We start from the raw sequence: 57,671 nt of genomic DNA on the forward strand, positions 1-57,671 counted from the left end.
CTGAGCCGGAAGAAATCGCCAAGGCTTTGCGCCAGCCGCTGCTGGAAATCTTCCCGCCCGCGTTGCTCGGCCGCCTGGTGACCATCCCTTACTACCCGCTGAGCGACGAGATGCTCAAGGCGATCACCCGCCTGCAACTCAACCGCATCAAGAAGCGCGTAGAGACCACCCACAAGGTGGCTTTCGATTACGACGACGCGGTGGTCGACCTGATCGTCTCGCGCTGCACCGAGACCGAAAGTGGCGGGCGCATGATCGACACCATTCTGACCAACAGCCTGCTGCCGGACATGAGCCGTGAGTTCCTCACGCGCATGCTCGAAGGCAAGGCGCTGGCGGGTGTGCGTATCAGCAGCCGGGATAATGAATTGCACTACGACTTCAGCGATTGACCTGTGGAAATGTGATTAAAACTGTGGGAGGGGGCTTGCCCCCGATGGCGTCGGGTCAGCCAGAAATTTCTAACCTGATACACCGCTATCGGGGGCAAGCCCCCTCCCACACTTGATTCGGTTTCTTCAGTTATCAAGTCATTTACGGGTTAACCGATGCTATTCAACCAAGCCTCACGCCTGGCCAAAATCACCAGCCCGCTCGGGCCGGATGTGCTGCTGCTCAATGAAATGGGCGGTGGCGAGGAGCTGGGCAGGCTGTTCAACTACGAGCTGCAACTGACGTCCCTGGACGCCAACATCGATCTCAACCAGTTGCTCGGCAAACCCATGAGCGTGGGCCTGCAACTGGCGGACGGTGGCGAGCGGCACTTCCACGGCATCGTCGCGCGGTGCAGCCAGAATATCGACCAGGGCCAGTTCGCCAGTTATCAGGTGACGCTGCGCCCATGGTTTTGGCTGCTCAGCCGCACCTCCGACTGCCGGATTTTCCAGAACCTGAGCATCCCGCAGATCATCAAGCAGGTGTTTCGCGACCTGGGGTTTTCCGACTTCGAAGACGCCCTGAGCCGGCCGTACCGCGAGTGGGAATACTGCGTGCAGTACCGCGAGACCAGCTTCGACTTCGTCAGCCGCTTGATGGAGCAGGAAGGTATTTACTACTTCTTCCGCCATGAGCAGGACCGCCATGTACTGGTGCTGGCCGATGCCTACGGCGCCCACACCACGGTGCCGGGCTACGCCTCGATCCCGTACTACCCCAAGGACGAGCAGCAACGCGAACGCGACCATATGCACAACTGGCACCTGGCGCACGAAGTGCAACCGGGTTCGCTGGAGCTCAACGACTACGATTTCCAGCGCCCCAGCGCCAGCATCGACGTGCGCTCGGCCATGCCTCGCCCGCACACTGCCGGCGACTATCCGCTGTACGACTACCCCGGCACCTACGTGCAAAGCGAAGACGGCGAGCACTATGCCCGCACCCGCATCGAAGCCCTGCAGACCCTGCATGAGCAGATCGAATTCAGCGGCAACGCCCGTGGCCTGGGTTCGGGGCATTTGTTCAGCCTCACCGGCTTCAGCCGCCAGGACCAGAACCGCGAATACCTGATCGTCGGCTGCCGCTACTACATCGTCCAGGAAAGCCTGGAAAGCGGCGGCGGTTCGGGCTCGGCACAGTTCGAAAGCAGCCTCACCTGCATCGACGCCCAGCAGAGCTTCCGCCCGTTGGCCAGCACCCACCGCCCTATCGTCAAAGGCCCGCAGACCGCGCTGGTGGTCGGCCCCAAAGGCGAGGAAATCTGGACCGACCAGTACGGCCGGGTGAAGGTGCATTTCTATTGGGACCGCCACGACCAGTCCAACGAAAACAGCTCATGCTGGATTCGTGTCTCGCAATCCTGGGCCGGCAAGAACTGGGGCTCGATGCAGATCCCACGAATCGGCCAGGAAGTGATTGTGAGCTTCCTTGAGGGCGACCCCGACCGGCCAATCATCACCGGACGAGTCTACAACGCCGAACAGACCGTGCCTTACGACCTGCCGGAAAACGCTACCCAGAGCGGCATGAAAAGCCGTTCGAGCAAGGGCGGCACGCCGGCCAACTTCAATGAAATCCGCATGGAGGACAAGAAGGGGTTGGAGCAGTTGTACATCCATGCCGAGCGTAATCAGGACATCGTGGTCGAGGTGGATGAAAGCCATTCGGTGGGGCATGACCGCAACAAGAGCATCGGCCACAACGAGACGGTGACCATCGGCAACAACCGCCTGCGCATCGTCAAGCAGGAAGACATCCTCTCGGTGGGCCAGAGGAAGACCGACAGCATCAGCCAGAGCTATGTCATCGAAGTCGGTGAAAACCTGCGCCTGGTCTGCGGCGAAAGCATCCTGGAGTTGAACGCCAGCGGGCAGATCAACCTCACCGGCGTGCAAATCAGCTTCTATGCCAGCGGCGATGCCGAGTTCAACACCGGCGGCGTGCTGCACCTGAACAACGGCGGCGGCCCCGGCGCCACGCCCGATGGCCAGGGCCAGAAAGCCGCCATCGACGCCAATATCAAAGCCGCGTTCCCCGCGCCTAAAAGCTCCTGACGAGACCTGTTTGCCATGACGTACCGGATCAACGAATTCCAGTTTCAACTACCCGCCAGTGAGCTGCAGGACGCAACGATCAATATCCTCAAGTTCCCCGAATTGGGCACCACCCTGATCGTCAGCCGCAGCCTGCTCGCCGAGGGTGAAACCCTGCACAGCAACTTCAATGACCAACTCCTGCGCCTGGAAAAACAGGTGCAGGACCTGCGTTATCAGCCGGGCGTGGACGTGCGCTTGGGCGCGGCTCAAGAAGTGGAAGGCATCGAGCTGCGCAGCCAGTTCAGCAAGGGCAATGACAAGGTGTTCCAGTATCAACTGGCGCTGGTGCTACCGGGTACGCGCAAGATGCTCGCCTTGAGTTACGTGAAGGCCGACAAGCTTGGGGATGCCGAGGCGGCGCACTGGGCGTTGATCAAAAGCTCGCTATCGTTCGACGCTGTTTCCTGATGAGCTGCCTGCATGTCTGACGCGTTATGGGCCGCCCGGATGGGCGATGCACTGACCCACACCTCGATGATGGCGGATATCCTCGGCGGCGTGCTGGAGGTCGCGGCCAACGTGGCGATCACGGCACTGGCGACTGCCGCAGTCGCGGCCGCCGTGGGGGTGACGATTGCTACCGCCGGTATCGGCGGCTGCATCCTCGGCGCGGTGGTGGGCATTGTCGTCGGCATGGCCATGAGCAAGACGGGGGCCGACAAGGGCCTCAGTAAGATGTGCGAGAGCTTCGCCAATGCGCTGTTTCCACCGGTGGTGGAAGCCACGATTGCGGTGGGTTCGACCGACACGTTCGTCAACAGCATTCCGGCTGCGCGGGCCGCGGGCTCCATTCCCTCGCACGTGGCGCCCGCTGGTACGGAGCTTGAGCAAGCACCGCCGGAGCCCGACCCCGAGCCAAAACCCGAGCCTGGCTTCCTGGACATGGCCGAGGGTTTCTTCTCCCAGCTATGGCGGCCCACCGTCGCCACGCCTGCACCGGGTGTGGTGCCGGCCCTCACCGACATGGTCCTGTGCGCCCGCCATCCGCCGATGCCGCCACAGCTTCTGGCGGAAGGGTCTGACAAAGTCACCATCAACGGCCAGCCCGCCGTGCGCAGCGGTGATCGCAGCATGTGCGAGGCGACGGTGGTGTCGTCGGGGCTGATCTCGCCAAACGTCACCATTGGTGGTGGGACGGTGGTGGTGCAGGAAATTCGCAGCGGGAAGACCCCTGGGGTGGGGTTGGCGATTGAAGCGCTGATGATGTTGAAAGGTGCCAAAGGCAAGACGCTGAGTAATTTGCCGTGCATGTTGCTCAGCGGGGTGGGTTCATACGCGGTGAGCCAGGCCATCGGGGCCATGACTAACGCGGCTATGGGCTCGATGAACCCAGTGCACGCGGCTACAGGCGCCAAGGTCCTGGGTGGCGAGGCAGAGTTGGATTTTGTGCTGCCGGGCGTACTGCCGATTCACTGGCAGAGGTTCTATAACAGTCGTGACGAGCGCCGCAGTGGGATGTTTGGCGCCGGCTGGAGCGTGTCCTACGAAGTCAGTGTCGAGGTCCTGCCGCACCCCGCCGGGGGTGAAGAACTGACTTATACCGATGAACAAGGCCGACAAATACAGCTCGGTTCGGTTGCTTTGGGCAGTGCGATGTTCAGTCCGGGCGAGGGCTTGAGCATTCGTCGGCACCGCAACGGCCAATTGCTGATTGAAAGTGATGACGGACTTTATCGCCTGTTTGACCCAACGCCAGGCACCAGCTCATTACTGCGCCTGAGTCAGTTGGGCGATCGCAATAACAACCGCATTTATCTCGACTATGACGATCTCGGGCGATTGGTACGTCTTCGCGACACTTTCGACCTGGTACAGGTGGAGCTGATCCGCGAGCAAGGTCGTGTGAGCCGGATTGAACGCGTGTATAGCGACCTGCCGCGAGAAGTATTGGTCAGTTATGAACACGACTTGGCAGGCGACCTGGCAATCGTGCGCGATGCGACCGGCCAGATTCAAAGACGCTTTGCTTATGACACCGGGCGGCGAATGGCAGAGCATCAACTGCCCACCGGCTTGCGCTGCTTCTACGAGTGGGCATTGATCGCCCAGGCTGAATGGCGCGTTGTCCGGCATTGGACGGATGAGGGCGACGAGTACCAATTCGAATACGACCTGGCCGCAGGCACAACGTGTATTACCGACAACGCGCAACGGGTTAGCACACGAGTCTGGAACACTCAGCACCAAGTCATTGCCTATACCGACAACCTCGGCAATACCTGGCTATTTGAGTGGAATGACGAACGCCAGTTGCTAAGCGCCACAGACCCCCAAGGGGGGCGCTATGAATATCACTACGACGAATCAGGCAACCTGATTGGAGAAATCGATCCCCTAGGTCGCAAAGAGGCTTCATCGTGGCTGGCGCATTGGTCGCTGCCGCTGGCTCGAACCGATGCCGCAGGCAACAGCTGGCAGTTTCGCTATGACCCGCGCGGTAACTGCATCAGTGAGACTGATCCCCTTGGCAGTGCCACCCGTTATCGTTATGACAGTCGTGGACAAGTCGTCGAAATCATCGACGCCACTGGCAAGCAGAAAAAACTATCCTGGAACGGGCTCGGCCAGTTGATCGAGCACATCGACTGTTCAGGCTACCCGACTCGATTCAGTTACGACCATCGTGGTTATTTGCAAGCCATCATCGATGCACTTGGCGAGCGTACCCAGTTCAGCTATGACGCAAAGGGGCGCCTGCTCAGTACCCAGCTGCCAGACGGCCGAACTGAACACTATTTGCGCAGTATCAGTGGCCAGTTGGTGGGTTATACCGATCCCGCCGGGCACACAACTCACTACCAGCACAACCGCCGGGGCCAGGTTAACCTGCGTACGGATGCCCATGGTCGCCAGGTACAGTTTGGGTATGATCGATTTGGCCGCCTGCAAGCGCTGACCAACCAGAACGGTGAAACATACCGATTCACCTGGGACGCCAGCGACCGGCTAATTGAACAGCAAGACCTGGACGGCAGCGCCAAGCGTTACAGCTACGACCCGCTCGACAGTGTCTGCGTGGTCACCGCCGTACCGGCGCCGCACGGCAACGGCATGGCGGTTGTCCCCTCAACGCCCCTCGACCCGATTGTTCATTATCTTGAGCGGGACGCGATGGGTCGCTTGATCGGCAAGGTAACGGCCGATGGGCGCACCGACTATTCCTATGACCCGCTGGATCGCCTCATTGCAGTGAGCACTGTCGATGCGCAGGGAAACGCACAGCGCCTGGCTTTCAACTACGACGCGCTGGGTCAATTGCTTGGAGAGCATAGTGTTGCTGGCAGCCTGCAGCATCACTATGACGAGTTGGGCAACCTTATCCAAACGCGCTTACCCGACGGGCGTTGGCTCAACCGTCTGCATTACGGCAGCGGTCACCTTCACCAAATCAACCTCGATGGACGCGTTATCAGCGACTTCGAGCGCGATCGCTTGCATCGAGAAGTGTTGCGTACGCAAGGTCAGCTCAGCACCCGCAGCGAATACGACCGCAATGGTCGCTTGCGAGCTCGTCAATGCAGAAATGAAGGTGTTTCGACGTTACTGGCGCCGACGATGCAAATAGCGTTCGACTACGACCCTGCCGACAATCTGATTGGCAAGCTTGAACAGCTGCCCACTCACCAGCATCGTCAATTGCTTCACTACGATGCGACTGCGCGCATCATTGCCAACCAGGACAATCTGCAGGGGCAAACCGAAACATTCGCCTACGATGCGGCCGCCAACTTGCTTGATCCGCCGCAGGCGGCGAGCGGGCTGGTGGTACACAACAAACTGCTGACCTATCAGGACAAGCGTTATCGTTACGACGCTTTCGGCCGTCTCGCTGAAAAGCGCAGTGCGAAATGGGGCACTCAGCTTTTTACCTACGACGCTGACCACAGACTGATCGAAGTACGCCATCAAAAGGCTGAGCGAACGACTGTTATAAAAATGACGTATGACCCTTTGGGTCGTCGTATCGCTAAAAGCGAACATGACAGCCATGGCTTCCCGGTGGGACAAACGCACTTCGTTTGGGACGGGTTGCGCTTATTGCTGGAACGCAAAAATAACCAGAGCAGTCTGTACCTCTACGAAGGTAACGGCTACGAACCCCTGGCACGTGTCGATGGCACTGGCGAACATCAGCGTGTGCGTTACTACCACAATGATTTAAACGGTTTGCCTGAACAGTTGACGGAAGCGGACGGGCATACGCTGTGGCAATCGCGTTACCAGGTATGGGGCAACAGCGTCAGGGAAGTTCGCGAACCCTATTACATCGAGGAGCAGAACCTGCGTTTCCAGGGACAATACCTGGATCGGGAGACGGGCCTGCACTACAACACCTTCCGCTTTTATGATCCGGACGTAGGGCGGTTTACGACGCCCGACCCTATTGGGCTGGCAGGTGGGATTAACCTCTATGAATACGCGCCGAACCCTATCGTCTGGACTGACCCCCTTGGATACAAGGGTTGCAACGTCAAGGCAGGAGATGGCAAGACACACGATATCGTTCTTGAACTGACCAGGAAGCAGTACAAGCAGACGTTCGGTCACATCGCTGATGTCATCAAGGCGCGAGGAAAAAATATATTCACTATCGATCGCCTGGGCGCGGCAGATAACCGCAAAGCCTCTCTGGCCGGTCACCCGTCCGTCAAGGCACTGGATCGGGATGAATTCCCGATGGCGATGTTCAAAGAAGGTGGCAAAGGGGCTAGCGTCAGGTACATCGACCCTAGCGACAACCGAGGCGCAGGCTCCTCGATCGCGCATGCCCTGAGCGGCTATGACGACGGGACCCGAGTAAAAATAGTCGTGAAGTAACCGATTGGAGATTTCCATGCATATCACAGAAGCACTTGATTCACTCTCTGCTGCCAGCGGCCCATTGGCAGACCGCGTGTCGAAAGTGGCAGCCAAATACAATAAAACGCAGAAGTCACGTATCGAATCGCTGACCCGTCTGGCTTACCTGTTGTACGTCATCAATGAAAACGACCTGGCCGAGCAACTCACTGCACCGCTGAGCAAAATCCCTTTTGAAAATAACTATGACTATTGGGTCTGGATCGAGGCGTCACTGGTACTCAACGGCACCCTGGCGAGGGCGCGCGGTGATGAACCCGTGTACGCTGATGCGCTTGCTCGTGTATTGGCGGCGCTGAACACCGGAAACGAGCTGCAAGTCACGGTGAAGCGCAACACCCATGAACGCTTTGTAAGAGGCGAGACCTTGAGCCTGGACAAAATCCAGGACGCGGAGAACGAGGGCGACTTTGTGACAGAGGGCAATCAACGTGTCACTTACCTGATGAGCCTGTTAAAAATTCAGTTCTTTGATAAACCCGAACATTACCCGCACGAAAAGATAAAGGCCGATATCGAAGAAAATGTCGCCAGAATCAATGAAATCATTGGCAAGATCGGATTAGAAAAGCTCACGCCATTCAAATGAAGTCTTGTTTAATCCAATAAAAAATGGGCACCCGACCCAGTCGGCGTGCCCATCTCTCCTACCACCCCGCCCCCTTCGAGACGGTAACGCTCTTACGCGTTAACAGTGTCTTTCAGCGATTTGCCTGGCTTGAACGCAACCGTGTTGCTGGCCTTGATTTTCACCGGCTCACCGGTTTGAGGGTTTTTGCCAGTGCGGGCGCCGCGATGGCGTTGCAGGAAGGTGCCGAAGCCAACCAGGGTGACGCTGTCCTTGCGGTGCAGGGCGCCGGTGATTTCTTCGAGAACGGCGTTGAGGACGCGGTTGGCCTGTTCTTTGGTGAGATCCGCTTTTTCAGCGATGGCGGCTGCGAGTTCTGGTTTACGCATAAGTGAAGCCTCTTTGACGGTTTTTTGTTGTTATGTCCGTGCTGCTCTCTTCTGGAGCAGCGCCCAAAGCGCCGCAGGCTCTACTCTGCGGCAGACGGGAGTGAGGATGGCATGCCCTCGCACGCTCCGCCAGTCTAGCGGCGACCTTTCTAGTGGGAAAAACGTGCTTAATCCGACAGAACGACCGGTATTTACGCCAGCAACGGCGGAAGTTCTTTATTGAGGGCCAGTTTTTCCATCACCGCGGTGCCGGTCAGTGCGTAACCCAGCAGGCGGCCACTGGCATCGCGGCACAGGGCCTTGATGTCGGCGCCCTCGCCTTCCACGTTCCAGACGCCTTCGGTGCCCCGTGGCGGTGGCGAGACCACCAGAGGGCAGACCGGCGTCTTGACGGTCACCGGCATCGGGCCGTAGCTGACGGCGGTGGCGTTGCCGGCCAGGGTCTGGGCCAACGCACGGGCGCAGCTCATCAGCGGCATCACGTACAGCAGGTTCAGGCCGTCGACCTCGGCGCAGTCGCCCAGGGCGTAGATATTGGCGTGGGAGGTCTTGAGGTGGCGGTCCACCATGATTCCGCGGTTGGTCTGCAGGCCGGCGGCGGCGGCCAGGTCGACACGCGGGCGCAGGCCGATGGCGGAGACCACCAGGTCGCAGGCGATCACTTCACCGTCCGACAGATGGGCTTCCAGGCCGTCGGCAGTGCGCTGCAGCCGATTGAGCACCGGGCCCAGGTGGAAACGCGCGCCGAGGCCTTCGAGGCCGGCCTGTACCGCGGCGGCGGCGGCCGGGTGCAGCAAGGTTGGCATGACCTGCTCGCACGGCGCTACCAGGTCGATCTCATAGCCGCCAAGGATCAGGTCGTTGGCGAACTCGCAGCCGATCAGGCCGGCGCCGAGCAACAGCACGCGGCGCTTGCCGGCAGCAGCGGCACGAAAGCGTGCGTAGTCTTCGAGGTCGTTTATCGGGAAAATCAGTTCAGCCGCATCGCCCTCAACCGGCACACGCACGGTTTCTGCGCCCCAGGCCAGGATCAGGTCGCGGTAAGCCACCGCTTCCTCACCAATCCACAAGCGCTTGTGGCCAGGGTCAATGCCGCTGACGCGCGTGTGAGTGCGCACTTCGGCCTTGAGTTGCTCGGCCATGGCGCCAGGTTCAGCCATGCTCAGGCCATCGGCTTCCTTGTTCTTGCCAAAACCAGTGGAGAGCATGGGCTTGGAGTAGGAGCGCCCGTCATCCGCGGTGATCAGCAGCAAGGGGGTCTCGCTGTCGAGCTTGCGAAACTCCCGGGCCACGTTGTAACCGGCCAATCCTGTGCCGATGATCACGACAGGTGCGTTCATTCCCTTCTCCTTGTAGTACTTATCTGAAAACCAAAAATCAGCCGATTTCGATCATTTCGAAATCCATTTTGCCCACGCCGCAGTCCGGGCACAGCCAGTCTTCCGGGACGTCTTCCCAACGGGTGCCAGGCAGAATTCCGTCATCCGGCCAGCCGTCTTTCTCGTCATAGATCAGGCCACAGACTACACATTGCCACTTCTTCATCACTTGCTTCCTCAGGGTCAGGCATCTTGGCCGACGGTCGATAGACCCACGTTGCCGTGCGGCTCAGGGCGTTTTGTACTGATCGGGGCCGGCAGATGCAAGCACGATCGACGCAAACAGCCGGTTCAGACCGGCAAAAACCCGGGACGCCATGGTAAGCTCGCCGCCTCTTTTGCTGCCAATACTGACTCACCGTGCCGCACTCAATCGACCCTCCCGATGCTTGCCAATGGCTGACCCAGAGCCTTCTGAGCCCCCTGCCCACGCCTTTGATCCTCAATTGGCTGTTTGATGAAGGGTCAATGACGCAGCGGCTGACGCGCCTGTCCAACAATGGTTTCAGCATCACGCCGCTATTTGAGGGTTGGCAGCCGCTACGCGACGACGAGTGCGCAGCCCTCGACCTGCCCCCAGCCAGCGTCGGCTGGGTACGCGAAACGTATTTGCACGGCAACGGCCAGCCCTGGCTGTTCGCGCGTTGCGTGGCCGCGCGCAGCACCTTGCAAGGTGACGGCTTGCACATGGACGCACTGGGCAGCCGCCCACTCGGTGAATTGCTGTTCAGCGAACACGCATTCAGCCGCCAAGCCATAGAGGTGTGCCGCTACCCACGCCAATGGCTACCCAAGGACAGCCAGATCGAGGGTCTATGGGCGCGTCGGTCGCGCTTTGACCGTGGCGCGTTGAGCGTATTGGTGGCCGAGATCTTCCTGCCAAGCGTGTGGCAAGCGGTGCATGCCCATCCGGAGAACTGCTGATGTACCAACGTCTGCTCAAGTCCCTGAACCACCTGAACCCCAGGGCCTGGGATTTCATTCAGCTGACCCGCATGGACAAGCCCATCGGCATCTACCTGCTGCTGTGGCCGACGCTGTGGGCGCTGTGGATCGCCGGCAAAGGCTCGCCCTCTTTGATCAATATCGTGATTTTCGTTTTGGGCGTGGTGCTGACCCGCGCCGGTGGCTGCGTGATCAACGACTGGGCGGACCGCAAGGTCGACGGCCATGTAAAGCGCACCGAGCAGCGCCCGCTGGTGAGCGGCAAGATCAGTTCGAAAGAGGCGCTGGTGTTTTTCGCGGTGTTGATGGGCATCAGTTTCCTGCTGGTGCTGCTGACCAACGCCACCACCATCCTGCTGTCCCTTGGCGGCCTGGCGCTGGCGGCGAGCTACCCATTCATGAAGCGTTACACCTACTACCCACAGGTGGTGCTGGGGGCGGCGTTCTCGTGGGGCATGCCGATGGCGTTCACCGCCGAGACCGGCAGCCTGCCCGCCACCGCGTGGCTGCTGTATATCGCCAACCTGCTGTGGACGGTGGGCTACGACACTTATTATGCGATGACCGACCGCGATGACGACTTGAAGATCGGCGTGAAATCCACGGCCATTCTGTTCGGTGAAGCTGATCGCGTGATCATCCTGACCCTGCAGGGCCTTTCGCTGGCGTGCCTGCTGCTGGCGGGCGCACGGTTCGAACTAGGGGGCTGGTTCCACCTGGGCTTGCTGGCGGCGGCCGGCTGTTTTGCCTGGGAATTCTGGTACACCCGGGACAAGGATCGGATGAAGTGCTTCAGGGCGTTCCTGCACAACCACTGGGCGGGGTTGGCGATATTTATCGGGATTGTGCTGGATTACGCGTTGCGCTGAGGTTTTTGTGGCGGCCGGGCTTACGCCTTCGCGGGCAAGTCGAATCGTCGCACCGCCGCTCCCACATTTGGAATGCGTTCCCTTGCAGGAGCCGGCTTGCCGGCTCCTGCAGAAAGATCAGGGCTTGGCGACCTTCCAAGCGCCGTCCATTTTGCCGTCACCGGTCATGTCGCCCGCCTTCTTGTCCATGATGAAGGTATAGAGCGGCTTCCCGCTGTAAGCCCATTGGCTTTTCTGATCGTCACGGGTGATGACGGTCCATTTACCCATTGGCTTATCGGTGGACTCAGCCATCAGTGGGGGCCAATTGGTGGCGCACTTGTCATTGCACATGGACTTGCCTTCGGCATCCTTGGCAAAGGTGTAAAGCGTCATGCCCTTGTGGTCGACCAGCATCCCGTCTTTCGTCATCGCGGGTTCCGCCGCGAATGCCAGGGTCGGCAGCGCCAACGCCGCCGTTACCAGCAGGGCTTTCCAGGAAATCGTGCTGTAAGTCATCGGAACCTTCCTTTTGTGGTTGTCAGGATTCGGACCCAAAGCGTAGTCCAGAGAGGCGGGAATTGCCCGAGCGACTAAATTACTGTCACACGACTGCAATAATTCCGTTATCTAATGCGGCGCAAGACAGTTAAATGACAAGAGGATTTTTGAGCATGGTTGGCAGGAGCATTCTGATTGTTGACGACGAAGCGCCCATCCGCGAGATGATCGCCGTTGCGTTGGAAATGGCCGGCTACGACTGCCTGGAGGCGGAGAACTCCCAGCAGGCCCATGCCATTATCGTCGACCGCAAGCCGGACCTGATCCTGCTGGACTGGATGCTGCCCGGCACCTCCGGCATCGAACTGGCCCGCCGTCTCAAGCGTGACGAGCTGACCGGGGACATCCCGATCATCATGCTCACCGCCAAGGGCGAAGAGGACAACAAGATCCAGGGCCTGGAAGTCGGCGCCGACGACTACATCACCAAGCCGTTTTCCCCACGCGAGTTGGTCGCTCGTCTGAAAGCCGTATTGCGCCGCGCCGGCCCAACCGATGGCGAGGCGCCTATCGAAGTCGGCGGCCTGCTGCTGGATCCGATCAGCCACCGCGTGACCATCGATGGCAAGCCGGCCGAGATGGGGCCGACCGAATACCGCCTGCTGCAATTCTTCATGACCCACCAGGAGCGCGCCTACACCCGCGGCCAACTGCTGGACCAGGTGTGGGGCGGCAACGTGTATGTGGAAGAGCGCACCGTGGACGTGCATATCCGTCGCCTGCGCAAAGCCTTGGGCGATGCCTACGAGAATCTGGTACAAACCGTGCGCGGCACGGGCTACCGCTTTTCAACCAAAGGCTGAGCCGGTCCCTTCTTTCCTTAACAGCTGACAAGGACGCATGTTTAAGTGAACCAAAACTGGCATGGCACCCTGATCCGCCACATGCTTTTGCTGATCACCGGCTGCCTGTTGGTGGGTCTGGTCAGCGGTTACTACGGCTGGAGCCTGGCAGCCGGCATCGCCTTGTACCTGGGTTGGACCCTCAAGCAACTGCTGCGCCTGCATGAATGGCTGCGCCAGCACAAACCCGATGAAGCACCGCCCGATGGCTACGGCCTGTGGGGCGAAGTGTTCGACAGCATCTATCACTTGCAGCGCCGCGACCAACGGGTGCGCGGACGCCTGCAAGCCGTGATCGACCGGGTACAGGAATCCACCGCCGCGTTGAAAGATGCGGTGATCATGCTCGACAGCGATGGCAACCTGGAATGGTGGAACCGCGCCGCCGAGACCCTGCTGGGCCTCAAGACGCCCCAGGACAGCGGCCAGCCCGTGACCAACCTGGTGCGCCACCCGCGCTTCAAGGAGTACTTCGAACAGGAGAACTACGAAGAAGCCCTGGAAATCCCCTCGCCCACCAATGACCGCGTGCGCATCCAGCTGTACCTGACGCGCTATGGCAACAACGAGCACCTGATGCTGGTGCGCGACGTCACCCGCATCCACCAGCTGGAACAGATGCGCAAAGACTTCGTCGCCAACGTCTCACACGAGTTGCGCACACCGCTGACGGTGATCTGTGGCTACCTGGAGACGCTGCTGGACAACGTCGACGAGATCAACCCGCGCTGGAGCCGGGCCCTGCAGCAAATGCAGCAGCAAGGCTCACGCATGCAGACACTGCTCAACGACCTGCTGTTGCTGGCCAAGTTGGAAGCCACCGATTACCCGTCGGATAACCACCCAGTGGCGGTGCAGAGCCTGCTACACACCATCAAGAACGACGCCCAGGCCCTCTCCGGCCAACGCGGCCAGCAGATCACCCTGGAAGCCGACCCCGCCGTGCTGCTCAAAGGCAGCGAAGGCGAGTTGCGCAGCGCGTTTTCCAACCTGGTGTTCAACGCCGTGAAGTACACCCAGGACAAAGGCAACATCCGCATCCGCTGGTGGGCCGACGAACAGGGCGCGCACCTGAGCGTGCAGGACTCCGGCATCGGCATCGACGCCAAGCACTTGCCGCGCCTGACCGAGCGTTTCTACCGCGTCGACTCCAGCCGCAACTCCAACACTGGCGGCACCGGGCTTGGCCTGGCGATCGTCAAGCACGTGCTGCTGCGTCACCGCGCACGCCTGGAGATCAGCAGCGTGTTGGGCCATGGCAGTACGTTTACCTGCCATTTTCCGCCAGCACAGATGACACGATCGAAGGCAATTGATCAGGACACCTAACGGCCCGCCCGGCAGTGGGCACTAGGCAAGCGCCCCGTCAGCCGCTACATTGGCCGACTTGCGCCTGCCTTCCAGGCCCGCCTGCCACCCCTTATTGAACACACGGAACCTGCAAAACCCCATCATGGACCCTTCCCCTGGTATCACCCTCGCTACACTCTTCGCCGACTTCGGCATGATTCTTTTTGCACTGATCCTGGTACTGCTCAACGGTTTCTTCGTTGCGGCGGAATTTGCCATGGTCAAACTGCGCGCCACCCGGGTCGAGGCCATCGCCCACAAGAACGGCTGGCGCGGGCAAATCCTGCGCACCGTGCACAGCCAGCTCGACGCGTACCTGTCGGCCTGCCAGCTGGGCATCACCCTCGCCTCCCTGGGCTTGGGCTGGGTCGGTGAGCCGGCCTTCGCGCACATCCTTGAGCCGCTGCTGGGCGCCGTGGGCGTCGAGTCGCCGGAAGTGATCAAGGGCGTGTCGTTCTTTGCAGCGTTCTTCGTGATTTCCTACCTGCACATTGTGGTCGGTGAGCTGGCGCCCAAGTCCTGGGCGATTCGCAAACCCGAACTGCTGTCGTTGTGGACGGCGGTGCCGCTGTACCTGTTCTACTGGGCCATGTACCCGGCGATCTACCTGCTCAACGCCAGCGCCAACGCCATCCTGCGCATCGCCGGCCAAGGCGAACCCGGCCCGCACCACGAACACCATTACAGCCGTGAAGAACTCAAGCTTATCCTGCACTCCAGCCGTGGCCAGGACCCGAGCGACCAAGGCATGCGCGTGCTGGCCTCCGCCGTGGAAATGGGCGAGCTGGAAGTGGTGGACTGGGCCAACTCCCGAGAAGACCTGGTCACCCTGGACTTCAACGCCCCGCTCAAGGAAATCCTCGCGCTGTTCCGTCGCCACAAATTCAGCCGCTACCCGGTTTATGACGCGGTGCGCAACGAATTCGTGGGCCTGCTGCACATCAAGGACCTGCTGCTGGAACTGGCGGCCCTGGACCACATCCCCGAGTCGTTCAACCTCGCCGAGCTGACCCGGCCGCTGGAGCGTGTGTCGCGGCACATGCCGCTGTCGCAACTGCTGGAACAGTTCCGCAAAGGCGGCGCGCACTTCGCCCTGGTGGAAGAAGCCGACGGCAAGATCATCGGCTACTTGACCATGGAAGACGTGCTGGAAGTGCTGGTGGGCGATATCCAAGACGAACACCGCAAGGCCGAGCGCGGCATCCTGGCCTACCAGCCGGGCAAGCTGCTGGTGCGTGGCGACACGCCGCTGTTCAAGGTGGAGCGCCTGCTGGGCGTGGACTTGGACCACATCGAAGCCGAAACCCTGGCCGGTCTGATCTACGACACCCTCAAACGCGTGCCGGAAGAGGAAGAAGTACTGGAGGTCGAAGGCTTGCGCATCATCATCAAGAAGATGAAAGGGCCGAAGATCGTGTTGGCCAAGGTGCTGCTGCTGGATTGATCGTCAATTGCCCAATGCAAAATTGGGCAATGCGCCGACCGGCTGGTTGAACTCATACGGGATCGACACCAGCCCCGCCTCGGTGGCGCGCTGCACCACAAAATGCAGATGCGGCCCGCTGCTGTTGCCGGTATTGCCCGACAACCCCAGCGGGTTTCCTACCGCCACACGCTGCCCAACCCTGACACTGACCGAGCCTTGCTTGAGGTGCAGGTACACCGCCTCACTGCCGTCGTCATGACGCACTCGCACAAAATTCCCGGACGCATCATTGCCACGCCCGACCTGCTCATTCTCGGTCTTCACCACCATTCCGCTGCGTGCCGCAATGATCGGCGTGCCTTCGGGCATGGCGATATCCATGGCGTAGCGGCTCTTACTATCGGTATGGCTGAAAGTGCCGTTGGGACCTTGGGTCAGGCGAAATGGGCCGCCACGCCAGGGCAAGGGATAGCGGTAGGCTTGTTGTGGACGATTGGGCTTGGGCACGACAAGCATCGGTCGCTCAACCTTGCGCTCCTGGATCACGAACGCCAAGGCACCCGGTGTATACCGGTCGCTGATAAACACCAGGCCATTGGCATCGACGGATTTGTAGAGGGTCATGGCCTGGGTCGACACGGCGACCGTGGCCAGCCCACAGCACAGCAAAAAGCGCATGAGCATGGCGCGAACCTGCCGGGATGACTGAACGGCAGGCTAGCAAGGGATCGTTACAGTCTGTAGTGAGCGGGCTTGCCCCGCGCTGGGTGGCGAAGCCGCCCTAATGGGAGCCACCGCATTTTCTCAGATGATACGCGCCGTCTGGTTTTGGGGCGGCTTCGCCACCCAACGCGGGACAAGCCCGCTCACTACAAATCACGCACCCGGCACAAAATGCTTCTGCGCCGTACCCCGTGCGATCAGACGGGAGATGTAATCGAGCTTCTGCGCGTCCTGGTCGATGAACCGGAAGGTCAGTTGCAGCCAATCGCTGTCAGGCTTGGGTTCGAAGGCGACGATAGCGTGCAAGTAGCCGTTGAGACGGGCCACTTCGGCGTTGTCGCCTTGTTCCAGGTCGAGCACGGCGCTTTCCAGTACCTGGGGCAGGACTTCGCTACGACGTACTACCAGCAGCGCTTCCTTGATGCTCAGCGCCTTGATCACGCATTGCTGGGTGCCACTGGACAGGCGCAATTGACCTTGGCCACGGCCACCGGCAGGGGATGCAGCTGCAGGCGCCTGAACCGGCGGGCTGTTGAGCAGGCCTCGGCTCGGTGCAGGGGCAGCCGCCGCCACAGGAGCCGGCTTGAGTGCTTCGGGCTTGCCGCCGGTCAGGGCGCTGAGTGAATCGTTGCCAAAGGCCGAGTTCATTTTGGTCGGCGCGCTGGCGACCAGCGCGTCGAGCCGACCGATCTTGTGCAGGGCCTGCTTGACCTTGTTCAGCAACTGCTCGTTGGTGAACGGCTTGCTGACATAGCCCGAAACCCCGGCCTGGATGGCCTGGACCACGTTTTCCTTGTCGCCACGGCTGGTCACCATCACGAACGGCATGGCTTTGAGGTGAGGCTGCTCACGGCACCAGGTCAACAGTTCAAGGCCAGACATCTCCGGCATTTCCCAGTCGCACAGCACCAGGTCGAAGCTCTCGCGCATCAGGATGGCCTGGGCCTTTTTGCCGTTCACCGCGTCTTCAAGCTTGATCCCGGGGAAGTAGTTGCGCAGGCACTTCTTCACCAGGTCGCGGATAAACGAGGCGTCATCCACCACCAATACACTGACTTTACTCATCGACCCTTCATCCTATTAACACTTCGGCACGCAAGACGCCTGACTGATGGCATTTTGCCAAAACTCGGTAGTCACGTTGGGAATTTATCTCGCTCAACGTGTAAAAAATTCAGTGGCCACAAACAAAAACGCCCGACCAAAGGCCGGGCGTTAATTTCTCGGGCAACCTTACTTATCGTCAGTTTGGCCCGGAACATTAGGGATAAGATCGGCCGAACCTTCAACTTCGGCCTTCATGCGCTTGAGGCCCATGTGCCGTACGTCGGTGCCGCGCACCAGGTAAATCACCAGTTCCGAGATATTACGCGCGTGGTCGCCGATACGCTCCAGCGAACGCAGCACCCAGATAATGCTCAAGACCCGCGAGATAGAGCGTGGGTCTTCCATCATGTAAGTCGCCAGCTCACGCAGCGCGGTCTTGTATTCGCGGTCGATGATCTTGTCGTACTGGGCCACCGACAGTGCCAGCTCAGCATCGAAGCGAGCAAAGGCGTCGAGGGCATCGCGCACCATGTTGCGCACCTGGTCGCCGATGTGGCGCACTTCCACGTAACCGCGTGGCGCTTCGCCTTCTTCGCACAGTTGGATGGCGCGGCGGGCGATCTTGGTGGCTTCGTCGCCGATGCGCTCCAGGTCGATCACCGACTTGGAGATGCTGATGATCAAACGCAGGTCGGACGCCGCCGGCTGGCGGCGGGCCAGAATGCGCAAGCATTCTTCGTCGATGTTGCGTTCCATCTGGTTGATCTGGTCATCGATCTCACGCACTTGCTGGGCCAAGCCCGAGTCGGCCTCGATCAGCGCGGTGACGGCGTCGTTGACTTGCTTCTCCACCAGCCCGCCCATCGCCAGGAGGTGGCTGCGCACTTCCTCAAGCTCGGCGTTGAACTGCGCGGAGATGTGGTGGGTAAGGCCTTCTTTGCTAATCATGTTGGCGTCCTTGGAGCGTCCGGTAAGGTGCGGAAAACCGCAGCGTCAGTGCGAGGAAAATCCCGGCATCCTAGCCGTAGCGACCGGTAATGTAGTCTTCGGTCTGCTTCTTCGCCGGATTGGTGAACAGGGTATCGGTGTCGCCGAACTCCACCAGTTTGCCCATGTACATGAACGCGGTGTAGTCGGAAACCCGCGCCGCCTGTTGCATGTTGTGGGTCACGATGACGATGGTGAACTTGGACTTGAGCTCGTAGATCAGCTCTTCGACTTTCAGCGTGGAGATCGGGTCGAGTGCCGAGCAAGGTTCGTCGAGCAGCAGTACTTCAGGCTCGACGGCGATGGTGCGGGCAATGACCAGACGCTGCTGCTGACCGCCAGACAGGCCGAGGGCCGATTCGTGTAGACGGTCCTTCACTTCGTCCCACAGCGCCGCGCCTTTCAAGGCCCACTCGACTGCTTCGTCGAGGATGCGTTTCTTGTTGATGCCCTGGATGCGCAGGCCGTAGACCACGTTTTCGTAGATGGTCTTGGGGAACGGGTTGGGCTTCTGGAACACCATGCCCACGCGGCGACGCAGCTCGGCCACGTCCTCGCCCTTGCGGTAGATGTTGGTGCCGTAGAGGTTGATCGCACCGTCTACGCGGCAGCCGTCCACCAGGTCATTCATGCGGTTGAACGTGCGCAGCAGCGTGGACTTGCCGCAGCCCGACGGGCCGATGAAGGCGGTCACGCGCTGCTTGGGGATGTTCATGCTGACGTCAAACAGCGCCTGTTTTTCACCGTAGTACAGGCTCAGGCCCGGCACTTCGATGGCCACGGTTTCCTGGGCCAGGCTCAGGCTCTGCTTGTCGCGACCCAGGGCAGACATGTTGATGCCGTGGGTGTGGGTGTCTTGTTGCATGGGATGCTCCCTGTGCTACCAATTCGTTGTGTTGAACCGCAGGCATCGGGCCTGCGGCAAGCAATATTCAGATCAGCTATCCAACGCTTTGTATTTTTCGCGCAGGTGGTTACGAATCCACACCGCCGACAAGTTGAGCGTGGCGATCACCAGCACCAGCAGCAACGCGGTGGCGTACACCAGCGGCCGTGCGGCTTCGACGTTGGGGCTCTGGAAGCCGACGTCATAAATATGGAAGCCCAGGTGCATGATCTTCTGGTCCAGGTGCAGGTACGGGTAGTTGCCATCCAGCGGCAGTGACGGCGCCAGTTTCACCACGCCGACCAGCATCAGCGGCGCCACTTCACCGGCGGCGCGGGCCACGGCGAGGATCATGCCGGTCATCATCGCCGGGCTGGCCATCGGCAGCACGATCTTCCACAGCGTTTCCGCCTTGGTCGCGCCCAGTGCCAGGGAGCCTTCACGTACGGTGCGAGGAATCCGCGCCAGGCCTTCTTCGGTGGCCACGATCACCACCGGCACCGCCAGCAGCGCCAGGGTCAGCGAGGCCCACAACAGGCCCGGCGTACCGAAGGTCGGGGCCGGCAGGGCTTCGGCGAAGAACAGGCGGTCAACCGAACCGCCCAATACATACACGAAGAAGCCCAGGCCGAACACGCCGTAGACGATGGCCGGTACACCGGCCAGGTTGTTCACGGCGATACGGATGACGCGGGTCAGGGTGTTCTGCTTGGCGTATTCACGCAGGTACACCGCCGCCAGCACGCCAAACGGAGTGACGATCATCGCCATGATCAGGGTCATCATCACGGTGCCGAAGATAGCCGGGAAGATCCCGCCTTCGGTGTTGGCTTCCCGTGGGTCATCGCTGAGGAATTCCCAGACCTTGCTGAAGTAGAAGCCGATCTTGGTAATCGTACCCATGGCGTTCGGCTGGTAGGCGTGCACCACTTTGCCGATGCCGATTTCGATTTCCTTGCCGTTGCCGTCGCGAGCGGTCAGCGCGTCGCGGTTGAACTGGGCGTGCAGGTCGGCCAGGCGGGCTTCGATGTCTTGGTAACGGGCATTCAGCTCGGCGCGGTCGGCATCCATGTCGGCCTGGGCGGCGGCGTCGAGCTTGCCTTCCAGCTCCAGTTTGCGGCCGTGCAGGCGGATGCGCTCCAAACCGGCGTTGATCGCGCCGATGTCGGATTTTTCCAGGGTTTTGAGTTGAGCGGCCAGCTTGTTGACGCGATCCACACGGGCCTGCAGCTCCGGCCATGCGGCCTCGCCTTCGGCGATGACTTTACCGTCCTGCTTAACATTGACCAGGGTGCCGTAGAAATTACCCCACTCACGGCGCTCGATGGTCATCAGGTTCGCCGGCGTGGTCTGGTCCTTGAGCCACTCGCCGACGATCCAGGTGAAGTCGTTGCCGTTCAGGTCACGGTTGCCGACCTTGATCAGCTCGCGGGTCATGAACTCCGGACCTTGGTCCGGCACCGGCAGGCCAGCGCTTTTCAGGCGCTCGCGGGGTACTTCTTCCTTCTGCACCACTTCGCCGATGACGATATGGTTTGCCTGGCCCGGCACGTTGTAGTTGGCCTGGATCAGGTCGGCCGGCCAGAAGTGGCCCAAGCCACGCACGGCGATCACCGCCAGCAAACCAATAGTCATGATGACCGCGATGGACACCGCGCCACCACTGATCCAGACGCCGGGGGCGCCGCTCTTGAACCATCCATTCAGGGAGTTCTGTTTCACAGACTTCTACCTTTCTTAAAGCGACGAGTATTTCTTGCGCAGACGCTGACGAATCAGCTCCGCGAGGGTGTTCATGATGAAGGTGAACAGCAGCAGCACCAGTGCCGAGAGGAACAGCACGCGGTAGTGACTGCCGCCCACTTCCGACTCGGGCATTTCCACTGCGACGTTGGCCGCCAAGGTGCGCAAGCCTTCGAACAGGTTCATCTCCATCACCGGGGTGTTACCGGTGGCCATCAACACGATCATGGTCTCGCCGACAGCGCGGCCCATACCGATCATCAATGCCGAGAAAATGCCCGGGCTGGCGGTCAGGATCACCACGCGTGTCATGGTCTGCCACGGCGTGGCGCCCAAGGCCAGCGAGCCCAGTGTCAGGCCGCGTGGCACGCTGAACACGGCATCTTCGGCGATGGAATAGATGTTCGGGATCACTGCGAAGCCCATGGCCAAACCCACTACCAGAGCGTTGCGCTGGTCGTAGGTGATGCCCAGGTCGTGGGAGATCCACATGCGCATATCGCCGCCGAAGAACCAGGTTTCCAGGTACGGGCTCATGTACAGCGAGAGCCAGCCCACGAACAGGATCACCGGGATCAGGATCGCGCTTTCCCAGCCATCGGGAACGCGCAGACGCAGGGATTCAGGCAAGCGGCTGAAGATGAAGCCGGCGACAAGGATGCCAATCGGCAACAGCATCAACAGACTGAAAATGCCCGGCAGATGCCCTTCCACATACGGCGCCAGGAACAGGCCGGCGAAGAAGCCGAGGATCACCGTCGGCATCGCCTCCATCAGCTCGATCACCGGCTTGACCTTGCGGCGCAGGCTCGGGGCCATGAAGTAGGCGGTGTAGATCGCTGCCGCAACAGCCAGTGGCGCAGCCAGCAGCATGGCGTAGAACGCCGCCTTCAAGGTGCCGAAGGTCAGCGGGGCCAGGCTCATCTTGGGTTCGAAGTCGGTATTGGCGGCGGTCGATTGCCAGACGTATTTAGGCTCGTCGTAGTTTTCGTACCAAACCTTGCTCCACAGTGCGCTCCACGATACTTCCGGGTGCGGGTTGTCGAGCATCAGCGGTTGCAGCTTGCCGCCGGCTTCCACGATCACGCGGTTGGCCCGTGGCGACATGCCATACACGCCTTGGCCATCGACCACCGGGTCCACCAGCAGGGTGCGGTGCGCAGTGCTGTGGAACACGCCGAAGTTGCCGGCAGCGTCGAGGGCGGTGAAGCCTTTGCGGCGCTCTTCGGCGGAAATTTCCACGATCGGCGTAGTGCCCATCTGGAAGGTGCGGATCTGCTTGAAGCGCTGCTCGCCATCCGGGTCGCGAGCCATGAACCACTGGGCCAGGCCGCCCTTGGAGTTGCCGACGATCAGCGAGATACCGCCCACCAGCTGCGTGCTGGCGGTGACTTCAGCGTTGCCGTCTTCGAGCAATTTGTAGCGACCGTTGAGGCTCTTGTCGCGCAGGCTGAACACGTCGGCCAGGGCGCGGCCGTTGATCACGTACAACCACTGCTGACGTGGGTCGATGAAGATCGCTTTCACCGGCTCGGTCATCTGCGGCAGTTCGATGCGCTTCTGCTCGCTGGTGACTTCGCCGGTCATCATGTTTTCTTCGCGGCTCAGGGACAGCACGTTCAAGTGCGAACCGGCGGAACCCGCAACCACCAAGGTTGAATCGGTGGCGTTAAGGGCGACATGCTCCAGCGGGCGACCGGCGTCATCCAGCACGATCGGCGTTTCACCGTAGGGGTATTCGATCGCAGGCGTAATGGTTTTCTTGCCGTCCGGGTAGGACACCTTATAGGTGTGGCGGAACACCATGGACTGGCCATTGGACAGACCCAGGATCACCAACGGGCTACCGGGCTGGTCTTCACCGATAGAAGCAACGCTGGTGCCGGCAGGCAATGGCAGGTCGACACGCTTGAGTTCGGCGCCGGTTTCCACATTAAAGAACAACGCCTGGCCCTTGTCGGAAACCCGCATGGCGACTTGGTTCTGTTCTTCGAGGGAGATCATCAGCGGCTTGCCCGCGTCCTGGATCCAGGCCGGGGCCAGGGCGTCTTCCTTGGTCAATGAGGCACCTTGGAACAGCGGCGCGACGACATAAGCAAGAAAGAAGAAAATCAGGGTGATAGCGCCGAGGACGGCGAGGCCGCCGACCAGCACATACCAACGGGTCAGGCGATCCTTGAGCGCGCGAATGCGGCGCTTGCGTTGCAGCTCAGGCGTATTGAAGTCAATGCGCTTGGGGGGAGAAGTCGTCGTCATGGTGGAATTGGCCAGATCATTCATGCGCACACCCTAGCGATCCTGTATGACAGAAAGATGACAGTGCAGTGACGCAACAAAGCCGCCGCGAAGCAAGGCTGGCAGCGGACTAGAAAATTCGGATGCGGGGCCGATACTCCGGCCCCGCAGAGGCAATCAGTTGCCTTCTTTCAGACCCAGGTCAGCCAGGGCCTTGGCGGCGACTTTGGCTGGCAGTGGGATGTAGCCGTCTTTCACCACAACTTCCTGGCCCTGCTTGGACAGAACCAGCTTCACGAACTCAGCTTCCAGCGGGGCCAGAGGCTTGTTCGGGGCTTTGTTGACGTACACGTAGAGGAAACGCGACAGCGGGTATTTGCCGTTCAGGGCGTTTTCTTCACTGTCTTCGATGAAGTCAGTGCTGCCTTTCTTGGCCAGGGCCACGGTTTTCACGCTGGCGGTCTTGTAGCCAATGCCCGAGTAACCGATGCCGTTCAGCGACGAGCTGATCGACTGCACGACCGAAGCCGAGCCCGGTTGTTCGTTCACGTTTGGCTTGTAGTCGCCTTTGCACAGGGCTTCTTCTTTGAAGTAGCCGTAGGTGCCGGATACCGAGTTACGACCGAACAGTTGAACCGGCTTGTTGGCCAGGTCGCCGGTCACACCCAGGTCACCCCAGGTTTTCACGTCGGCTTTGCCACCGCACAGACGAGTCGAGGAGAAGATCGCGTCGACTTGTTCCATGGTCAGGTGCTGGATCGGGTTGTCCTTGTGCACGAACACGGCCAGGGCATCCACGGCAACCGGGATAGCGGTTGGCTTGTAGCCGTACTTCTGCTCGAAGGCCGCCAGTTCGGTGTCCTTCATCTTGCGGCTCATCGGGCCCAGGTTGGAGGTGCCTTCAGTCAGCGCAGGTGGTGCGGTAGCGGAGCCAGCAGCTTGAATCTGGATGTTGACGTTCGGGTATTCCTTTTTGTAACCCTCGGCCCACAGGGTCATCAGGTTAGCCAGGGTATCGGAACCGACGCTGGACAAGTTGCCCGACACACCAGTGGTCTTAACGTAAGCCGGAATTGCCGGATCAACACCAGCGGCCACCGCGTTGGCGGTCGCAACGCCAGCAGCGACAAAAGTCATTGCCGCCATCAAACGTTTCAGTTTCATGCCTTGCTCCTAGCAGATAGGGATAGTTGGATCGGGGCCAAGTATCGGGAGGCCGTGTGAACACTCTATGTCTGCAATGTGACAGTTAGATGAAAGGCCACTATTGAGCGAGAAACTGCCATGACGTGGGGAGCATTGAGAAAGGTTTCTCAAGATCCAACTCGGATTTTTCCGACAGCCCTTTAAGGTTGCCGCTCGGAAGTGCGGCTCCTAACCTGCCAGGGCATCCAGGCTTGAGCCGCAATATCTCACCTCAGGTTGACAAAAATATAGTTAGGCATAGCCTTGTCAACCCAAGGAGAATTTTTATGATTAATGACCGAATTCGCCGCGCAAGGCTGCTACGAGGCCTGTCACTCGAGGCTCTGGCGCTTCAGCTAGGCGATATCACCAAACAAGGCTTGAGCAAATATGAGAAAGGGTTAAGCACTCCCAACTCCAGGCGCCTCCTGCAATTGGCCAAGGCACTGGAAGTAAGCCCGGAGTATTTTTTTCGTCCTGAAGCCTTGCCTCTGGCTCCACTGGAGTTTCGCAAACTGGCCAAAATGCCTCAGTACCGCCAAGTGCAAGTCGAGGAACAGGTCCGCGAGCACCTGGAGCGCTACATCGCCCTTGAAGAATGCTTCGAGCCGTTGGATATCCAGACCGCTAGAACCCCAGCGTACTTATTACCCGTGTCTTCCATAGAAGAAGCCGAGATAGCGGCTGACGAACTACGCAAGTATTGGGGGATAGGCGGCGATCCGATCGCCCACCTGACCGAACAACTGGAAGAACATGGGATCAAGGTGGTGATGCTGGATGGCCCGGATGATTTTGACGGCGCCTGCGTCGCCACCCGTGACGGCGAACATGTCCTGATTGCCTTGAATACCCAGCGTCCGGGTGAACGCATTCGTTTTACCGCGGCTCATGAGTTGGGACATTGGGTCATGCAACTGCCCGAAGAAATGCCAGAGCGCGAAAAAGAGAATTGCTGTCATCGTTTCGCCGGCGCCTTTCTTTATCCAGCTGACGCCGTTACCCGCGATTTTGGTAGCCGCCCTCGCTCGAGAATTCATACTCAGGAACTACTGATCGCCAAGCGTCAGTACGGAATTTCAATGCATGCCGCATTGCACCGCCTCAAAGATCTCGGTCTGGTAGGTGATACCGGCTACAAACTGCTCACCATCCAATTCAGCACTCATGGTTGGCGCAAGGCTGAACCCGAGCCAATCCCCTGCAAACCACCGCAGCGCTTTGAATCCTTGGTGTTCTGGGCACTGGCGGAAGAGTTGATAACCAGGTCTCGGGCCGCGGAATTACTGCGAAGACCTCTGAAGGCACTGGAGAGTGCATGAGCCTGATCTATATCAGCGATACGAATATCTGGATCGACTTCAGAAATGCCGGACTGCTGGAACAGATGTTCAAACTGCCCTTTACCCTCTGCTGTACCGACTTTGTTTTATATGAGCTGAAAGACATCTTCCACGACGAGTTGCTCGCCCAGGGCCTTTTGGTTGAGTAGTTCGATGAAAGAGGCGTACAAAAATTAGTCAATTTGAAAATTGAGCATGGCAACAGCTCAATGGCTGATGTGTCCTGCTATTTATTGGCTCATACCACGGGTAGGCCATTGCTGACAGGTGATGGGAAACTGCGTCGCCAGGCGCAGAAAGAGGGCATCCAAGTACGTGGCGCCCTCTGGCTACTGGACCTCATGATCGAGCACCACACAATCACCTCATCAGTCGCCGCGCAAGCCCTGGAAAATATGCTTTGGCACGGCGCGAGATTGCCAGGAGCGGAATGCGAAAGCAGGCTCTCACGTTGGCGAGAGCCTGATCAGGATTAGCGTGCGCGCTTCCACAGATACCCACCCACCAACATCCCCATCACACACAGGGCAGCCACATAGTAAGACGGCCCCATCGGGCTTTCCTTCATCAGCAGCGACACCGCCAACGGCGTCAGGCCGCCGAAAATGGCGTAGGCCACGTTGTAGGAGAACGACAACCCGCTGAAACGCACCACCGGCGGGAAGGCCTTGACCATGACGTAAGGCACTACGCCAATAGTGCCGACGAACAGGCCGGTCAGCGTGTACAGCGGGAACAGCCAGTCCGGGTGAGCGATGAGGCTGTGATAGAGGGTCCAGGAGGTTGCCAGCAACAGCGTGCAACCGACGATCAGCACGCGGCCAGCACCGAAGCGGTCCGCCAGGGCACCCGAGGCTATGCAGCCCAGGCTCAAGGCGACGATGGCCAGGCTGTTGGCCTGCAGCGCAACGGTGGCGCTGAAGTGATAGACCGTTTGCAGCACGGTCGGGGTCATCAGGATGACAACGACGATACCGGCCGACAGCAGCCAGGTCAGCAGCATCGACAGCACGATGGCACCCCGGTGATCACGCAGTACCGCACGCAATGGCAGCTCGGCAGCCAGGGTCTTGCGTTGCTGCATCTCGGCGAAGATCGGTGTTTCATGCAGCCAGCGGCGCAGGTACACCGATAACAGGCCGAACACGCCGCCGAGCAGGAAAGGGATGCGCCAGGCGAAATCCGAGACCTGCTCCGGGCTATAAAGAGTGTTGATCGCGGTGGCCACCAGCGAACCCAGCAGAATGCCGGCAGTCAGGCCGCTGGTCAGGGTGCCGCAGGCGTAGCCGATATGGCGCGGCGGTACGTGTTCGGAGACGAACACCCAGGCGCCTGGCACTTCACCACCAATCGCAGCGCCCTGGATGATGCGCATCAGCAGCAACAGCACCGGTGCCCACAGGCCGATCTGCGCGTAGGTTGGCAGCAGGCCCATGATCAGGGTCGGCACGGCCATCATGAAGATGCTCAGGGTGAACATCTTCTTGCGGCCAAGCAGGTCCCCGAAGTGCGCCATGATGATGCCGCCCAGGGGGCGGGCCAGGTAGCCGGCGGCGAAGATGCCAAAGGTCTGCATCATGCGCAGCCATTCGGGCATGTCCACGGGGAAGAACAGTTTCCCGACCACGGTGGCGAAAAACACGAAAATGATGAAGTCATAAAACTCCAGCGCCCCGCCCAAGGCAGACAGCGACAGGGTTTTGTAGTCGTTGCGGGTCAGCGGGCGCGAAGGTTGCGCACTGCTTGCGGGCACGGAGGACATGGCAAGGCTTCTCTTATAGTAATCAGGACGGCAAGCGGGACTTGCGGCAGGTTTGGCAAGATAGCAAATCGCTAGAAAAAGCACAGCGTTGAGCGAATAACAGTTCAAAGGCGCGGAATATTCCCGTTTCCTGCTCTTTATCTGCGCCCAGAAGCACAGTTGCCGGAAAAAGCCGCGATACAGCCGCTAAATGCCGACCAAATGAGCCTCCAGAGGTCGTCGTGGCGTCAGGGTCTCGATATACTCGGCCCTTGCAAGCGCAAGAACCGCAGTCTTGAGGGGCTGCTGTGCCAAGACGTCGTTGGGTGCCATCCAGCCGATTTGGCAGAGTTTCCCTTTAGTACGCCTTACGAGAAACGCATCACGCGGTGTATGTTGGTGCTGAAACGTTTTTTTCGAAGACGGCTATCCACTTGAAATACCCATGAAGCGTTACGGGTCAGAGGCCCTCGGCATGATCGAACTCGAACAAGAAGATCCTATCCCGCAAGGCGATCTCGCCCTGCAAATCACCGCGCTCCCGCGTGAAACCAACGGTTTTGGCGACATCTTCGGCGGCTGGCTGGTCGCGCAGATGGACCTGGCCGGCACGGCCATGGCCAGCAAGGTCGCAGGTGGGCGTGTGGCAACCGTGGCCATTGATCGCATGGCGTTCCTGGTACCGGTCGCGGTGGGCGCGCAGCTCTCCTTTTATACCCAGGCCCTGGAAATCGGCCGCAGCTCGATCCAGATGATGGTCGAAGTGTGGAGCGACGACCCGCTGTCCAGCGAATGGCGCAAAGTGACCGAGGCGGTATTTGTATTCGTCGCCATCGACGGCAGCGGTCGCACACGCTCGGTTCCGTCGCGCGCACGTTAAACCTCGCCGGGATTTGACGGTCAATTGCCCCATTGCCTGCCATGAAGAGTGCTTTGTTATGCCCACGCCCCACGTTGAAACCGTGAAAATCGACGAGCTGGACTGCTGGCGCATTCGCCACAACGGCGCCGAACTGATGGTGGCCCAGCAGGGCGCGCACATCTTCAGTTACGGGCGCGATGGCGAAAAGCCACTAATCTGGCCGAACCCTGAAGCGGTGTTCAAGAAGGGCAAGGGCATTCGGACCGGCGTGCCGGTGTGCTGGCCGTGGTTTGGTGTATTCGACCGCAACCCGCAGAGCGTCAAGGCGATGCGTCAGAGTGACCAGCCCGCCGGCGCCCACGGTTTCGTGCGCACCGCGTTGTGGGAATTGGCCGCAACCGAGCTTGAAGGTGAAGCGCTCCGCGTGGATCTGGTACTGCCGACCCCGGCAGGCGGTTTTCCTGGCTGGCCCCATCAGGTCGACCTGACACTGAGCCTGCTGCTGGATGAGCAACTGCATATCCGCCTGACCAGCCATAACCGTGGCACCGACACCGTAACCCTCAGCCAGGCGCTGCATACCTACTTCGCCGTCAGCGATGTGCGCAATGTGCAGGTCGAAGGCCTGGACGGGCGTGCCTATATCGACACCGCCGATGGCTGGACCGAGAAGACACAATCGGGCCTGCTGCACTTCACCGCCGAGACCGATCGCATCTACCTCGACACGCCGTCGCAACTGAACATCGTCGACAAAGACTGGCAGCGCCGTATTCAGCTCACTGCCGAGGGCTCGAAGTCGACGGTGATCTGGAACCCCTGGACCGAGCGCGCCAAGGCTTTCGACGACATGGCCGACGATGGCTGGCCAGGCATGTTGTGCATCGAGACGGCGAATGTGCTGGATGACGTGGTGGTGTTGGCACCAAGTGAAAGGCACACGCTGCAGGTGAGCATCACAGCGATACCTGCGGGTTAATCGCTGCGCTGCGCGGTGGACGGGGACATTACTTATATAGGACCGCGTGTCTGAACGGCCTCGCTAGAGTGCGAAATCGCATCTAATAGCAGAGGCAACACGATGATCCCCACTCCCCAGGAAGTAACGCAACAGTCTCCCGCCGACGTGGCCGAACTCATGGCCACGTGCAATAACACACTTATCGCGACCCTCAGCGCTCAGCCCTCACTGACCTTTTGCGCCAATAAGCAGGTGTTGGAAGAAATCAACGGATTGTTTGATCGGTATTCAACCCAGCACATCTACCTCAAAACTCCAGAAGACACTTTGACAGGCCCGCCCACCGAACAGGACCGCGCACTGATAACCCTAGTGAACAATGCATTGCATCAATGCCGGATTCCGGATTATTACAGCCCGCGTCATGACGTCTATATCTATAAAAACAACACCTTCACTCGGCTCGACGACACAAGCCAGCTAACCATCAGAACCCTGATAAATACCTTGCTGGAACCTGACCATTATCTGAATAGCCTCAACCAATACTGGAACGCCAATCACAGCGCAACCGAGCAAACCAATCAAAGCTTCATCGCTAAAACCGTCGCGCTGCTGATTCAGTGCGAGGCATCATTGAGATTCGAAACAGCCTCACTTGAGCCCGCCAGCGTTGCGCTGGTGCGGCAGCTGAGTACCCCCACCTCGCCAGAACCGCTGAATTTATTTCACCTCGGCTTTCAAGATACGGCGCATACCGACGAAATCGCGCTGGTCGGTGCATTTGCCATCAGCACGTGGGCACCGAACGAGCACCCAACCGCCAACCCCACAGTGCTCTACCTGCCAGGCCAGCGCTTGGCTGAATTTGCCAGCCCGACGGCGCTGAAAACACATCTGACAACGCTTCTGAAAAGCGTGCGTGGGCGTGAGCAATTGCTGATCAGCGTTGCACATCATCAACATTCGGCGTTAGAAAGCCAGACGCAAAGAGCCAGCCAGGATGGGAGCGTCAACCTGGTTCCTGTCACTGCCGTCGCGAGTTTTTTCGAGCATCAGATCAGCCTGCTCATCACCAAGCAACGCCAGGATATCGAACATCACTGGTCCGTCAGCCGCAGCGCCCAGGGCGGCGTCACTGAACGGATCAACCGGTCGGCGAACCTTGCACCGTTGCTGGATTTCAGCGAGGCCATCGAACGACACGCCCGCCCACTCTTAACCCTCAGCACACAACGCAGGGAGGCGACGCGCGCCGCTCAGCAACGGCTGATACAGCAACAAACCGACCGATCAATTGATTTCATTGGCTTGCTCGCACAGTTGAAAAGCCTCCAGGCACAGGCTGCACCGCAGCCATTGGCGCATCAGTTCTTTACACCTCATCGCCAATCTCCGCTGTACAAAGCCTGCGCGCAGGCCGTGACCGTCTTGCAGAAGCTGAAGAATGACACCGACTTTACAACCTGGCTGAGCACATGGCCGAGCAAGACCGAGGCCGGTTTGGGCGCCTGGTCCATACTCGCAAAGCTCATCAGTAACCAGCCAGCTATTGTGGATTCGCCGCTGACTCGCTTTACCATTCAGGGCAAGCCGCTGCCCCTGAGCGAAGTGCCCACTTACTGGAGAAATGATGTTCACACTCTGATAGCGGCGCGGCGCGACATTGGTGGTATTCGAGAGGACGGTACTGTCCAGTTTGATCTTGCACTCAAGTTCTACGGTGTCCATATCGCCACCGATAGCCCGCTCCAACTTGTAATTGAGCGACTGCAGGAGCGCGCCGCCACGCTATCGCTAGAGATAGATGACGACAGGCTGCCTTTTGATGAACTCATTGACGAGCAAGGAGATGCCAGCCTGCAACGGCGGTTTTTTGAACGTCAATCGATAGGTAAGAAACCGATATTCGAACAACTGACCGAAGGTTTTCTGACGCCACAACGCGAAGCACAAGCGTTGAAGACGCCCACGGTGGTACTCGAACAATGGCTCAATACCCCGCAATGCCTTGAGTTTGGAAGCCAACTGGTCAAGGCATTGGATTGGTATACCGTCAAAGATGAAACACCACCGGTAAAAGTGCTGCGCGACTTGGTCTGGCGGGCACTATGGCTGAATTTTGAACGCCCTGCAGACCGCGCTCGAGTGACCGTCGCCGGAGAAGAAATAGCAACGCCACGTCACTGGGGCCACAGCTATCACTATATTCGTCAACAAATTGAGCGGTCCCTGAGCGCCAAACACCAACTCACTCCCGCAGGTGTGCAACTGGCCATGCGCCTGCTGCAACGGGGTTCTGCTGCAGAAATCTGGGTGAGAGGCATTCCCGACGATTTGCGTTACGCCAGCTCCATCGCCTGGGTGAATTTCAAGGCTGGCGTGATGCTTGCGCAAGCCATTGCACCCGATGCTGCGCAACACATGACCTTCCAACAATTGCTCGAGTTACTCGCGACAGCAAGCCGGGATGCGACGCCCGAGCAAAAAATGGTCATCTCGATAGCCAGGTTGGGGCCAACGCTGGAATGGGCCCAAGCCAATGGCGTATTGACGTCGGCAAAAACTGACTTTACCTCTGAACAAGTCCAATTGGCCGTAGAAGCCTTGGAGCAACACGAACAGGAAATGATTCAGGCAACCGAAACCATTTCTCAAGCACCACCTGGCCGCTGGCGCTTCACCACGGATGACGCCTTCGACGTGGGGTTTAGTGATTACCTGAGCGGTGTCAAAGCAGCCTACCAAATCTTGATCAGGGCCTTGCTACCCAACCTGTCATTGCTTGATCGCACCGCGATCGAAAACGGCGAGGTAACGTTGTATGCCCTGCGCCAAGAGATTCGCGGCCTGCAGGTTGGGCAAGAAAACGCGCAGAACATCGCTGCCGCCAGAGGCCGCCACGGCTTCATCATCCGGGCCCAAGTGAAGCACCGCACCACTTATTATGAGGTGTTCCCTCGGGCGGCAATCATCCGTGCACGCCCGGATATTAAAACGCTGACGATCAATGGCAATGTTGTCGTGGAAACAACAGGCGGCTCAAGCCGTTCGGGCAAAGGAACCTTTCGGCGCGCGACCGCCATGCCGTTCGACTGGGAAGCCTACCAACACAGCCGTCGTCCTCGAGACGGTGAGTCCAGCCTGGTGATCGCCGAGCAGATCGGCCAGGTGTTACCCGCCACCGCGCCCGCCCCTTCGGAAACTATGTGGGAAGCACAATCATTGTCTTCAGTGCGCAGTCGAGCACTGGCAGCCATCGTTGCCAATGATCTATTTCACACTGACGAATCTCAGCTCAAATTGACCGCCAAGCGTAACGTTGACGTGCTTGATACCGCGCAACAAACCGTTGACGACTTTCTCTACTACGCCAAGATGCTGGTGCCCTTCTGGGGCGGCGTCGAGGACATCGCCTCGGGCGATCCGCAACGCGTGGAGAGAGGGGCGTTGTCATTGTTCACCGACTTGATCTCCTTCGCGGCTCCCATTGGTAAATACGTCGGCGGTTCGGCACGCTTAATTGCACAAGCCGGGAGAATCAGTTTTCAGGCAGCGCTACCGAAGTTCGCAACCCTCACCAAAACGTTTTTACTGGGCGCCATCAGAGAGCTAAACCCGCTCGAAGCGGTGCCAGCTCTGCTCAAGCTCGGAGGCTTGGGTGGGTTGCGGCTCAGCGCTGCAGTTGGGCGTCAGGTAGATGCAGGCCTGGCGTTGTTCAGAAAAGCGCTGGGCAAACCAACGATCACACCCACTGGCCGAACGCTACAGTCGGTAGACCCGCGAGTCTGGAACCCCCTTGAAACGCAGGACAGTCTGTTTACCGTGGCAGGCGTCGATCATATTCCCATGCGCAGTGTCGGCACCGATCTGTTGCCCGAATATCGCCTGATCGATCCACTGACCAATGCAGTCTTCGGCCCCCGGTACATCCCATGGGGCGAATGGGGCCTGCAACAAATCCCGGATCTTGACGACTACATCGCGCGCGTCTCGCATGAGCAAGCCATGGAATTCAGCCGTCGGGCCAACGGCATCTACGATGGAAAAAATCAGCAGAGCTATGTGCGTGCCCGCGGACAGTGGTACGTCGTCGACACCCGCCACAGCCTCACAGGTGAGGTCGAGTTCTATATCGTTCACCCGCGCAACAAGACACGCCCTGCTTACCGCGTCGTCAACAAGGACGGGGGTTGGGTCCCGGTCGACCAAAGTGGACATGCCGGGGGAAGGCTAGAGGAGCTTAGAAAAGCCAATGCCAAACAGGATGCGCACTACGAACAAATGTTCGTGAAGGTTGAGGCCTCTACAATCCTGCTGGACCAGGCGATTCGATCAACCGAATTCAATACGATACATTTGCTGTTTGATAAAGCGTTCCTACACTTGGAGACCGCTCAAGAATTGGGCCTGGTATACGCAAAGCACGGTAGCTTTCCAGTATTCAAACCCAAGGAATTCGTTACCACACCGGACCTTGGCAGGGCTCGGCTGATCGATTCCATTGAAAAAGCTGACAATCTTGGTCCGCGTTATGCGGCAATCATTGATAACCTGGAAGGCTATTTGGAGGCCCAGCAAAAAAGTCTTCAACGGTTGATAGAGGCCAACATATTCGATAAGCAAGATGCCGTACTTAAACAGCTTACCGATTTTCTCGACGCTAAACGGAAGGTCGTTAACACCATAATCCAGCAGACCAAGGTGTTAAAGTCGTTGCTGGACGAAGAGTTGGAAAACATGCTCGACGTTCTGGAAAAACTCCCGGTGAAAAAACTCCCGGTGAATACAGCCGGGCCATCACGCGTCCCCTCCGTACCGCCTGGCACGCCGAAACCACCGTCCACCACCCCTCTGCCGCCGGCGCCCCCAAATGCTGAGCCGAAAAATCGCATCTCAATACTGATTGCCGGCGACGACCCCCTCACAACCATAACCGTACTCGCCAAGCCCAGAGCCGGGAACAGTGACATCGCAGACGTCCTCGACAGTCGTGGTCAGCGCCTCAACACCTATATCAGGGTCGGCGAAGACAAGCTCTGGCTCAAATCCAACATCCAGATCAAAGAGCCGAGTGCGCCAGCATCTTCCAACCAAACAACTATCACGCAGGAACTGAACGCTGCCGCCAGGAAAATGCAATATTTGATTGAAGAGTATGATGACCTCATCGTGTTTTACAGGAAAAGCACGTCGGCCGAACCAGCGGGTGCCGAAGCGCTCATCATGTCCGGCGCGACCAAGCTCAATCAAGGCGCCGATGACCTTCAGGCGGCCTGCAGTGCCATCACCGATGAGGCAACCCGACAAGGTCTGCTGGCGCAAGCGACCCGCTTCAGGGAGAACGCCACCCGCTATAACCTCATGGCGAAAGCGTTGCGTCTGGAGCTGATTTCCAAGCAAGCCCCCAATGGCAACGCCCTGGCGTTCTTGCACAGTCAACCGGGTGTGCTGAGCCTCCGTAAAACCCTGGACCGAGTAGCAGGCACCCGACAGATACAAAAGCCGGGCGGCCGAACCTGGATAAAAGTTCCAGACTTCCTGGACGAGTTTGAGATTCGCGTGAGAGACAAGCCCTGGGCCTACGCTCACATGCACTTTGAACAGGCCTCCCACACCGTCCCCGGCAAAATCCATCTAAAGACACCGGCACAGCGATCACTGGGGGCAAACGCTCAAACCAATGCTGCTCGCGAAGGCTCGCGCCTGGATATTCATCGTGCAGAGATCTATTGGCCACAGGCCAGGCGGGTGTTTTACCCAGCGTTGCCAGAATGACTCGACACACTTGTGATCCGCACAAGCAGGGTGGTCGACAATGGGTTAAAGATCCGACTCCTTGACCGCCCGCACTTTCACCGCATCCAGGGCATAGGCCGCATCGGCCAGGTCATTGTTGACCTTCTCGACTTTGAGGGTGCCCGTGACCCACAGCGGTGTGTAGATATCATCCAGCGTCAATCCCTTGGGATAACGCACCAGCACCAGTTGGTTAGGCGGCGGCGGTGGCACGTGGATGCATGCACCTGGGTACGGCACCAGGAAGAACAAGGTGCTGCGGCCCTTAGCGTCGGTTTCCAGCGGCACCGGGTAACCGCCGATGCGGATGCTCTTGCCGTTCATGGCGGCCACAGTCTTGGTGGAATACATCACCGCCGGTAAGCCTTTGCTCTGCTTCAGGCCACCTTTGTCAGTGAAGGTGCCCTGGGCTTCGGGGGAGTTGTGGTCGATCTCGGGCATGGCTTCGAGGGCTTTCTGGTCGGAAAGCGGCATCAGGTCCAGCCAGTCGGTTTCCGGCAATTCGCCAGCGTGCGCAAGGCCGGAGCCCAGCAAAAGAAGAGTCAACAGAAGACGGCGCATGGAGAGGCTCGGCAAGTATAAGTGCCGAGTATTCTAGCCCTCTGCGCCTGCGCAGCGCAGAGGGCTTTGTCGCTTAACTCATTTCTTTTTCAGCAGACCGTAGATCACCAGCAGCACGATGGCACCGATCAGCGCACCGATAAAGCCGGCGCCCTGGCCCGCCTGGTAGATGCCCAGGGCCTGACCACCGTAGGTCGCGGCCAGGGAGCCGGCGATACCCAGCAGGATGGTCATGATCCAGCCCATGCTGTCGTCGCCTGGCTTCAGGAAACGCGCGAGCAGGCCGACGATCAAGCCGATAAAGATGGTTCCGATGATACCCATGGCATTTCCCTCTGATTGAATGTGAGTCATGGCAAAGCCTAGTCAGGCTTTGCCATCCTGCAATCAGAGAGACGGCGGCAACCAATGGTTCCCGCCGACCCGAGGCTTTATTGCTCGGCGATCAGCGCTTCAACCTTGAGGATCTGCGCTTCCAGCGTTGCGCGGTCCTTGCAACGCAGGTTGGCGTGGCCGACCTTGCGCCCGGCCTTGAAGGCCTTGCCGTAGTGGTGCAGGTGGCAGTCGTCGATGGCGATGACTTTTTCCACCGCAGGCACGGTGCCGATGAAGTTGAGCATGGCGCTCTCGCCGACCTTGGCCGTGGAGCCCAGTGGCAAGCCCGCTACCGCCCGCAGGTGGTTTTCGAACTGGCTGCACTCGGCGCCTTCGGTGGTCCAGTGCCCGGAGTTGTGCACGCGCGGAGCGATTTCGTTGGCCTTGAGGCCACCGTCGACTTCAAAGAACTCGAACGCCATCACGCCGACGTAATCCAGCTGCTTGAGCACACGGCTGGAATAATCTTCCGCCAGGGCCTGCAACGGGTGGTCGGTGCTGGCCACGGACAGCTTGAGGATGCCGCTGTCGTGGGTGTTGTGCACCAACGGGTAGAAGCGGGTTTCGCCATCACGAGCACGCACGGCGATCAGCGAGACTTCGCCAGTGAACGGCACGAAGCCTTCCAGCAGGCAGGCAACGCTGCCCAGCTCGGCAAAGGTGCCCACCACATCAGCGGCGGTGCGCAGGACTTTCTGGCCCTTGCCGTCGTAACCCAGGGTGCGGGTTTTCAACACGGCCGGCAGGCCGATGCTGGCAACGGCTGCGTCCAGGTCTGCCTGGGACTGGATGTCGGCGAAGGCTGGGGTCGGAATGCCCAGATCCTTGAACATGCTTTTCTCGAACCAGCGGTCGCGAGCGATGCGCAGGGCTTCGGCGCTCGGGTACACCGGCACGAACTGCAACAGGAAGGCCACGGTTTCAGCCGGGACGCTTTCGAACTCAAAAGTCACCAGGTCGACTTCGTCGGCCAGTTGGCGCAGGTGATCCGGGTCGCTGTAGTCAGCCCGCAGGTGTTCACCCAACGCGGCCGCGCAGGCGTCCGGGGCCGGGTCCAGGAAAGCGAAGTTCATCCCCAGCGGGGTTCCCGCCAGGGCCAGCATGCGGCCCAGTTGGCCGCCACCGATTACACCGATTTTCATCGTCAACAACCTCAGGCAATGCGTGGGTCTGGATTGTCCAGCACGCTGTCTGTCTGCTCAGCACGGAATTTTTTCAGCACCGCATGGAATTGCGGGTGCTTGGCGCCCAGGATGCTGGCGGACAACAGCGCGGCGTTGATCGCGCCCGCTTTGCCGATAGCCAGCGTGGCCACCGGGATCCCGGCCGGCATCTGCACGATGGACAACAGCGAATCCACGCCCGAGAGCATCGCCGACTGCACCGGTACACCGAGCACGGGCAGGTGGGTCTTGGCCGCACACATGCCGGGCAGGTGCGCTGCACCGCCGGCACCGGCGATGATCACCTCGATGCCACGGGATTCTGCTTCATCGGCATACTGGAACAGCAAATCCGGAGTGCGGTGGGCGGAGACCACTTTCACTTCGTAGGGAATGCCGAGTTTTTCCAGCATATCGGCGGTGTGGCTAAGGGTGGACCAATCGGACTTGGAGCCCATGATCACGCCAACCAATGCACTCATCGTCGTGCCTCTTCTCTCTGGGCGCCCGCAGGCGCGTCAAAAAACAACAAGCCACGCGGGAAATCCGGCGTGGCTTGGTGTACGAATTAAGGCCGGTTGGACCGGCCGAAGGCCGCGCAGTATACCGTAATAATGCAGATAAACAGCCCCTTGAATGACCATCTGTCCAGTGGCGCAAAGCGGCGGTTTTATTGACTTTGAGGTCAGCGAAAGCACCCCACTCCTTGCCGGCGAAAGCGGTGTGCCAGCCACTATAAGGCTCGCCGACCCACCGTGATCGCCGGCACGCCGGCTCCTACAGTCAGGCGCGTTCGGCAGCGGCCCCACCTTCCAACTTGCGCCACAACAATCGCACATTTGCCTTACGCACCAAGGCACAGCGATACAGGCGAATTTCCAGCGGAACATGCCATTGCGGGCCGCCGCACACCACCAGCTCACCGCGCGCCAACTCCGCCCGTACGCTCAGCTGCGGCACCCAGGCGATGCCCAGCCCTTCCAAAGCCATGCTCTTGAGGCTGTCAGCCATGGCGGTTTCATACACGGTGGTGAAGCGTAGGGCGCGCTGGCGCAACAGCAGGTGCACCGAACGGCCAAGAAACGCACCGGCGCTATAGGCCAACAACGGCACGCTGCCCTCGCCTTCCAGGTCGAACAGCGGCTTGCCATCGGCATCGGCGGCGCATACCGGCAGCATTTCAGTGTTGCCCAGGTGCAGGGAGGGGAAGATTTCCGAGTCCATCTGCATCGCCGCATCCGGATCGTAGAACGCCAGCATCAGGTCACAACCGCCTTCGCGCAGGGCATGCACGGCATCACCGACGTTAGTGGCGACCAAACGCGTGGCAATGTTCAAGCCTTCGTTACGCAATTGCGCAATCCAGCGTGGGAAGAAACCCAGCGCCAAGGAGTGAGCCGCCGCCACTTGCATGACTTCGCCCTGCCCGCCTTCCAAGTGATGCAAATGGCGCAGCACTTCACCGAGCTGCTCGACCACTGTGCGCGCAGTGACCAAGAACAACTGCCCTGCCGCCGTCAGCTCCACCGGCGTGCGCGAGCGGTTGACCAGGGTCAGGCCCAACGCCGCTTCAAGGCTGCGGATACGGCGGCTGAACGCCGGCTGGGTCACGAAGCGTCGCTCTGCCGCCTGGGAAAAGCTGCGGGTGGCCGCCAAGGCGCTGAAGTCTTCCAGCCATTTGCTCTCAAGGTTCATTGCTGCCTCCCGTGGATACGCACCATTTTGGCACACACGCCCGCCATGATAACCGGGTCACACCTGCATTATGCCGTTTGTGCATAGGCCAGTGTTTAACAGCATTGGCCCAAAAACTTCCACAAGCCTAGCATTCGCAGCGTTCCGGCCAGTTCCGGGTCCCTATCGAGATGATTTCCGTCATGTCCTCTGCTGCATCATTCCGTACCGAAAAAGACCTGCTTGGCGTACTTGAAGTACCGGCTCAAGCGTATTACGGCATCCAGACCCTGCGAGCGGTGAACAACTTCCGCCTCTCGGGCGTTCCGATTTCGCATTACCCGAAATTGGTGGTCGGTCTGGCAATGGTCAAGCAAGCGGCGGCTGACGCCAACCGCGAGCTGGGTCAGCTCAGCGAAGCCAAGCACGCTGCCATCAGCGAAGCCTGTGCCCGTCTGATCCGCGGCGATTTCCATGAAGAGTTCGTGGTGGACATGATTCAAGGCGGCGCTGGCACTTCAACCAACATGAATGCCAACGAAGTCATCGCCAACATCGCGTTGGAGGCCATGGGCCACAACAAGGGCGAATACCAGTACCTGCATCCGAACAACGACGTGAACATGGCGCAGTCGACCAACGACGCCTACCCAACCGCGATCCGCCTGGGTCTGCTGCTGGGCCATGACGCGCTGCTGGCCAGCCTCGACAGCCTGATCCAAGCCTTCGCCGCCAAAGGCGTCGAGTTCGGCCATGTGCTGAAAATGGGCCGCACCCAATTGCAAGACGCCGTGCCGATGACCCTCGGCCAGGAATTCCGTGCCTTCGCCACCACCCTGAGCGAAGACCTGGCCCGTCTGAAAACCTTGGCACCAGAGCTGCTGACCGAAGTGAACCTGGGCGGCACCGCCATCGGCACCGGCATCAACGCCGACCCACGCTACCAGGCCCTGGCCGTACAACGCCTGGCCACCATCAGCGGCCAGCCGCTGGTGCCGGCAGCCGACCTGATCGAAGCCACCTCCGACATGGGCGCCTTCGTGCTGTTCTCCGGCATGCTCAAGCGTACCGCGGTGAAGCTGTCGAAGATCTGCAACGACTTGCGCCTGCTGTCCAGCGGCCCACGTACCGGCATCAACGAGATCAACCTGCCGGCCCGCCAGCCAGGCAGCTCGATCATGCCCGGCAAGGTCAACCCGGTGATCCCGGAAGCCGTGAACCAGGTTGCATTCCAGGTCATCGGTAACGACCTGGCCCTGACCATGGCAGCCGAAGGCGGCCAATTGCAGTTGAACGTGATGGAGCCGCTGATCGCCTTCAAGATCTTCGACTCGATCCGCCTGCTGCAACGCGCCATGGACATGCTGCGCGAGCACTGCATCGTCGGCATCACCGCCAACGAAGCACGCTGCCGCGAACTGGTCGAGCACTCCATCGGCCTGGTCACCGCGCTGAACCCGTACATCGGCTATGAAAACGCCACCCGCATCGCCCGTATCGCCCTCGAAAGCGGCCGCGGCGTGCTGGAACTGGTGCGTGAAGAAGGCTTGCTCGACGATGCCATGCTCGACGACATCCTGCGCCCCGAAAACATGATCGCTCCACGTTTGGTCCCGCTGAAGGCCTAAGTGTTTGTTGCACCGCTCACCAGGTTGAGGGACTAGACACCTCTCACCTTTTGAGGGCCTGAAGGCTCGTTCTTCAGGCCCTTTTTTTTGCTTGTAGGAGCGAGCTTGCTCGCGAAAAACGGCAAGACACCACGTCCATCCAGGAGGTACGCATTATCGTTCACGACCTTCGCGAGCAAGCTCGCTCCTACAAACCTTTAATCGCCTCGGGCAGACGGATCCCGTTCGCCTAGGTATAGTGCCGCCCCTCTTCGCGTCTGCGGCCGTCGGTAACGAGGCCCGGATACAGCGCGAAACCGCATGAATAACAACCCGCAAAAGGATTGGGGTCGAACTGCCGCGCACTGCCTGGTGCCATGCGGCGTGGTCGGACCGTCCTGCGTTTGCCATTAGAAAAATCAGCGAGGAACACTCCATGCTCGAAGTCATCAACGACTTCCTCTCAGGGAAAGTACTGATCGTGCTCATTGTCGGGCTCGGCGGTTATTTCACGATTCGCTCGCGTTTCGTTCAACTGCGTCACTTCTTCCACATGTTCTCGGTGTTCAAAGACAGCCTGAAGAGCAGCTCCGGTCAGCTCAGCTCCTTCCAGGCGCTGATGCTCAGCCTGGCCGGCCGTGTGGGTGCAGGCAACATTGCCGGCGTCGGCATTGCCGTGACCCTGGGTGGCCCCGGTGCCGTGTTCTGGATGTGGGTCACCGCGTTGGTGGGCATGTCTTCGAGCTTCATCGAGTGCTCCCTCGGCCAGTTGTACAAACGCACTGACGCCGAAGGCACCTTCCGTGGCGGCCCGGCCTACTACATCCAGCACGGCCTGCAGAAGCGCTGGCTGGGTATGGTCATGGCCTTCCTGCTGCTGGTGACCTTTGGTTTTGCGTTCAATGGCCTGCAAGCCCACGCCGTGACTCACTCGCTGAACAACGCCTTCGGCCTCGACACCACCTACACCGGCCTAGCGCTGGCTGTATTGCTGGGCCTGGTGTTCATCGGCGGGATCAAGCGTATTGCCTCGATTGCCGACCTGCTGGTGCCGGTCAAGACCTTGGTGTACATCGCCGTGACCCTGTATGTGATCGTGCTGCAATTCGACCACGTTCCGGCCATGCTCGCGACCATCGTCAAGAGTGCTTTCGGTCTCGACCAAGCCTTCGGTGGCCTGGTCGGCAGTGCAATTATCATGGGCGTAAAGCGCGGCGTATTCGCCAACGAAGCCGGTCTGGGCAGTGCGCCTAACGTGGCGGCGGTGGCTTCCGTGGAGCACCCGATCGCCCAGGGCGTGGTTCAGGCGTTCAGCGTGTTCCTCGACACCTTCGTGATCTGCACCTGTACTGCGCTGCTGATCCTGCTATCCGGCTTCTACACCCCAGGCTTTGAAGGCGACGGCATTGCCCTGACCCAGAACTCCCTGGCCGCTGTGGTCGGCGACTGGGGCCGCATGTTCATCTCCGTGGCCCTGGCGTTGTTCGTGTTCACTTCGATCATGTACAACTACTACCTCGGCGAGAGCAACCTGCGCTTCCTGGTCGGTAACAACCGCAAGGTGCTGATGGGCTACCGCGCACTGGTGCTTGTGTTGATTTTCTGGGGTTCCATCGAGAACCTGAGCACCGTGTTCGCCTTCGCTGACATCACCATGACCATGCTCGCGTTCGTCAACCTGTTCGCCCTGGCGTTCCTGTTCAAGATCGCCATGCGCATCCTGAACGACTACGACAACCAGCGCGCAGCGGGCATCAAGACCCCGGTGTTCGACTCCAGTCAATTCCCTGACCTGGACCTGGACCGTAAGGCCTGGCCGGCCAATCCGGTAAAACCGGAAGCGGCGCCATCGGCAGAGCTGAACGCTCAAACGCAACGCTAAGCGTAGATAGATGACACGCCGCCTCGCCTTGGGCATGCTCTGGGCCCGGCGGCGTTTTTCGTTCAGGAGAATCTCAATGTCAGCATCCAACAACGTCATGGTGCTCTACACCGGCGGCACCATCGGCATGCAGGCCAGCGCCAATGGCCTGGCCCCCGCATCCGGCTTCGAAGCCCGCATGCGCGAACAGCTTGCCAACGAGCAACTGCCCAACTGGCGTTTTCGCGAAATGTCGCCACTGATCGATAGCGCCAACATGACCCCAGACTACTGGCAGCGTTTGCGCACGGCCGTGGTCGAGGCAGTGGATGAAGGCTGCGATGGCGTACTGATCCTGCATGGCACCGACACCCTGGCCTACAGCGCGGCGGCCATGAGCTTCCAATTGCTCGGCCTGCCTGCGCCAGTGGTGTTTACCGGCTCGATGTTGCCCGCCGGCGTGCCCGACAGCGATGCCTGGGAAAACGTCAGCGGCGCGCTGATTGCCCTGGGGGCAGGCCTGGCGCCCGGCGTTCACCTGTATTTCCATGGCGCGCTGATGGCGCCGACCCGCTGCGCGAAGATCCGCAGTTTTGGCCGTCATCCGTTTGCCGCATTGCAACGCAACGGCGGCGTGGCCCAGGCCGATGTAATCCCGGCGGCGCTGCATTTTCGCCAGCCGAAAGCGTTGGCCAATGTCGGCGTGCTGCCGCTGGTGCCTGGGATTGCTGCCGCGCAACTGGATGCGCTGATCGACAGCGGCATCCAGGCACTGATCCTTGAATGCTTCGGCAGCGGCACCGGGCCAAGCGACAACCCCGCGTTCCTCGCCAGCCTGCAACGCGCGCAGACTGAAGGGATTGTGGTCGTAGCCATCACCCAGTGCCACGAAGGCGGCGTAGAGCTGGACGTCTACGAAGCCGGCAGTCGCCTGCGCGGCGTGGGCGTCTTGTCCGGCGGCGGCATGACCCGGGAAGCAGCGTTCGGCAAGCTCAATGCGCTGATCGGTGCCGGGCTCGCTACCCAGGAAGTCCGCCGCCTGGTGGAGCTGGACCTGTGCGGCGAGTTGCGCTGAGCGGCATGTAACTTGCTCCTCTTCCAGCCATCCCGTGGCTGGAAGACTCTATGTTGCACTCCCATCTCACCACCCTCAACGCCGTCTCGCTGGTCATTAATGCGTTCAAGGCCGAAGGCTTGCCCGCTGAAACGTTGCTCGCGGGCAGCGGCATTTGCGCCGCCGACTTGAGCCGCGCCGACGCCTGCATCACCACCAACCAGGAGATGCGTGTATGTACCAATGCAGTCGCGCTGCGGCGGGATATTGGCCTCGAATTGGGCCGCAAGATGCATGTGTCGTCCTACGGCATGCTCGGTTATGCCCTGCTCACCTGTGCCACCTTCGGTGACGCTTTGCGCCTGGCTCTGCGCTACCCGGCGCTGTTGGGAACACTTTTCGAGCTGAGCCTGGAAAACGACGGTGAACGTATCTGGCTGACTGCCGCCGATTACCGGGAAACGCCCGCGCTGGAAATGTTCAACGTCGAATTCTGCCTGGTTTCGCTGAAACTCATCTGCGACGACCTGCTGGGCCAGCCGCTGCCGTTACTCGGTGCGTGTTTCGAATACAGCGCGCCGGACTATCACGCGCGCTACCACGAGTGCTTCGCGTGCTCGCTGCATTTTGAAGCCAGCGCCAACGCCTTCGCGTTTGATAAGCGCTGGCTCGACCAGCCGCTGCCATTGGCCGACGCCGTCACCCATCAAGCCGTGACCGATCGCTGTCGCAAGCAGAACCTGGAGTTCACCGGGCGTCAGGCCTGGCTGGGTCGAATCCGCCGTCTGCTCGCCGCCCAGCTCCACGCCGCGCCCGGTATTGAAGGTTTGGCTGAGCAGATGAACTGTTCCGCGCGAACCTTGCGTCGGCGTCTGCATGACTTGGGCAGCAGCTACCAAGAACTGCTCGACGAGCTGCGCTTCGACCGAGCCAAACAGTTGCTGGGGCAGGACGAGCTGCCAATCTACCGAATCGCCGAACAACTCGGTTTCAGTGAAACCGCCAGCTTTCGCCACGCATTTGTACGCTGGAGTGGTGTGGCCCCCAGTCAATTTCGCCCCTGACGCATCGCAATGGCGCGCCGATGCGCGCTAACGGGGCGAATTGCGGACACACAATTTGGCCGTATTTATCCCCTTTTGGCCGCTCTTGCCGTTTTCTTAAAACGCCCCCACCGCAAGACTGCATTGACTGACACAGCTTGCGGAGAACAACAAATGCTGACGATCTACTCAGACGATCACCACCTGCACCACGGCCGTTGTGAACTGATGGACGGGCAACTGATGCCCTGCTTCGAAATGCCCTCGCGGGCCGATCACGTGCTGCAACGGGTAAAAGACCGCGAACTGGGCCCGGTCCACGCCCCGCAGGACTTAGGCTTGGCACCGCTGCAACGCATCCACAGCCGCGACTACCTCGACTTCTTCCAAGGCGCCTGGCAACGCTGGACCGCCTACGGCCAGGACGGCGACCTGTTGCCCTACACCTGGCCCGCTCGCACCTTGCGCCGTGTGTTGCCCACCAGCCTGCACGGCCAACTCGGTTACTACAGTTTCGACGGCGGCGCGCCGATCACCGCCGGCACCTGGCAAGCAGCTTATAGCGCGGCGCAAGTGGCGCTCACGGCGCAACAGGCGATCCAGCAAGGCGCGCACAGTGCTTTCGCGCTGTGTCGCCCGCCAGGCCATCACGCTGCCAGCGATTTGATGGGCGGTTATTGCTACCTCAACAACGCCGCCATCGCCGCCCAGGCCTTTCTCGATCACGGCCACCAGAAGGTCGCGATCCTCGACGTCGACTACCACCACGGCAACGGCACGCAGTCGATTTTCTATGCGCGCAGCGACGTGCTGTTCACCTCGATCCACGGCCACCCGGAAGCAGAGTTCCCGTTTTTTCTCGGTTATGCCGATGAGTTGGGCGAAGGTGCAGGTGAAGGCTTCAACTTCAATTACCCGCTGCCGGCAGGTTCCGGCTGGGACCAGTGGAGCACAGCGCTTGAAGAGGCCTGCGCCGAGATTGAACGCTATGGCGCCGACATCATCGTCGTATCCCTGGGCGTGGACACCTTCAAGGACGACCCTATCTCGCAGTTCAAACTCGACAGCCCGGACTACCTGGCGATGGGCGCACGTATCGCCCGCCTGGGCAAACCCACGCTGTTCGTGATGGAAGGCGGCTACGCCGTCGAAGAAATCGGCATCAACGCCGTTAACGTCCTCGAAGGTTTCGAACAAGGATCAGCACCATGAAGATGCTCAAGTACGTTGCCCTCTGCGCTGCCGTTCTCGGCGGCGCGGCCCACGCCGAAGAGAAAACCCTGCGGGTCTACAACTGGTTCGACTACATCACACCCAAAGCGCTCGAAGACTTCAAGACACAAAACCCGACGGTCAAATTGGTGTACGACATCTTCGATACCAACGAAGCCTTGGAAGCCAAACTGCTCACCGGAAACTCCGGCTATGACGTGGTAGTGCCGTCCAATGTGTTCCTGGCCAAGCAAATCGAGGCCGGAGTTTTCCAACCGCTGGACCGCAGCCAACTGCCCAACTGGAACCACCTCGACCCCAAGCTGATGAAGCTGATCGAAGCCAATGACCCGGGCAACAAATTCGCCGTGCCCTACATGTACGGCACCATCCTGATCGGCTTCAACCCCGACAAGGTCAATGCAGCGTTGGGCAGCGACGCACCGGTCGACAGCTGGGACCTGATTTTCAAGGAAGAGAACATCAGCAAGCTCAAGCAATGTGGTGTCGCCCTGCTGGACTCGCCTTCGGAAATCCTGCCCCTGGCCCTGCAACACTTGGGCCTGGACCCCAACAGCAGCAACCCCAAAGATTATGAGAAAGCCGAAGCGCTGCTAATGAAAATCCGCCCGTACATCACCTATTTCCACTCGTCCAAGTACATGGCCGACATCGCCAACGGTGACATCTGCGTGGCCGTCGGCTATTCCGGCAGCTTCTCCCAGGCCGCCAACCGGGCCAAGGAGGCCAAGAACGGCGTGACCGTAGACATGCGCCTGCCCAAAGAAGGCGCGCCGATCTGGTTCGACATGCTCGCCATTCCCAAAGGTGCGAAAAACCCGCAGGACGCCTACACCTTTATTAACTACCTGCTGCAACCGCAGGTGATCGCCCCAATCAGCGATTTCGTCGGCTACCCCAACCCGAACAAGGACGCTACCGAGCAGGTCGATGCAGCAATCCGCAACAACCCCAACCTGTACCCCACCGAGGCGGCGATGGCCACGCTGTATACCTTGAAGCCGCTGGGCCGAGATGCGGAACGCGCCAGGACGCGGGCCTGGACCAAGATCAAGTCGGGCACGTAACGAGCGTCGCCTCTCAAGCCACGGGGCTCCCCAGGAAAATCTCGCGAGCCGCCGCATTGGCGAGGGGCCCGCGATAAACCCTTTGGCCGGTATTGTTTTCATACTCGCGGCTCAGCCTGCGCTGGGCCGCCGTTTTCAGGTGAGCGGCAGTCGGTTGCTGGTCAGGGGCTTGCAGACTGGCATAGTGAAAATGCGCATACCACAAAGGCTTGTTGCCCGCGCTGAGGTCCTGAACCTCGTACTCCTGCAAGTAATCCGTCTTACCCTCAATCGTTTCGGGGACCTTAGGCGCCGCGAGCACAATGCCCCGGCTATCAACGCCAAGGTAGAGGGCCATCCTTTCGGTATGTCGGTAGGTAGTTGACTCGCGTACTTCGGTCACAGACGTAGCGGTTCCTCAACGCTATACCGCCTAAGCCCGTCGCCTAACCTGTCCAGGCCTCGCGCAATCGACCCAACGCCTGGCTGATCGCCGCCTCCGGCACTGCGGCAAACCCCAGCACCAGCCCGGCACGCTGATCGGGCGGGGTGCTGGAGTCGGGTAGCCAATAGCTGCTCAGGCCATTGACCTCCACCTCCACGGCGCGGGCCTGCTCCACCAATTGGTGTTCGCGGGCCAGGCTGTCCACCCGCACGGTAAGGTGCAACCCAGCGGCCGTATTTGGCAGGTTGTCCACGCCCGGCAGCTCGCTTGGCCAGCCGTTCAGCAATGCGTTACGCCGACTGAGTGCGGCTCGGCGCATACGCCGGATATGCCGCTGGAAATGCCCGGCCGCCATGAACTCGGCCATCACCGCCTGGGTACTCACTTCGGAATGGCGCATGTCCACCGCACGCCGCCGGGAAAATGCGTCCACCAGTCCCACCGGCAAAACCAGATAGCCCAGGCGCAACGCGGGAAACGCCACCTTGCCGAAAGTACCGACGTAGAGCACCCTTCCGCTACGATCCAGGGCCGCCAGGGGCGACAACGGTGCGCCGCTGTAACGGTACTCGCCGTCGTAGTCATCCTCGATGATCCAGCCACCCGTGCGCTCGGCCCAGGCGAGCAATTCCAGGCGTCGCGCCAGGCTCATCACCACCCCCAACGGATACTGATGGGACGGCGTGACGTAAGCCACCCGGCAGCCCTGCAGGGTGTTGAGCACCTGGCAATCAATGCCCTCGCCATCCACCGGCACGCCGTGCAACTTTCCGCCTGCCAGGGCGAACGCATGCCCGGCTGCGCGATAGCCAGGGTTTTCCACCGCCACGCCGTCACCGCGCTCTACCAGCAACTGTGCACAAAGGCTGATCGCCTGCTGCGCGCCACTGGTGATCACTATTTGTTCAGCCGTGCACTGCATGCCCCGTGAGCTACGCAGGTAGGCGGCGATCAAACCGCGCAAGCGACCGTCGCCCGCCGGGTCGCCGTAACAGAGTTGTTCCAGGTCCGGCTTGCGCCAAAACGCCCCGTTCAGCTTGGCCCATACCTCAAATGGGAACAGATCGAACGCCGGTACGCCTACCCGAAATGCCCGTGGCGGTCCCGCTGGAGGCTGGGGCAGATGGTTGGTTTTTATCTGCGCCAAGCCCCCGCTGTGGATAACTTCACTGTCCAGATCCTGCGGTAAATTGGCCCATTTTGTGGATAAGGCTGGGGATAAGCCTGTCGATAACCCTGTGGATACTTTTGTGGATAGTTTTTTAGCCGTGGGCAATTGGGCGACGTAAGTGCCGTCACCGACCCGACTCTCAATAAACCCCTCCGCATACAACTGGTCATAGGCGCGCACCACGCTGTTACGGGAAATCGACAACGCTGCCGCCAAGTCACGGGTAGCCGGCAAGCGCGTGCCGCTGACCAGCCGCCCGTCCAGCACGCGCTGGCGCAGGGCTTCATACAGCTGGCGCGTCAGCCCTTGGCGGCGGTCCAGCTCAATACCGGCGGGGTTGAACGACAAGGGCGGTGAGACAGGCGACATATTGGACCTATGAAATGGCTGCCAGATGGATCTTTAAACCAGCCATTAGCCTGCCTAGGATGCAAGCATTCGCCAAGGAATATTTGCATGTACACACCGCGCGCCTTTGCCCTCGATGATTTGCCCGAAATCCAGCAACTGATCCAGCACACTCGCCTGGCACAGCTTGTGACCGTTGGTGAGCAAGGCTTGCTGGCCAGCCACTTATCGCTGTTGCTTAACCCCGATGAGGGCGCGAACGGCACGCTGTACGGGCACCTGGCCAAAGCCAATCCTCAGTGGAGGGATTTGCAGAACGGTAGCGAAGCCCTGGTCATTTTTGCCGGTGCCGAGGCCTATATCAGCCCGGCGTTTTACCCAGCCAAGGCCGAGCACGGCAAAGTGGTGCCCACCTGGAACTACATCGCGGTGCACGCCTATGGCACACCTGAGGTGTTCAGCGACGCCGAGCGCTTGCTCAGCGTGGTCACGGCGCTGACGGATCGCCATGAAGAAGGGCGCGCCCAGCCCTGGAAAGTCAGCGACGCCCCGGCTGACTACATTGACGGCATGCTCAAGGCCATCGTCGGCTTCGCCCTGCCGGTGGAGCGCCTGATCGGCAAACGCAAACTCAGCCAGAACCGCAGCCCGGCCGACATGGCTGGCGTACGCGAAGGCCTGGCCGCCAGCCCCGACGTGCGCGACCAGACCCTCGCCCGCTTTATTCCCCAAGGAGCTTCTGAATGAGCCCGATCGACATCCGCCCCGTCACCGCCGCCGACCACGCCGCGTGGTTGCCGTTGTGGCAGGCATATTTGACGTTCTACAACACCGAACTGCCGGACGCTGTGAGCCAAAGCACGTGGCAACGCCTGATCGACGCCAACGAGCCGACCCATTCGGCGCTGGCCTGGCAGGATGGCAAGGCGGTGGGCATGGTCAACTTCATCTACCATCGTTCCAACTGGAGCATCGAAAACTCCTGCTACCTGCAGGATCTGTTGGTGGATCCGGCCCAACGCGGCACCGGTGTCGGCCGCAAGCTGATCGAATTCGTCTACACCACCGCCAAGGCCGATGGATGTGCCAAGGTGCACTGGCTGACCCACGAAACCAACGCCACCGCGATCCAGCTGTACGAACGCATCGCCGAACGCCCGGGTTTCATCCAATTTCGCAAAGGCCTTTAAGGAGCGCAGCATGTCCACTTCTCTCGCCGACTGGAAAGGCGTCCCGGCACCGACCGTGCAACTGCTTGAAGGGCGTTTTATCCGCCTGGAAAAACTCGACCCCACGCGCCATGGCGATGATTTATTTCAAGCGCTGCAAGGTCCCAATGCCGACCCGAAACTGTGGGATTACTTGCCCTACGGCCCATTCCCGGAGCGCAGCGCCTTCAATGACTGGCTGAACAACCACGCGGCCCACAAAGACCCGTATTTCTTCAGTGTGATCGACCGCGTCACCGGCCAGGTTCAGGGTCTACTCAGCCTGATGTCCATCGTCCCCGAGCAAGGTCGCATTGAAATCGGCCACGTCACCTTTGGCGCGCCGATGCAGCGCTCGCCGAAAAGCACCGAGGCGGTATACCTGCTGGCCAAATACGCGTTCGACCAAGGCAACCGCCGCCTGGAGTGGAAGTGCAACAACGCCAATGGCCGTTCCAAATACGCAGCCGAGCGATTGGGGTTCAGCTTTGAGGGCGTGTTCCGCCAGCACACAGTGGTGAAAGGCAAGAACCGGGATACCGCGTGGTACTCGATCATCGATTCGGAGTGGCCGAAGATTGAGGCGGGTTTTGAGGAGTGGTTGTCGCAGGCCAATCAGAGCGGTGACGGGCAGGTGAAAAGCCTGGCGCAGTGCCGGGCCTGATGATGTAGAGGATTGTTCCCACAGGGGTGGGAACAGTCGCGTCAAAGATCGCGCCGAACCTTCACCACGCCCATCCTCAACCCGAACGGCCTGAACACCGCATTCAGCGACTTCAGGGTCTGATTGCCCTCGCCATGCTCGATATGCACCAAGGTCCGCACCGAGATTTTGCACATCCTGGCAAATTGGCTTTGGTGCAGGCCAGTGACTTCGGTGCGCAGACGGCGTACGGCGTCGCCTATCTCAAGCGAACCATTGGTTAGGCCTTGTTCAATACTCTCAATGACGCGCGCCCGCTGATCAATCGAAAGGCTCATCTCAACCCCCAGGTTTTCAAGCGCTGATCAAGGTCACGCAAGCCAATTTGTGGATGGTTCAAGGTGACTTCCGGTAGACCGCTGGCAACCAGGATGTCGGGTAGTGCTCGTAGGTGTTCTGCATCTTGGCGCAGGCGTTCAAAGGCCAGTGCAGGATCGACAAATTGCGAAAGGGCATCACAAACGCCACGCCAATCAACCTCACCTGCCAACTCCAATGAGCGCGGCCATTTGGTCGAGCGGCTGATGCCTGCGTCATCCATGACCATAGGCGCCAGATCGTAAATTGGAGCCAGACGCAGGCTGTCATCACCGCGGATGATCGAGATGTTGCGCCCGTGATTGTCTGAATTACCCAAAATCTTGTTCAGCAAATCGCGGCGCAAGTACTCGGCTACGAGGTCAGTCACCTGCTCATCCTGGCCCGCTGCGCGCCAAAACCCGACTAGCATTTCCAGCACACTCATATGGTTCATGCCAGCGGCGTCAACTGCTATACCCGACAATGAGAATATCGACTCGACCGCTAAACGTTTGACCCCTTGGGCACCGACACTGCGGTCGAATCGATGCATCCATAAGCTCGGTTTAATCCCGTCGGCGTCCTCAAGCGTCAGGCCCTCGGCCGCGACGGTATCAATTCCAAGCGCCTGAATGGCCTTGTAATAGTGGTACTCACTTCGAAGGATGTCTTGGTCGCTTTGCAAACCCTTGTTTCGGGAAAACTTGACAAACCAGTGCTGGCTCACCTGCTCATCGGCCAGCACAGCATCGGGATACAGCAGTCCTTCACGGCTTTGCGCCAGCAACAATTTAGGCGCTTCCCCCCCCGCGCCGGTAGCACCGCCAATCGCGGCGCCCTCCTCGTAAGCGTACTCAAGAAAGCGATTGTCGCGCCCCACTACCTCTTTTCGCTCGAACCCTATCGCTCGCCGCCCATCTTCTGTCTGGAGGGCTTCCTTGACGCGCATATGGCCAACGGGCGCGGGTGTACTGCGCGCCAGCAGAAATAGATCCTCTCTGATTCCGTCAGGTTTATCCTGCCCAATTCGCGCCATAAGAAAGCGCTTTGCGTCGCCAGCGGGTGCGATGTCATACAGAAAGGCAGGGGCTTGTTTTAGCGCTCCCTGCTCCCAGTTCAACGGCACTCTTGCACTGACCGCCTTGGCAAACAGGGTTTCAATCTGCTCGTAATGGCTGACCAAATAGTCAGACTCGTAGCCAAAACGACACGGGCTGTCGAAGCCTTTTTGCGGCTCGGCAAAATCCAAGGTCATCGCATCCTGCCAACGGCCCGTTTCAAAAACCTGGAGGGTGAGCCTGAGAGGGGTGTCTATTGGCAATTTAATGCACCTGGAAGTCAAGGTTCGTCACTTAAACTGCAATATAGTGCATAGAATCAAAGAAAGCTGCCTAAAAAACGCAATAAAATGCAAATCCATCAACCGCTAAGCTCAAGGCGGCCAATAACAGATGCGTTTTAATCGCGCCGCACTAGAGACAACTCTCGCAAACCAGAGGTCGGTAGCCTGACAGTTATCGCCTCGCCATCTCGCTAAATTCCCGGCCTCATTCATCAGAGGTTGGGAATTCATGCCCTTTACACAGCACAGACTTGCATTTGTCATCGCCCTCGCCCTCAGCGCCGCCAGCCTTCAATCCGCGCAAGCGCGAGGCGATATCGAATACACGCCCTACATGTTTCAACCCTACGATGCGCTGCCAGATGAGTGGTTTGACGAGCCCGAAATCGAAGCCGCCCCACTCGATAGCTACCTCACCCAGAGAGCCACCTCGCACAATGGCTTGCAAGTGGCCGAGGTGCTGGAGCCCGCGCTGATAAGGTTACTTGAGTCCGGGGAGCTGACCTCCGAGGAAATCAAAGCCCTGGAAAAATTTGGCGATGCGCTGGATAAGCAACCCGGTGGGATCGGCGCAAGCCTTGAGCAATTGGCCGGTAGCCAGAACGCCAACCTCGCTGGCGCAACGCAAAACACCACGCAGCAACTGAGTAACCAATTGCTCTCGACGCTGCGCACGCTGCCCGCTGACGACGACGGTCACTTCTGGGTGCAGGGCGTGGGCAACGGCGGCAGCCTCGACAAACAAGGCGGCAGCGCCGGCCTGAAACACGATACCCACGGTCTGTTGTTGGGTGCCGACTGGGCACTGGATCATGCTTGGCGGGTTGGGGTCATGGGCGCCAAATCCAGCAGCAATCTCAATGCACAACGCTTCTCCGCCGACCTGGACAGCTGGCACCTGGGGGGTTATGCCGTGCGTACGGACGGGCCACTGGCCCTGCGCCTGGGAGCGATCTACAGCGACCATGCCGGCCGGAACAAACGTAACGTCAACCTGCTCGACTACAAGGAGCAGCTAAAGGGCAGCTACAACGCTCAAAGCCAAACCCTGTTCTCCGAGCTGGGCTATCAACTGGGCAGCACCGATGTCAGCGTCGAGCCCTTCGCTGGCATCGGCTTCCAACGCTACCACCGCGACAGTTTCAAGGAAACGGGAGGTTTGACGGCGTTGAACGTGGGCGCGCAAACCCAACAAAACCTGAGCAGCACCTTCGGCCTGCGCCTGGCAACGGTGTATCGGTTCGATAGGCAGATCAGCCTCACCCCTCACCTCAGCACAGGCTGGAAGCACCTCTACGGCGAAGTCGACAGCAAAGTCCGCCATTCCTACCGTGCCCTGCCAGGACTGATAGACGGCTTCACCGTCAAGGGCACCTCGCTCGACCGCAATAGCCTGGACCTGCAAGCCGGCCTGGACCTCGCGTTGTCGACACAACACACCTTAGGCCTGACCTACAGCGCCCAAGCCGGTACAAACAGCCGTAACCAAGGCTTGATGGGCCAATGGAGGATGAGCTTCTAACCCGGTCAAATTTCGGGCAAAAAAAAGGGGAGCACCTGCCCCCCCGAGGATTAAACGGTCGTGTCGAAGGCTGTATCAGCCTTCGATTTCAATCAGGATTTCGCCAGGGTTGACCCGGTCGCCCTTGGCCACATGAACGGCGGCCACCTTGCCGGCAATCGCTGCCTGCACTTCGGTTTCCATCTTCATGGCTTCGGTGATCAGCACGGCCTGGCCGGCCTTGACCACGTCGCCTTCCTTGACCAGCACGTCTACGATATTGCCCGGCATTGCGGTGCTGACATGACCCGGCGCAGTGGCGTGCTTGCGCTTGCTGCCGCCGGCGCTGACAAACTCGTTGAGCGGTTCGAACACCACTTCTTCCGGCATGCCGTCGATGGACAGGTAGAAGTGACGCTTGCCTTCAGCCTTCACGCCCACACCGGTGATGTCCACGCGGTAGCTTTCACCGTGCACGTCGATGACGAACTCGGTCGGCACGCCTTCGCCACCGGCACGGGCCACGCCGCCGGCTTCAGGAATCGGCAACAGCACTTCCGGCGTCAGGGTGCCGGCGTCGCGTTCTTCGAGGAACTTGCGCCCGATGTCCGGGAACATGGCGTAGGTCAGCACGTCTTCTTCGGACTTGGCCAACGCGCCGATTTCGCCGCGCAGCTTGGTCATTTCCGGCTTGAGCAGGTCGGCCGGGCGTACGTCGATCACTTCTTCACTGCCGATGGCCTGGCGGCGCAACTTCTCGTTCACGGTGCCAGGCGCCTTGCCGTAGCCGCCTTGCAGGTAGAGCTTCACTTCGTTGGTGATGGTCTTGTAGCGCTCGCCGGCCAGCACGTTGAAGAACGCCTGGGTGCCGACGATCTGAGAGGTCGGCGTCACCAGAGGCGGGAAGCCGAGGTCTTCACGTACGCGCGGGATTTCGGCCAGCACTTCGCTCATGCGATTGAGTGCGCCCTGCTCCTTCAACTGGTTGGCGAGGTTGGAAATCATCCCACCCGGCACCTGGTTGACTTGCACACGGGTGTCGACGGCGGTGAATTCGCTTTCGAACTGGTGGTATTTCTTACGCACGGCGTAGAAGTACAGACCGATTTCCTGCAGCAGTTCCAGGCTCAGGCCGGTGTCGAATTCGCTGCCTTTAAGGGCGGCGACCATCGACTCGGTCCCTGGGTGGCTGGTGCCCCAGGCGAAGCTGGAAATGGCGGTGTCGATGTGGTCGGCACCGTTTTCGATGGCCTTGAGCTGGCACATCGCGGCCAAACCAGCCGTGTCATGGGAGTGGATGAAGATCGGCAGGGCCTGCTCGGCCTTCAGCGCCTTGACCAGTTCGCCGGTGGCATATGGCGTCAGCAGACCGGCCATGTCCTTGATCGCGATGGAATCGCAACCCATGGCTTCCAGTTGCTTGGCCTGGGCCACGAACGCTTCAACGGTGTGCACCGGGCTGGTGGTGTAGGCGATGGTGCCTTGGGCATGTTTGCCGGCGGCTTTCACCGCTTCGATGGCCACGCGCAGGTTACGCACGTCGTTCATGGCGTCGAAGATGCGGAATACGTCGATGCCATTAACGGCGGCCTTGGCCACGAATGCCTTGACCACGTCGTCACTGTAGTGGCGGTAGCCCAGCAGGTTCTGGCCGCGCAGCAGCATTTGCAGGCGGGTGTTGGGCAACGCGGCGCGCAGTTTGCGCAGGCGCTCCCACGGGTCTTCTTTCAGGAAGCGCACGCAGGCGTCGAAGGTCGCGCCGCCCCAGACTTCCAGGGACCAGTAGCCGACTTTGTCGAGCTTGTCGCAGATCGGCAGCATGTCGTCGGTGCGCATGCGGGTCGCGAGCAACGATTGGTGGGCGTCGCGCAGGATGGTGTCGGTGACAAAGATTTTCTTGGACATTGTTGTATTCCTCACAGGCCTGCGTGGGCGGCGATGGCGGCGGCGATGGCCAGGGCCAGCTCTTCGGGTTTGCGCTTGATCGAGTAGTTGGTCAGTTCAGGGTGGGCTTCAACGAAGCTGGTGTTGAACTGGCCGCTGCGGAATTCCGGGTTGCGCAGGATTTCCTGGTAATAGGCGGCGGTGGTCTTCACGCCTTGCAGGCGCATGTCGTCCAGGGCACGCAGGCCACGGTCCATGGCTTCTTCCCAGGTCAACGCCCACACCACCAGTTTCAGGCACATGGAGTCGTAGAACGGCGGGATGGTGTAGCCGGTGTAGATCGCCGTGTCGGTGCGCACGCCAGGACCGCCGGGCGCGTAGTAACGGGTGATCTTGCCAAAGCTCGGGAGGAAGTTGTTTTTCGGGTCTTCGGCGTTGATACGGAACTGCAACGCGAAGCCACGGTGCTGGATGTCTTCCTGTTTCACCGACAGCGGCAGGCCCGAGGCGATGCGGATTTGTTCGCGGACGATGTCGATCCCGGTTATTTCTTCGGTGATGGTGTGTTCCACCTGCACGCGGGTGTTCATCTCCATGAAGTACACCTCGCCCTCGGCGAGCAGGAACTCCACGGTGCCGGCGTTCTCGTAGCCCACCGCCTTGGCGGCACGTACCGACAGGTCGCCGATGTAGGCGCGCTGTTCCGGTGTCAGTTGCGGGCTTGGAGCGATTTCAATGAGCTTCTGGTTACGACGCTGGATCGAGCAATCGCGCTCGAACAGGTGCACCACGTTGCCGAAGCTGTCACCGAGGATCTGCGCCTCGATGTGCTTGGGGTTGACGATGCACTTTTCCAGGAACACTTCCGCCGAACCGAAGGCCTTGGTAGCTTCGGAGATGACACGCGGGAAGGCTTGTTCAAGTTCTTCGCGGCTGTTGCAGCGACGGATACCACGGCCACCACCACCGGAGGTGGCCTTGAGCATCACCGGGTAACCGATGCGGTCGCCTTCGGTGAGTGCTTCGTGGATGTCCGCAACGTTACCTTCGGTGCCCGGCGTGACCGGCACACCGGCCTTGATCATGCTGCGTCGCGCTTCGGTCTTGTCGCCCATGCGGCGAATCACTTCCGCCGACGGGCCAATGAATTTGATGCCACGTTCGGCGCAGATGTCCGCCAGTTCGGCGTTCTCCGACAAAAAGCCGTAGCCGGGATGCAGCGCATCACAACCGGTTTCCACCGCCAGGTTCACCAGCTTGCGCGGGTTCAGGTAGCCAGCCAGCGGCTCTGCACCAATGCTGTGGGCTTCGTCGGCACGCTTGACGTGCAACGCGTGGCGGTCGGCGTCGGAGTAGACCGCGACCGAGCGAATGCCCATCTCGGCGCAGGCACGCACGATTCGTACGGCAATTTCACCACGGTTGGCGATCAGGATCTTTTTTATCACTTGGAAATTCCCTTGAGCCGATTGCTGCGTTTTTTGACCCGCTGGATCCGGGTCGGCGCGTGACCAAATGTTTCATGACAGTCGCGAGACACACACTAAGCCCGCAGAGGGATTAACAAAAATCAATAATTATTGGGTCGTGCATAAGTAAAGACTTATAGTTGACCTCATCAAGTTCGGCGGGAGTGTGCTAAAAATGCGTAAGTCATTGATGCGTATGACATTGCGTCAATTGCAAATCTTCAATGAAGTGTGCGATTTGCGCTCCTACAGCCGCGCTGCCGAGGAAATGTCCCTCACACAACCCGCCGTTAGCCTTCAAATTCGCCAGTTGGAAGAGCTGATCGGGCAGCCGCTGTTCGATTATGTCGGCAAAAAGCTCTACATGACCGAGGCCGCTGAAGCCTTGCAGCGGGCGAGTCGCGACATTTTCGGGCGCCTGGAAAACCTCGATATGCAGCTGTCGGACATGCAGGGTTCGCTGCAAGGCCAG

The 57,671-nt window shown here is 59.8% G+C and carries 50 protein-coding genes (2 of these 50 only partly in view); 27 read left to right on the forward strand and 23 right to left on the reverse strand.

The genetic code is table 11. The annotated features are described in order from the left end of the window. The 5 genes from tssH to RB216_RS28820 all read left to right on the forward strand — a co-directional run. A protein-coding gene (tssH, locus tag RB216_RS28800) for a type VI secretion system ATPase TssH (protein WP_028618499.1) crosses the window boundary here: on the forward strand, positions 1-392 show its 3' end. The gene continues 2,266 nt to the left of window position 1, outside the view; the window shows 392 of its 2,658 coding nt (coding positions 2,267-2,658); its start codon lies off the left edge, out of view; the stop codon is at positions 390-392. Between the two features lie 156 nt (positions 393-548). Beyond that, the gene (locus tag RB216_RS28805; protein ID WP_028618500.1) at positions 549-2,489 is read left to right on the forward strand and encodes a type VI secretion system Vgr family protein; all 1,941 of its coding nucleotides are present in this window, start codon (positions 549-551) and stop codon (positions 2,487-2,489) included. 15 nt (positions 2,490-2,504) lie between these two features. Beyond that, positions 2,505-2,939 carry a DcrB-related protein gene (locus RB216_RS28810; RefSeq protein WP_028618501.1) on the forward strand — a complete coding sequence of 145 codons (435 nt, stop codon included), beginning with the start codon at positions 2,505-2,507 and terminating at the stop codon, positions 2,937-2,939. 12 nt (positions 2,940-2,951) lie between these two features. Continuing rightward, on the forward strand, positions 2,952-7,349 hold the full coding sequence (locus RB216_RS28815) for an RHS repeat-associated core domain-containing protein (protein ID WP_122555056.1): 4,398 nt from the start codon (positions 2,952-2,954) through the stop codon (positions 7,347-7,349). A gap of 16 nt (positions 7,350-7,365) precedes the next feature. Continuing rightward, entirely contained in the window at positions 7,366-7,980 is a 615-nt protein-coding gene (locus RB216_RS28820; RefSeq protein ID WP_028618502.1) for a DUF6707 family protein, read from the forward strand. A gap of 92 nt (positions 7,981-8,072) precedes the next feature. Here the strand turns inward: RB216_RS28820 and RB216_RS28825 are convergent, their stop codons facing one another. From RB216_RS28825 to RB216_RS28835, 3 genes are all read right to left on the reverse strand, one after another. Beyond that, positions 8,073-8,348: an HU family DNA-binding protein gene (locus RB216_RS28825; protein ID WP_003176958.1), complete on the reverse strand. Its 276-nt coding sequence runs from the start codon at positions 8,346-8,348 to the stop codon at positions 8,073-8,075. A 191-nt stretch (positions 8,349-8,539) separates the two neighbouring features. Continuing rightward, positions 8,540-9,688 carry an NAD(P)/FAD-dependent oxidoreductase gene (locus RB216_RS28830; protein WP_028618503.1) on the reverse strand — a complete coding sequence of 383 codons (1,149 nt, stop codon included), beginning with the start codon at positions 9,686-9,688 and terminating at the stop codon, positions 8,540-8,542. 37 nt (positions 9,689-9,725) lie between these two features. After that, positions 9,726-9,893 carry a rubredoxin gene (locus RB216_RS28835; RefSeq protein ID WP_015886569.1) on the reverse strand — a complete coding sequence of 56 codons (168 nt, stop codon included), beginning with the start codon at positions 9,891-9,893 and terminating at the stop codon, positions 9,726-9,728. Positions 9,894-10,087: 194 nt separating this feature from the next. Between RB216_RS28835 and RB216_RS28840 the strand changes: the two genes are divergently transcribed. Next, positions 10,088-10,651, forward strand: a complete 564-nt coding sequence (locus RB216_RS28840; protein ID WP_028618504.1) for a chorismate--pyruvate lyase family protein — start codon at positions 10,088-10,090, stop codon at positions 10,649-10,651. Then, positions 10,651-11,541 (forward strand): 4-hydroxybenzoate octaprenyltransferase, encoded by an 891-nt coding sequence (gene ubiA / locus RB216_RS28845; protein ID WP_068937809.1) that lies wholly within the window; start codon positions 10,651-10,653, stop codon positions 11,539-11,541. Before RB216_RS28840 ends, ubiA begins: the two co-directional genes overlap by 1 nt. 117 nt (positions 11,542-11,658) lie before the next feature. Here ubiA and RB216_RS28850 read toward each other — a convergent pair whose 3' ends face one another. Beyond that, positions 11,659-12,039, reverse strand: coding sequence for a COG4315 family predicted lipoprotein (locus RB216_RS28850; RefSeq protein WP_028618506.1), 381 nt, complete (start codon positions 12,037-12,039; stop codon positions 11,659-11,661). A 155-nt stretch (positions 12,040-12,194) separates the two neighbouring features. Between RB216_RS28850 and phoB the strand changes: the two genes are divergently transcribed. The 3 genes from phoB to RB216_RS28865 all read left to right on the forward strand — a co-directional run bounded on the left by phoB (position 12,195) and on the right by RB216_RS28865 (position 15,717). Continuing rightward, complete coding sequence (gene phoB / locus RB216_RS28855; protein WP_003176964.1) at positions 12,195-12,884, forward strand: phosphate regulon transcriptional regulator PhoB; 690 nt, start codon at positions 12,195-12,197, stop codon at positions 12,882-12,884. Between the two features lie 81 nt (positions 12,885-12,965). Further along, positions 12,966-14,252 carry a phosphate regulon sensor histidine kinase PhoR gene (gene phoR, locus RB216_RS28860; protein ID WP_308908907.1) on the forward strand — a complete coding sequence of 429 codons (1,287 nt, stop codon included), beginning with the start codon at positions 12,966-12,968 and terminating at the stop codon, positions 14,250-14,252. A 124-nt stretch (positions 14,253-14,376) separates the two neighbouring features. Then, entirely contained in the window at positions 14,377-15,717 is a 1,341-nt protein-coding gene (locus RB216_RS28865; protein WP_010207573.1) for a hemolysin family protein, read from the forward strand. A gap of 3 nt (positions 15,718-15,720) precedes the next feature. Here the strand turns inward: RB216_RS28865 and RB216_RS28870 are convergent, their stop codons facing one another. The 7 genes from RB216_RS28870 to RB216_RS28900 all read right to left on the reverse strand — a co-directional run bounded on the left by RB216_RS28870 (position 15,721) and on the right by RB216_RS28900 (position 24,484). Next, a complete protein-coding gene (locus RB216_RS28870) occupies positions 15,721-16,383 on the reverse strand; it encodes a M23 family metallopeptidase (protein WP_028618508.1) in 663 nt (220 codons plus the stop codon). Between the two features lie 192 nt (positions 16,384-16,575). After that, the gene (locus RB216_RS28875) at positions 16,576-17,487 is read right to left on the reverse strand and encodes a response regulator (RefSeq protein WP_122687010.1); all 912 of its coding nucleotides are present in this window, start codon (positions 17,485-17,487) and stop codon (positions 16,576-16,578) included. 168 nt (positions 17,488-17,655) lie between these two features. Next, on the reverse strand, positions 17,656-18,417 hold the full coding sequence (phoU, locus tag RB216_RS28880; protein WP_016978634.1) for a phosphate signaling complex protein PhoU: 762 nt from the start codon (positions 18,415-18,417) through the stop codon (positions 17,656-17,658). Positions 18,418-18,487: 70 nt separating this feature from the next. After that, complete coding sequence (pstB, locus tag RB216_RS28885) at positions 18,488-19,321, reverse strand: phosphate ABC transporter ATP-binding protein PstB (RefSeq protein WP_010207582.1); 834 nt, start codon at positions 19,319-19,321, stop codon at positions 18,488-18,490. 72 nt (positions 19,322-19,393) lie between these two features. After that, positions 19,394-21,064, reverse strand: coding sequence for a phosphate ABC transporter permease PstA (gene pstA, locus RB216_RS28890; RefSeq protein WP_016978635.1), 1,671 nt, complete (start codon positions 21,062-21,064; stop codon positions 19,394-19,396). Between the two features lie 15 nt (positions 21,065-21,079). Then, on the reverse strand, positions 21,080-23,113 hold the full coding sequence (locus RB216_RS28895; protein ID WP_204941139.1) for an ABC transporter permease subunit: 2,034 nt from the start codon (positions 23,111-23,113) through the stop codon (positions 21,080-21,082). A gap of 384 nt (positions 23,114-23,497) precedes the next feature. Then, a complete protein-coding gene (locus RB216_RS28900; protein ID WP_016978637.1) occupies positions 23,498-24,484 on the reverse strand; it encodes a phosphate ABC transporter substrate-binding protein PstS in 987 nt (328 codons plus the stop codon). Between the two features lie 308 nt (positions 24,485-24,792). Between RB216_RS28900 and RB216_RS28905 the strand changes: the two genes are divergently transcribed. Genes RB216_RS28905 through RB216_RS30015 form a run of 3 tightly spaced genes read left to right on the forward strand, consistent with a single transcriptional unit; the run spans position 24,793 to position 26,324 of the window. Continuing rightward, positions 24,793-25,827, forward strand: coding sequence for a helix-turn-helix domain-containing protein (locus RB216_RS28905; RefSeq protein ID WP_236317302.1), 1,035 nt, complete (start codon positions 24,793-24,795; stop codon positions 25,825-25,827). Next, positions 25,824-25,997 carry a PIN domain-containing protein gene (locus RB216_RS28910; RefSeq protein ID WP_308908150.1) on the forward strand — a complete coding sequence of 58 codons (174 nt, stop codon included), beginning with the start codon at positions 25,824-25,826 and terminating at the stop codon, positions 25,995-25,997. The genes RB216_RS28905 and RB216_RS28910 overlap by 4 nt, the downstream gene beginning before the upstream one ends. Positions 25,998-26,057: 60 nt before the next feature. Beyond that, complete coding sequence (locus RB216_RS30015) at positions 26,058-26,324, forward strand: PIN domain-containing protein (RefSeq protein ID WP_504968495.1); 267 nt, start codon at positions 26,058-26,060, stop codon at positions 26,322-26,324. Here the strand turns inward: RB216_RS30015 and RB216_RS28915 are convergent. Beyond that, positions 26,321-27,610, reverse strand: a complete 1,290-nt coding sequence (locus RB216_RS28915) for an MFS transporter (RefSeq protein WP_122815011.1) — start codon at positions 27,608-27,610, stop codon at positions 26,321-26,323. The genes RB216_RS30015 and RB216_RS28915 overlap by 4 nt on opposite strands. Before the next feature lie 454 nt (positions 27,611-28,064). Between RB216_RS28915 and RB216_RS28920 the strand changes: the two genes are divergently transcribed. The 3 genes from RB216_RS28920 (at position 28,065) to RB216_RS28930 (ending at position 35,190) form a co-directional block, all read left to right on the forward strand. Further along, positions 28,065-28,469: an acyl-CoA thioesterase gene (locus RB216_RS28920; RefSeq protein ID WP_003176975.1), complete on the forward strand. Its 405-nt coding sequence runs from the start codon at positions 28,065-28,067 to the stop codon at positions 28,467-28,469. A 58-nt stretch (positions 28,470-28,527) separates the two neighbouring features. Next, positions 28,528-29,430, forward strand: a complete 903-nt coding sequence (locus tag RB216_RS28925; protein ID WP_308908151.1) for a D-hexose-6-phosphate mutarotase — start codon at positions 28,528-28,530, stop codon at positions 29,428-29,430. Positions 29,431-29,532: 102 nt separating this feature from the next. Next, positions 29,533-35,190 (forward strand): hypothetical protein, encoded by a 5,658-nt coding sequence (locus tag RB216_RS28930; protein ID WP_308908152.1) that lies wholly within the window; start codon positions 29,533-29,535, stop codon positions 35,188-35,190. 45 nt (positions 35,191-35,235) lie between these two features. Here the strand turns inward: RB216_RS28930 and RB216_RS28935 are convergent, their stop codons facing one another. The 5 genes from RB216_RS28935 to RB216_RS28955 all read right to left on the reverse strand — a co-directional run bounded on the left by RB216_RS28935 (position 35,236) and on the right by RB216_RS28955 (position 39,005). Continuing rightward, positions 35,236-35,772, reverse strand: a complete 537-nt coding sequence (locus tag RB216_RS28935; RefSeq protein ID WP_050587912.1) for a DUF3299 domain-containing protein — start codon at positions 35,770-35,772, stop codon at positions 35,236-35,238. Between the two features lie 78 nt (positions 35,773-35,850). Next, the gene (locus tag RB216_RS28940; protein WP_028618516.1) at positions 35,851-36,096 is read right to left on the reverse strand and encodes a GlsB/YeaQ/YmgE family stress response membrane protein; all 246 of its coding nucleotides are present in this window, start codon (positions 36,094-36,096) and stop codon (positions 35,851-35,853) included. Positions 36,097-36,203: 107 nt separating this feature from the next. Next, positions 36,204-37,289 carry a 5-(carboxyamino)imidazole ribonucleotide synthase gene (locus tag RB216_RS28945; protein WP_308908153.1) on the reverse strand — a complete coding sequence of 362 codons (1,086 nt, stop codon included), beginning with the start codon at positions 37,287-37,289 and terminating at the stop codon, positions 36,204-36,206. A gap of 11 nt (positions 37,290-37,300) precedes the next feature. After that, positions 37,301-37,792, reverse strand: coding sequence for a 5-(carboxyamino)imidazole ribonucleotide mutase (gene purE, locus RB216_RS28950; protein ID WP_003176980.1), 492 nt, complete (start codon positions 37,790-37,792; stop codon positions 37,301-37,303). Positions 37,793-38,093: 301 nt separating this feature from the next. Further along, complete coding sequence (locus tag RB216_RS28955) at positions 38,094-39,005, reverse strand: LysR substrate-binding domain-containing protein (protein WP_028618518.1); 912 nt, start codon at positions 39,003-39,005, stop codon at positions 38,094-38,096. Between the two features lie 182 nt (positions 39,006-39,187). Here RB216_RS28955 and aspA point away from each other — a divergent pair, with 182 nt between their 5' ends. The 6 genes from aspA (at position 39,188) to RB216_RS28985 (ending at position 46,849) form a co-directional block, all read left to right on the forward strand. Continuing rightward, positions 39,188-40,612 carry an aspartate ammonia-lyase gene (aspA, locus tag RB216_RS28960; protein ID WP_028618519.1) on the forward strand — a complete coding sequence of 475 codons (1,425 nt, stop codon included), beginning with the start codon at positions 39,188-39,190 and terminating at the stop codon, positions 40,610-40,612. Positions 40,613-41,027: 415 nt separating this feature from the next. Further along, a complete protein-coding gene (locus RB216_RS28965) occupies positions 41,028-42,473 on the forward strand; it encodes an alanine/glycine:cation symporter family protein (protein ID WP_028618520.1) in 1,446 nt (481 codons plus the stop codon). 76 nt (positions 42,474-42,549) lie between these two features. Then, positions 42,550-43,527 carry an asparaginase gene (locus RB216_RS28970; RefSeq protein WP_122687004.1) on the forward strand — a complete coding sequence of 326 codons (978 nt, stop codon included), beginning with the start codon at positions 42,550-42,552 and terminating at the stop codon, positions 43,525-43,527. A 50-nt stretch (positions 43,528-43,577) separates the two neighbouring features. Next, positions 43,578-44,570: an AraC family transcriptional regulator gene (locus RB216_RS28975; protein ID WP_028618522.1), complete on the forward strand. Its 993-nt coding sequence runs from the start codon at positions 43,578-43,580 to the stop codon at positions 44,568-44,570. Between the two features lie 153 nt (positions 44,571-44,723). After that, a complete protein-coding gene (locus tag RB216_RS28980; protein ID WP_122687003.1) occupies positions 44,724-45,761 on the forward strand; it encodes a histone deacetylase family protein in 1,038 nt (345 codons plus the stop codon). Next, positions 45,758-46,849 (forward strand): polyamine ABC transporter substrate-binding protein, encoded by a 1,092-nt coding sequence (locus tag RB216_RS28985; RefSeq protein WP_122687002.1) that lies wholly within the window; start codon positions 45,758-45,760, stop codon positions 46,847-46,849. The genes RB216_RS28980 and RB216_RS28985 overlap by 4 nt, the downstream gene beginning before the upstream one ends. A gap of 13 nt (positions 46,850-46,862) precedes the next feature. On the opposite strand, the gene RB216_RS28990 is transcribed toward RB216_RS28985, so the two are convergent. After that, positions 46,863-47,231, reverse strand: a complete 369-nt coding sequence (locus tag RB216_RS28990; protein WP_308908154.1) for a hypothetical protein — start codon at positions 47,229-47,231, stop codon at positions 46,863-46,865. 43 nt (positions 47,232-47,274) lie between these two features. Then, on the reverse strand, positions 47,275-48,813 hold the full coding sequence (gene pdxR, locus RB216_RS28995; protein ID WP_028618526.1) for a MocR-like pyridoxine biosynthesis transcription factor PdxR: 1,539 nt from the start codon (positions 48,811-48,813) through the stop codon (positions 47,275-47,277). Positions 48,814-48,900: 87 nt separating this feature from the next. Between pdxR and RB216_RS29000 the strand changes: the two genes are divergently transcribed. The 3 genes from RB216_RS29000 to RB216_RS29010 are packed head-to-tail and all read left to right on the forward strand — an operon-like array spanning position 48,901 to position 50,664. Then, on the forward strand, positions 48,901-49,539 hold the full coding sequence (locus RB216_RS29000; RefSeq protein ID WP_308908155.1) for an FMN-binding negative transcriptional regulator: 639 nt from the start codon (positions 48,901-48,903) through the stop codon (positions 49,537-49,539). Further along, complete coding sequence (locus tag RB216_RS29005; RefSeq protein WP_028618528.1) at positions 49,536-49,982, forward strand: GNAT family N-acetyltransferase; 447 nt, start codon at positions 49,536-49,538, stop codon at positions 49,980-49,982. Before RB216_RS29000 ends, RB216_RS29005 begins: the two co-directional genes overlap by 4 nt. A gap of 10 nt (positions 49,983-49,992) precedes the next feature. Beyond that, positions 49,993-50,664 carry a GNAT family N-acetyltransferase gene (locus RB216_RS29010; protein ID WP_068937797.1) on the forward strand — a complete coding sequence of 224 codons (672 nt, stop codon included), beginning with the start codon at positions 49,993-49,995 and terminating at the stop codon, positions 50,662-50,664. Positions 50,665-50,705: 41 nt separating this feature from the next. On the opposite strand, the gene RB216_RS29015 is transcribed toward RB216_RS29010, so the two are convergent. Then, positions 50,706-50,981: a helix-turn-helix domain-containing protein gene (locus RB216_RS29015; protein WP_025854446.1), complete on the reverse strand. Its 276-nt coding sequence runs from the start codon at positions 50,979-50,981 to the stop codon at positions 50,706-50,708. After that, complete coding sequence (locus tag RB216_RS29020) at positions 50,978-52,258, reverse strand: HipA domain-containing protein (RefSeq protein WP_308908908.1); 1,281 nt, start codon at positions 52,256-52,258, stop codon at positions 50,978-50,980. The genes RB216_RS29015 and RB216_RS29020 overlap by 4 nt, the downstream gene beginning before the upstream one ends. Before the next feature lie 316 nt (positions 52,259-52,574). Here RB216_RS29020 and RB216_RS29025 point away from each other — a divergent pair, with 316 nt between their 5' ends. Beyond that, complete coding sequence (locus RB216_RS29025; protein ID WP_308908156.1) at positions 52,575-53,867, forward strand: autotransporter outer membrane beta-barrel domain-containing protein; 1,293 nt, start codon at positions 52,575-52,577, stop codon at positions 53,865-53,867. Between the two features lie 75 nt (positions 53,868-53,942). On the opposite strand, the gene oadA is transcribed toward RB216_RS29025, so the two are convergent. Both oadA and RB216_RS29035 read right to left on the reverse strand, forming a co-directional pair. Then, positions 53,943-55,751: a sodium-extruding oxaloacetate decarboxylase subunit alpha gene (gene oadA / locus RB216_RS29030; protein ID WP_028618532.1), complete on the reverse strand. Its 1,809-nt coding sequence runs from the start codon at positions 55,749-55,751 to the stop codon at positions 53,943-53,945. Positions 55,752-55,762: 11 nt separating this feature from the next. Then, positions 55,763-57,178, reverse strand: coding sequence for an acetyl-CoA carboxylase biotin carboxylase subunit (locus RB216_RS29035; RefSeq protein WP_016978663.1), 1,416 nt, complete (start codon positions 57,176-57,178; stop codon positions 55,763-55,765). Between the two features lie 196 nt (positions 57,179-57,374). On the opposite strand from RB216_RS29035, the gene RB216_RS29040 reads away from it, so the two are divergent. Next, positions 57,375-57,671: the 5' end (the start) of a LysR family transcriptional regulator gene (locus tag RB216_RS29040; protein WP_028618533.1), read on the forward strand. Its footprint extends 678 nt past the window's final position; 297 of the gene's 975 nt are visible here — the first part of the coding sequence; its start codon is at positions 57,375-57,377; its stop codon lies off the right edge, out of view.

The organism is Pseudomonas canadensis (assembly GCF_030980095.1).
GTDB lineage: Bacteria > Pseudomonadota > Gammaproteobacteria > Pseudomonadales > Pseudomonadaceae > Aquipseudomonas > Aquipseudomonas canadensis.

Coding starts and splice junctions, on each gene's coding strand:
- RB216_RS28810 (WP_028618501.1), top strand. CDS start 2,505: ATGACGTACCGGATCAACGAATTCCAGTTTCAACTACCCGCCAGTGAG.
- RB216_RS28945 (WP_308908153.1), bottom strand. CDS start 37,289: ATGAAAATCGGTGTAATCGGTGGCGGCCAACTGGGCCGCATGCTGGCC.
- RB216_RS28815 (WP_122555056.1), top strand. CDS start 2,952: ATGTCTGACGCGTTATGGGCCGCCCGGATGGGCGATGCACTGACCCAC.
- RB216_RS28910 (WP_308908150.1), top strand. CDS start 25,824: ATGAGCCTGATCTATATCAGCGATACGAATATCTGGATCGACTTCAGA.
- RB216_RS29000 (WP_308908155.1), top strand. CDS start 48,901: ATGTACACACCGCGCGCCTTTGCCCTCGATGATTTGCCCGAAATCCAG.
- RB216_RS28835 (WP_015886569.1), bottom strand. CDS start 9,893: ATGAAGAAGTGGCAATGTGTAGTCTGTGGCCTGATCTATGACGAGAAA.
- RB216_RS28875 (WP_122687010.1), bottom strand. CDS start 17,487: ATGAGTAAAGTCAGTGTATTGGTGGTGGATGACGCCTCGTTTATCCGC.
- RB216_RS28980 (WP_122687003.1), top strand. CDS start 44,724: ATGCTGACGATCTACTCAGACGATCACCACCTGCACCACGGCCGTTGT.
- RB216_RS28825 (WP_003176958.1), bottom strand. CDS start 8,348: ATGCGTAAACCAGAACTCGCAGCCGCCATCGCTGAAAAAGCGGATCTC.
- ubiA (WP_068937809.1), top strand. CDS start 10,651: ATGTACCAACGTCTGCTCAAGTCCCTGAACCACCTGAACCCCAGGGCC.
- aspA (WP_028618519.1), top strand. CDS start 39,188: ATGTCCTCTGCTGCATCATTCCGTACCGAAAAAGACCTGCTTGGCGTA.
- RB216_RS28955 (WP_028618518.1), bottom strand. CDS start 39,005: ATGAACCTTGAGAGCAAATGGCTGGAAGACTTCAGCGCCTTGGCGGCC.
- RB216_RS29010 (WP_068937797.1), top strand. CDS start 49,993: ATGTCCACTTCTCTCGCCGACTGGAAAGGCGTCCCGGCACCGACCGTG.
- RB216_RS30015 (WP_504968495.1), top strand. CDS start 26,058: ATGGCTGATGTGTCCTGCTATTTATTGGCTCATACCACGGGTAGGCCA.
- oadA (WP_028618532.1), bottom strand. CDS start 55,751: ATGTCCAAGAAAATCTTTGTCACCGACACCATCCTGCGCGACGCCCAC.
- RB216_RS28900 (WP_016978637.1), bottom strand. CDS start 24,484: ATGAAACTGAAACGTTTGATGGCGGCAATGACTTTTGTCGCTGCTGGC.
- RB216_RS28820 (WP_028618502.1), top strand. CDS start 7,366: ATGCATATCACAGAAGCACTTGATTCACTCTCTGCTGCCAGCGGCCCA.
- pstB (WP_010207582.1), bottom strand. CDS start 19,321: ATGCAACAAGACACCCACACCCACGGCATCAACATGTCTGCCCTGGGT.
- RB216_RS28935 (WP_050587912.1), bottom strand. CDS start 35,772: ATGCGCCGTCTTCTGTTGACTCTTCTTTTGCTGGGCTCCGGCCTTGCG.
- RB216_RS28915 (WP_122815011.1), bottom strand. CDS start 27,610: ATGTCCTCCGTGCCCGCAAGCAGTGCGCAACCTTCGCGCCCGCTGACC.
- RB216_RS28975 (WP_028618522.1), top strand. CDS start 43,578: ATGTTGCACTCCCATCTCACCACCCTCAACGCCGTCTCGCTGGTCATT.
- RB216_RS28940 (WP_028618516.1), bottom strand. CDS start 36,096: ATGGGTATCATCGGAACCATCTTTATCGGCTTGATCGTCGGCCTGCTC.
- RB216_RS28865 (WP_010207573.1), top strand. CDS start 14,377: ATGGACCCTTCCCCTGGTATCACCCTCGCTACACTCTTCGCCGACTTC.
- RB216_RS28920 (WP_003176975.1), top strand. CDS start 28,065: ATGATCGAACTCGAACAAGAAGATCCTATCCCGCAAGGCGATCTCGCC.
- phoU (WP_016978634.1), bottom strand. CDS start 18,417: ATGATTAGCAAAGAAGGCCTTACCCACCACATCTCCGCGCAGTTCAAC.
- RB216_RS28985 (WP_122687002.1), top strand. CDS start 45,758: ATGAAGATGCTCAAGTACGTTGCCCTCTGCGCTGCCGTTCTCGGCGGC.
- RB216_RS28850 (WP_028618506.1), bottom strand. CDS start 12,039: ATGACTTACAGCACGATTTCCTGGAAAGCCCTGCTGGTAACGGCGGCG.
- RB216_RS29020 (WP_308908908.1), bottom strand. CDS start 52,258: ATGACCTTGGATTTTGCCGAGCCGCAAAAAGGCTTCGACAGCCCGTGT.
- RB216_RS28965 (WP_028618520.1), top strand. CDS start 41,028: ATGCTCGAAGTCATCAACGACTTCCTCTCAGGGAAAGTACTGATCGTG.
- RB216_RS29015 (WP_025854446.1), bottom strand. CDS start 50,981: ATGAGCCTTTCGATTGATCAGCGGGCGCGCGTCATTGAGAGTATTGAA.
- pdxR (WP_028618526.1), bottom strand. CDS start 48,813: ATGTCGCCTGTCTCACCGCCCTTGTCGTTCAACCCCGCCGGTATTGAG.
- RB216_RS28870 (WP_028618508.1), bottom strand. CDS start 16,383: ATGCTCATGCGCTTTTTGCTGTGCTGTGGGCTGGCCACGGTCGCCGTG.
- RB216_RS29025 (WP_308908156.1), top strand. CDS start 52,575: ATGCCCTTTACACAGCACAGACTTGCATTTGTCATCGCCCTCGCCCTC.
- purE (WP_003176980.1), bottom strand. CDS start 37,792: ATGAGTGCATTGGTTGGCGTGATCATGGGCTCCAAGTCCGATTGGTCC.
- phoB (WP_003176964.1), top strand. CDS start 12,195: ATGGTTGGCAGGAGCATTCTGATTGTTGACGACGAAGCGCCCATCCGC.
- RB216_RS28925 (WP_308908151.1), top strand. CDS start 28,528: ATGCCCACGCCCCACGTTGAAACCGTGAAAATCGACGAGCTGGACTGC.
- RB216_RS29005 (WP_028618528.1), top strand. CDS start 49,536: ATGAGCCCGATCGACATCCGCCCCGTCACCGCCGCCGACCACGCCGCG.
- RB216_RS28830 (WP_028618503.1), bottom strand. CDS start 9,688: ATGAACGCACCTGTCGTGATCATCGGCACAGGATTGGCCGGTTACAAC.
- RB216_RS28905 (WP_236317302.1), top strand. CDS start 24,793: ATGATTAATGACCGAATTCGCCGCGCAAGGCTGCTACGAGGCCTGTCA.
- RB216_RS28930 (WP_308908152.1), top strand. CDS start 29,533: ATGATCCCCACTCCCCAGGAAGTAACGCAACAGTCTCCCGCCGACGTG.
- RB216_RS28805 (WP_028618500.1), top strand. CDS start 549: ATGCTATTCAACCAAGCCTCACGCCTGGCCAAAATCACCAGCCCGCTC.
- phoR (WP_308908907.1), top strand. CDS start 12,966: ATGCTTTTGCTGATCACCGGCTGCCTGTTGGTGGGTCTGGTCAGCGGT.
- RB216_RS28970 (WP_122687004.1), top strand. CDS start 42,550: ATGTCAGCATCCAACAACGTCATGGTGCTCTACACCGGCGGCACCATC.